51 protein-coding genes (1 of these 51 only partly in view) are annotated in these 56,557 nt (G+C 63.3%); 32 read left to right on the top strand and 19 right to left on the bottom strand.

What is annotated here, in order from left to right; translation table 11 throughout:
* Window positions 1–595, bottom strand: partial view of a GntR family transcriptional regulator gene (locus tag K0P03_RS26025; RefSeq protein WP_024270769.1) — the 5' portion only. It extends 86 nt beyond the left edge of the window; 595 of the gene's 681 nt are visible here — the first part of the coding sequence; its start codon is at window positions 593–595; its stop codon lies beyond the left edge, outside the window.
* Between the two features lie 212 nt (window positions 596–807).
* Here K0P03_RS26025 and K0P03_RS26020 point away from each other — a divergent pair, with 212 nt between their 5' ends.
* From K0P03_RS26020 to K0P03_RS26000, 5 genes are all read left to right on the top strand, one after another.
* A complete protein-coding gene (locus tag K0P03_RS26020; RefSeq protein ID WP_023511930.1) occupies window positions 808–1,638 on the top strand; it encodes an amidohydrolase family protein in 831 nt (276 codons plus the stop codon).
* Between the two features lie 165 nt (window positions 1,639–1,803).
* Window positions 1,804–3,321: a sugar ABC transporter ATP-binding protein gene (locus K0P03_RS26015; protein ID WP_023511929.1), complete on the top strand. Its 1,518-nt coding sequence runs from the start codon at window positions 1,804–1,806 to the stop codon at window positions 3,319–3,321.
* Window positions 3,318–4,316: an ABC transporter permease gene (locus K0P03_RS26010; protein ID WP_023511928.1), complete on the top strand. Its 999-nt coding sequence runs from the start codon at window positions 3,318–3,320 to the stop codon at window positions 4,314–4,316. Before K0P03_RS26015 ends, K0P03_RS26010 begins: the two co-directional genes overlap by 4 nt.
* Window positions 4,316–5,269, top strand: a complete 954-nt coding sequence (locus K0P03_RS26005; RefSeq protein ID WP_023511927.1) for an ABC transporter permease — start codon at window positions 4,316–4,318, stop codon at window positions 5,267–5,269. Before K0P03_RS26010 ends, K0P03_RS26005 begins: the two co-directional genes overlap by 1 nt.
* 28 nt (window positions 5,270–5,297) lie before the next feature.
* On the top strand, window positions 5,298–6,236 hold the full coding sequence (locus K0P03_RS26000) for a sugar ABC transporter substrate-binding protein (protein WP_023511926.1): 939 nt from the start codon (window positions 5,298–5,300) through the stop codon (window positions 6,234–6,236).
* 197 nt (window positions 6,237–6,433) lie between these two features.
* On the opposite strand, the gene K0P03_RS25995 is transcribed toward K0P03_RS26000, so the two are convergent.
* The 3 genes from K0P03_RS25995 to K0P03_RS25985 form a co-directional block, all read right to left on the bottom strand.
* Complete coding sequence (locus K0P03_RS25995) at window positions 6,434–7,219, bottom strand: sulfite exporter TauE/SafE family protein (RefSeq protein WP_023511925.1); 786 nt, start codon at window positions 7,217–7,219, stop codon at window positions 6,434–6,436.
* Between the two features lie 67 nt (window positions 7,220–7,286).
* Window positions 7,287–8,165 carry an MBL fold metallo-hydrolase gene (locus tag K0P03_RS25990; RefSeq protein ID WP_023511924.1) on the bottom strand — a complete coding sequence of 293 codons (879 nt, stop codon included), beginning with the start codon at window positions 8,163–8,165 and terminating at the stop codon, window positions 7,287–7,289.
* 2 nt (window positions 8,166–8,167) lie between these two features.
* Complete coding sequence (locus tag K0P03_RS25985; RefSeq protein ID WP_272791027.1) at window positions 8,168–9,652, bottom strand: aminotransferase class V-fold PLP-dependent enzyme; 1,485 nt, start codon at window positions 9,650–9,652, stop codon at window positions 8,168–8,170.
* Window positions 9,653–9,747: 95 nt separating this feature from the next.
* Here K0P03_RS25985 and K0P03_RS25980 point away from each other — a divergent pair, with 95 nt between their 5' ends.
* Window positions 9,748–10,233, top strand: a complete 486-nt coding sequence (locus tag K0P03_RS25980; RefSeq protein ID WP_023517595.1) for an Lrp/AsnC family transcriptional regulator — start codon at window positions 9,748–9,750, stop codon at window positions 10,231–10,233.
* A gap of 490 nt (window positions 10,234–10,723) precedes the next feature.
* Here K0P03_RS25980 and lhgO read toward each other — a convergent pair whose 3' ends face one another.
* From lhgO to K0P03_RS25955, 5 genes are read right to left on the bottom strand one after another with little or no spacing between them, the layout of a single operon-like run.
* Window positions 10,724–11,947, bottom strand: coding sequence for an L-2-hydroxyglutarate oxidase (gene lhgO, locus K0P03_RS25975; RefSeq protein ID WP_023513938.1), 1,224 nt, complete (start codon window positions 11,945–11,947; stop codon window positions 10,724–10,726).
* A 47-nt stretch (window positions 11,948–11,994) separates the two neighbouring features.
* Window positions 11,995–12,912, bottom strand: a complete 918-nt coding sequence (locus K0P03_RS25970; protein ID WP_023513937.1) for a polysaccharide deacetylase family protein — start codon at window positions 12,910–12,912, stop codon at window positions 11,995–11,997.
* A 56-nt stretch (window positions 12,913–12,968) separates the two neighbouring features.
* Window positions 12,969–14,069 (bottom strand): ABC transporter substrate-binding protein, encoded by a 1,101-nt coding sequence (locus K0P03_RS25965; RefSeq protein WP_272791025.1) that lies wholly within the window; start codon window positions 14,067–14,069, stop codon window positions 12,969–12,971.
* Between the two features lie 26 nt (window positions 14,070–14,095).
* Window positions 14,096–15,142 carry an ABC transporter permease gene (locus tag K0P03_RS25960; protein ID WP_272791024.1) on the bottom strand — a complete coding sequence of 349 codons (1,047 nt, stop codon included), beginning with the start codon at window positions 15,140–15,142 and terminating at the stop codon, window positions 14,096–14,098.
* The gene (locus K0P03_RS25955) at window positions 15,142–16,674 is read right to left on the bottom strand and encodes a sugar ABC transporter ATP-binding protein (RefSeq protein WP_023515969.1); all 1,533 of its coding nucleotides are present in this window, start codon (window positions 16,672–16,674) and stop codon (window positions 15,142–15,144) included. Before K0P03_RS25955 ends, K0P03_RS25960 begins: the two co-directional genes overlap by 1 nt.
* Before the next feature lie 148 nt (window positions 16,675–16,822).
* On the opposite strand from K0P03_RS25955, the gene K0P03_RS25950 reads away from it, so the two are divergent.
* Window positions 16,823–17,656, top strand: coding sequence for an AraC family transcriptional regulator (locus tag K0P03_RS25950; RefSeq protein ID WP_023515968.1), 834 nt, complete (start codon window positions 16,823–16,825; stop codon window positions 17,654–17,656).
* A 307-nt stretch (window positions 17,657–17,963) separates the two neighbouring features.
* A complete protein-coding gene (locus K0P03_RS25945) occupies window positions 17,964–18,131 on the top strand; it encodes a hypothetical protein (RefSeq protein WP_156032019.1) in 168 nt (55 codons plus the stop codon).
* Window positions 18,132–18,228: 97 nt separating this feature from the next.
* Here K0P03_RS25945 and K0P03_RS25940 read toward each other — a convergent pair whose 3' ends face one another.
* Window positions 18,229–18,531: a hypothetical protein gene (locus tag K0P03_RS25940; RefSeq protein ID WP_024270773.1), complete on the bottom strand. Its 303-nt coding sequence runs from the start codon at window positions 18,529–18,531 to the stop codon at window positions 18,229–18,231.
* 138 nt (window positions 18,532–18,669) lie between these two features.
* Here K0P03_RS25940 and K0P03_RS25935 point away from each other — a divergent pair, with 138 nt between their 5' ends.
* The 9 genes from K0P03_RS25935 to K0P03_RS25895 all read left to right on the top strand — a co-directional run bounded on the left by K0P03_RS25935 (window position 18,670) and on the right by K0P03_RS25895 (window position 28,367).
* A complete protein-coding gene (locus K0P03_RS25935) occupies window positions 18,670–19,830 on the top strand; it encodes a mandelate racemase/muconate lactonizing enzyme family protein (RefSeq protein ID WP_023512519.1) in 1,161 nt (386 codons plus the stop codon).
* A 36-nt stretch (window positions 19,831–19,866) separates the two neighbouring features.
* Entirely contained in the window at window positions 19,867–21,039 is a 1,173-nt protein-coding gene (locus K0P03_RS25930) for a M24 family metallopeptidase (RefSeq protein WP_023512518.1), read from the top strand.
* Between the two features lie 112 nt (window positions 21,040–21,151).
* On the top strand, window positions 21,152–22,591 hold the full coding sequence (locus tag K0P03_RS25925) for an amidohydrolase family protein (protein ID WP_023512517.1): 1,440 nt from the start codon (window positions 21,152–21,154) through the stop codon (window positions 22,589–22,591).
* Window positions 22,592–23,180: 589 nt separating this feature from the next.
* Window positions 23,181–24,269 (top strand): NAD/NADP octopine/nopaline dehydrogenase family protein, encoded by a 1,089-nt coding sequence (locus K0P03_RS25920; protein ID WP_023512516.1) that lies wholly within the window; start codon window positions 23,181–23,183, stop codon window positions 24,267–24,269.
* Entirely contained in the window at window positions 24,266–25,156 is an 891-nt protein-coding gene (locus tag K0P03_RS25915) for a dipicolinate synthase subunit DpsA (RefSeq protein WP_023512515.1), read from the top strand. The genes K0P03_RS25920 and K0P03_RS25915 overlap by 4 nt, the downstream gene beginning before the upstream one ends.
* Complete coding sequence (locus K0P03_RS25910; RefSeq protein WP_023512514.1) at window positions 25,153–26,499, top strand: dihydroorotase; 1,347 nt, start codon at window positions 25,153–25,155, stop codon at window positions 26,497–26,499. Before K0P03_RS25915 ends, K0P03_RS25910 begins: the two co-directional genes overlap by 4 nt.
* Entirely contained in the window at window positions 26,478–27,179 is a 702-nt protein-coding gene (locus K0P03_RS25905) for a resolvase (protein ID WP_245290395.1), read from the top strand. Before K0P03_RS25910 ends, K0P03_RS25905 begins: the two co-directional genes overlap by 22 nt.
* Before the next feature lies 1 nt (window position 27,180).
* The gene (locus tag K0P03_RS25900; protein WP_018431063.1) at window positions 27,181–27,378 is read left to right on the top strand and encodes a 2-hydroxymuconate tautomerase; all 198 of its coding nucleotides are present in this window, start codon (window positions 27,181–27,183) and stop codon (window positions 27,376–27,378) included.
* Entirely contained in the window at window positions 27,378–28,367 is a 990-nt protein-coding gene (locus K0P03_RS25895; protein ID WP_272791022.1) for an isochorismatase family protein, read from the top strand. The genes K0P03_RS25900 and K0P03_RS25895 overlap by 1 nt, the downstream gene beginning before the upstream one ends.
* A 78-nt stretch (window positions 28,368–28,445) precedes the next feature.
* Here K0P03_RS25895 and K0P03_RS25890 read toward each other — a convergent pair whose 3' ends face one another.
* On the bottom strand, window positions 28,446–29,819 hold the full coding sequence (locus tag K0P03_RS25890) for a cytosine deaminase (RefSeq protein ID WP_023512511.1): 1,374 nt from the start codon (window positions 29,817–29,819) through the stop codon (window positions 28,446–28,448).
* A 196-nt stretch (window positions 29,820–30,015) separates the two neighbouring features.
* Between K0P03_RS25890 and K0P03_RS25885 the strand changes: the two genes are divergently transcribed.
* The 8 genes from K0P03_RS25885 (at window position 30,016) to K0P03_RS25850 (ending at window position 38,564) form a co-directional block, all read left to right on the top strand.
* Entirely contained in the window at window positions 30,016–30,777 is a 762-nt protein-coding gene (locus K0P03_RS25885; protein ID WP_245290396.1) for a GntR family transcriptional regulator, read from the top strand.
* A 23-nt stretch (window positions 30,778–30,800) separates the two neighbouring features.
* Complete coding sequence (locus K0P03_RS25880) at window positions 30,801–31,268, top strand: RidA family protein (RefSeq protein WP_037407806.1); 468 nt, start codon at window positions 30,801–30,803, stop codon at window positions 31,266–31,268.
* Between the two features lie 2 nt (window positions 31,269–31,270).
* Window positions 31,271–32,269 (top strand): CobW family GTP-binding protein, encoded by a 999-nt coding sequence (locus K0P03_RS25875; protein WP_023512508.1) that lies wholly within the window; start codon window positions 31,271–31,273, stop codon window positions 32,267–32,269.
* Between the two features lie 332 nt (window positions 32,270–32,601).
* Window positions 32,602–33,597: an ABC transporter substrate-binding protein gene (locus K0P03_RS25870; protein WP_272791021.1), complete on the top strand. Its 996-nt coding sequence runs from the start codon at window positions 32,602–32,604 to the stop codon at window positions 33,595–33,597.
* A 64-nt stretch (window positions 33,598–33,661) separates the two neighbouring features.
* On the top strand, window positions 33,662–34,432 hold the full coding sequence (locus K0P03_RS25865) for an ABC transporter permease (RefSeq protein ID WP_024270775.1): 771 nt from the start codon (window positions 33,662–33,664) through the stop codon (window positions 34,430–34,432).
* A 50-nt stretch (window positions 34,433–34,482) separates the two neighbouring features.
* On the top strand, window positions 34,483–35,283 hold the full coding sequence (locus K0P03_RS25860; protein WP_024270776.1) for an ABC transporter ATP-binding protein: 801 nt from the start codon (window positions 34,483–34,485) through the stop codon (window positions 35,281–35,283).
* Between the two features lie 247 nt (window positions 35,284–35,530).
* Window positions 35,531–37,111 carry a Re/Si-specific NAD(P)(+) transhydrogenase subunit alpha gene (locus K0P03_RS25855; protein WP_023515219.1) on the top strand — a complete coding sequence of 527 codons (1,581 nt, stop codon included), beginning with the start codon at window positions 35,531–35,533 and terminating at the stop codon, window positions 37,109–37,111.
* 19 nt (window positions 37,112–37,130) lie between these two features.
* The gene (locus tag K0P03_RS25850) at window positions 37,131–38,564 is read left to right on the top strand and encodes an NAD(P)(+) transhydrogenase (Re/Si-specific) subunit beta (RefSeq protein WP_024270777.1); all 1,434 of its coding nucleotides are present in this window, start codon (window positions 37,131–37,133) and stop codon (window positions 38,562–38,564) included.
* Window positions 38,565–38,687: 123 nt separating this feature from the next.
* Here the strand turns inward: K0P03_RS25850 and K0P03_RS25845 are convergent, their stop codons facing one another.
* The gene (locus K0P03_RS25845; protein WP_050745857.1) at window positions 38,688–39,722 is read right to left on the bottom strand and encodes a helix-turn-helix transcriptional regulator; all 1,035 of its coding nucleotides are present in this window, start codon (window positions 39,720–39,722) and stop codon (window positions 38,688–38,690) included.
* A gap of 353 nt (window positions 39,723–40,075) precedes the next feature.
* Between K0P03_RS25845 and K0P03_RS25840 the strand changes: the two genes are divergently transcribed.
* From K0P03_RS25840 to K0P03_RS25810, 7 genes are all read left to right on the top strand, one after another.
* Entirely contained in the window at window positions 40,076–41,629 is a 1,554-nt protein-coding gene (locus tag K0P03_RS25840; protein ID WP_272791020.1) for an ABC transporter substrate-binding protein, read from the top strand.
* Between the two features lie 98 nt (window positions 41,630–41,727).
* Complete coding sequence (locus K0P03_RS25835; protein WP_130520143.1) at window positions 41,728–42,717, top strand: ABC transporter permease; 990 nt, start codon at window positions 41,728–41,730, stop codon at window positions 42,715–42,717.
* Window positions 42,717–43,631 (top strand): ABC transporter permease, encoded by a 915-nt coding sequence (locus tag K0P03_RS25830; RefSeq protein WP_272791019.1) that lies wholly within the window; start codon window positions 42,717–42,719, stop codon window positions 43,629–43,631. Before K0P03_RS25835 ends, K0P03_RS25830 begins: the two co-directional genes overlap by 1 nt.
* Complete coding sequence (locus K0P03_RS25825; protein ID WP_272791018.1) at window positions 43,628–45,460, top strand: dipeptide ABC transporter ATP-binding protein; 1,833 nt, start codon at window positions 43,628–43,630, stop codon at window positions 45,458–45,460. Before K0P03_RS25830 ends, K0P03_RS25825 begins: the two co-directional genes overlap by 4 nt.
* 50 nt (window positions 45,461–45,510) lie before the next feature.
* The gene (locus K0P03_RS25820; protein ID WP_272791017.1) at window positions 45,511–47,097 is read left to right on the top strand and encodes a GMC family oxidoreductase; all 1,587 of its coding nucleotides are present in this window, start codon (window positions 45,511–45,513) and stop codon (window positions 47,095–47,097) included.
* A gap of 116 nt (window positions 47,098–47,213) precedes the next feature.
* Complete coding sequence (locus tag K0P03_RS25815; RefSeq protein WP_272791016.1) at window positions 47,214–48,647, top strand: aldehyde dehydrogenase; 1,434 nt, start codon at window positions 47,214–47,216, stop codon at window positions 48,645–48,647.
* A 30-nt stretch (window positions 48,648–48,677) separates the two neighbouring features.
* Window positions 48,678–49,850 carry a M20 aminoacylase family protein gene (locus tag K0P03_RS25810; RefSeq protein WP_272791015.1) on the top strand — a complete coding sequence of 391 codons (1,173 nt, stop codon included), beginning with the start codon at window positions 48,678–48,680 and terminating at the stop codon, window positions 49,848–49,850.
* A 109-nt stretch (window positions 49,851–49,959) separates the two neighbouring features.
* Here K0P03_RS25810 and K0P03_RS25805 read toward each other — a convergent pair whose 3' ends face one another.
* The 7 genes from K0P03_RS25805 to K0P03_RS25775 form a co-directional block, all read right to left on the bottom strand.
* Entirely contained in the window at window positions 49,960–50,754 is a 795-nt protein-coding gene (locus tag K0P03_RS25805; protein ID WP_023512292.1) for an ABC transporter permease, read from the bottom strand.
* 12 nt (window positions 50,755–50,766) lie between these two features.
* Window positions 50,767–51,627 (bottom strand): ABC transporter permease, encoded by an 861-nt coding sequence (locus tag K0P03_RS25800; RefSeq protein WP_272791014.1) that lies wholly within the window; start codon window positions 51,625–51,627, stop codon window positions 50,767–50,769.
* The gene (locus tag K0P03_RS25795) at window positions 51,624–52,697 is read right to left on the bottom strand and encodes an ABC transporter ATP-binding protein (RefSeq protein ID WP_272791013.1); all 1,074 of its coding nucleotides are present in this window, start codon (window positions 52,695–52,697) and stop codon (window positions 51,624–51,626) included. Before K0P03_RS25795 ends, K0P03_RS25800 begins: the two co-directional genes overlap by 4 nt.
* Before the next feature lie 120 nt (window positions 52,698–52,817).
* Window positions 52,818–53,873, bottom strand: a complete 1,056-nt coding sequence (locus K0P03_RS25790; RefSeq protein ID WP_272791012.1) for an ABC transporter substrate-binding protein — start codon at window positions 53,871–53,873, stop codon at window positions 52,818–52,820.
* A 58-nt stretch (window positions 53,874–53,931) separates the two neighbouring features.
* Entirely contained in the window at window positions 53,932–54,594 is a 663-nt protein-coding gene (locus K0P03_RS25785) for an RraA family protein (protein ID WP_023513742.1), read from the bottom strand.
* A gap of 109 nt (window positions 54,595–54,703) precedes the next feature.
* Complete coding sequence (locus tag K0P03_RS25780) at window positions 54,704–55,507, bottom strand: carbon-nitrogen hydrolase family protein (RefSeq protein ID WP_272791011.1); 804 nt, start codon at window positions 55,505–55,507, stop codon at window positions 54,704–54,706.
* A gap of 104 nt (window positions 55,508–55,611) precedes the next feature.
* Window positions 55,612–56,508 (bottom strand): LysR family transcriptional regulator, encoded by an 897-nt coding sequence (locus K0P03_RS25775; protein ID WP_024270781.1) that lies wholly within the window; start codon window positions 56,506–56,508, stop codon window positions 55,612–55,614.
* Between the last annotated feature and the right edge of the window lie 49 nt (window positions 56,509–56,557).

Genomic DNA, 56,557 nt, shown 5'->3' with positions numbered 1-56,557 from the left:
CCTCGCTGTCATGGCGCTGCAGCGCCTTCAGGATCGCCTGATGCTGCAAAATGGTCTGGTCGCCGTAGCCGGGCTTGGGAATGGCGAGGTAGCGGCCACGATCCATCTGCGCCTTGGAAATGTCGACTGCGCGCCAGAGCATGTGAAAGCCGTTCACTTCTGCGATGGTGCGATGAAAGATGTCATCGAGTTGGATGGCATCGCTGAAGCGGCCGCGGGCGATCGCCGTCTTGTGGGCGGCGATGTTGTCCTCCAATGCCTCTGCCTGGGCCGGGGTCAGTTTCTCGGCGGCGCGGCGCGCGCTTTCCATTTCCAGCGCATTGCGAATGACGTAGGCTTCCTCGATGTCGCGGATGCTGATGCGCGCGACGAAGGTGCCGGTCTGGGCGAAGACGTTGACGAGGCCCTCGTCGCTGATGCGCTTGACGGCTTCGCGCACGGGTGTTCGGGAGACGCCAAGCGACTGGGCGATCGCCATCTCGTTGATCGATTCCCCTGGTTTCATCTGGCCGCTGACGATCAAGCTGCGGACCTTGTGGTAGATCTGGTCGCGCAGCGGAAGGGAGCGGTTGAGATTGGATGCGTCGATGTCCATGGCCACCGTGACTTGTGAGAACGATTGAGCGATATTTCAGATTAGCAGCTTGCGAGCGAGGGGCGCCAGTCTCCGTGCAGGCATATCCTGTGGTCTGAATTCTTCCTGTCCTGTGTGTTGGTCTGCACGAATCCGCATTGCGGATGTGTCCATTATAATACTAGTGTTATGCACAAAAGCCAATATGGGCGCCCGAAGCAAGGGGAAGCAGGTTGATCATCGACGCGCATCATCATCTGTGGCGGGCGGATCGTGGTGACTATCACTGGATGTCGCCGGATGTGCCCGTCCTGGCACGCGACTATCTCGCGGACGATCTCCGTCCCGTCCTGCGGCGCGCCGGTGTCGACCGGACCGTGCTCGTCCAGGCCGCGCAGACCGAGGCCGAGACGGATTTCCTGCTTTCTTTGGCGTCGGATGCGGATTTTGTTGCCGGCGTGGTCGGCTGGCTCGATTTCGAGGACGCGGCGTTTCCCGTCAAGCTTGAGGCGCTGATGCGCCGTCCGAAATTCGTCGGGTTGCGGCCCATGTTGCAGGACCACGCGGACGACGATTATATCCTGCGCCCGGCGGTTCTGGCCAATATCGGCCATTTGGCAGCCTCGGGTGCGGCGTTCGATATTCTCACGTTTCCCCGCCATCTGTCCCGGATCGCACGCATGCTCGATGCCGTGCCTGACCTGCGAGCCGTCATCGATCACCTGTCGAAACCACCTGTGGCGAGCGGCAGAATGGAGGGGTGGGCCGAGGATATCGCGCGGGTGGCTGTGTATCCCCACGTGCATTGCAAGGTCTCCGGCCTCGTTACCGAAGCGCGGCATGCGGACTGGGTTCCGACGGATCTCGCCCCCTATGTCCATCACGTCTTTCACGCCTTCGGTGCGGACAGGCTGATGTTCGGCAGCGACTGGCCGGTCTGCCTTCTTGCCGCCTCCTATGCAGAGGTGCTGAACGCCGCGCGGGGCATCCTTGATCCGCTGCTCGATGCTGAAGGCATGGCCAAGGTGTTCGGTAGCAATGCGGTGAAATTCTACCGTCTCTGACCTCGCCATGGCGGGATGCCGTCGTTAGGGCGGCATGCCGGATGGATGCACAATATTGATTGGCCGAGGTCGCTTGTCACTACTGTTATATTAGTGTAATAGAACTTCGCCGGCTGGAGGAACGAGGCATCGCGAGCGATGCGAGCCGGGCTGGGGAGGGGTGAAATGCCGTCGGCCGCAAACGCACTGCACATGAGGGGGATCAGCAAGGTCTTCCCGGGCGTGAAGGCCCTCTCCGGTGTTGATCTCGCCGTTCGCTTTGGAACCGTTCATGCCGTCGTCGGCGAGAACGGGGCCGGCAAATCGACCCTGATGAAGATCCTGAGCGGTGCCTATGCGCCGACAACCGGCACGATCGAAGTGGCGGGCGTGGAAGTGCGGATGAAGCGCCCGGCCGATGCCCAGAAGCTCGGTATCCGCATGGTGCACCAGGAATTGAACCTCGTGCCGGATCTTACGGTCGCCGAAAACATCTTTCTCGGCCGTATGCCGAAGCGGTTCGGCTTCTTCGACCGCGGCGGCATGGTGCGCCGCGCTGGCGCAGTCCTCGGTGAGCTCGGTGCGTCCATCGATCCGCAACAGCGGCTGGGCGACCTGACCATCAGCCAGCAGCAGCTGGTGGAAATCGCCAAGGCCCATGCCGCCGCGCCGCGCATTATCGTGCTCGACGAGCCGACCTCGAGCCTCAGCGAGCACGAGACGGCGGCGCTCTTCCGCATCCTGCGCAAGATGCGTGACGACGGCATTGCCATTATCTACATCAGCCACCGCCTCAAGGAAGTGCTTGAAATCGCCGATGAGGTGACGGTTCTTCGCGACGGCAGCATGATCGAGACGCGGCCCGCCAGCGGCATTACCGCCGCGCAGATGATCCGCCTCATGGTCGGCCGGGAGGTCAGCAACGTCTTCCCGAAAACACCGGCGGCTATCGGCAAAACTGTTCTGGCCGTGCGCGGCATCGGTGATGGCGACCGCTTCCATGACATCAGCTTCGATGTGCGCGCCGGCGAAATCCTTGGCCTTACGGGGCTTGTCGGCGCCGGGCGCACGGAAGTCGCGCGGGCCATTTTCGGTCTTGCGCCGTTCACCACGGGCACGGTCGAAATCGACGGCGTGCCGGTGAACATCGGCTCGCCGGCTGCAGCGGCCCGGGTCGGCATCGCCTATGTGCCTGAAGATCGCAAGGGCGACGGCATCGTGCCGGCCATGACCGTGCGGGAGAATATCAGCCTGCCGGTGCTGCGCCGTCTTGCCAATGGTTTTGGTCGTGTCCGCCGTGGCGACGAGCGCGAACTTGCCGGCACCTATGTCAAGAAGTTCTCCATCGTGCCGCCGGATGGCGAGCGTCGCATCGGCCTTCTCTCGGGCGGCAACCAGCAGAAGGCGGTCATCAGCCGTTGGCTCGCCACCGATCCGAAGGTGCTGATCCTCGACGAGCCGACGCGCGGTGTCGACGTCGGCGCCAAGGCGGAAATCCACGGCATCATCGGGCAGCTCGTCGCAAACGGTATGGCCGTCGTGATGATCTCCTCCGAGCTGCCGGAAATCATGGGCGTATGCGACCGCGTGGTCGTCATGCGTGACGGGCGGGCATCCATGCCGATCGCCCGCGAGGGCCTGAGCGAGGAGCGCATCATGGCGCTCGCGACGGGTGAGGAAAGTGCAGAAGGAGAGGCCGCATGACGGATGTCGCCGCCATGGGACAGACAACGAAGGTGGCTGATCGCTTCAGCCAGGGTAGCCGTGCGGTCGGGCTTCTTTCGCGCGGGGGCCTGTTGCTCGCCATCCTCGCCGTCATTGTTTACGGCACCATCGCCAATCCCGTCTTCTTCACGGCCGGCAACTTTGTGAACGTGCTGACTTCCATGTCCATCGTCGGCATCGTGGTCGTGGGCATGACCTTCGTGCTCGTCGTTGGTGGCATGGCGGACCTCTCGGTGCCTGCGACCATCGCCTGCGGTGCGATCCTGTCGCTCGCCCTCCAGCCCTATATCGGACCCGTTCCCGCCTTTGCCGTCGCGGTCCTGCTGGCGGGGCTCACCGGCCTCGTCAATGGCCTTCTCGTCGGCTATGTCGGTATCAATCCCATCATCGCGACACTCGGCATGGGCACGATCGTTCTCGGCTTCGTGCAGGCTGCCGTTGGCGGCGTCATCGTCTACGGCGCGGACCCGAGTTCGGCGGATTTCGTCAAGAGCCGCGTTCTCGGCGTACCCATGATTGCCATCATCTTCATCGCGATCGCCTTTCTCGGCAATTTCGTGCTGTCGCGCTCCTTTTGGGGGCGATGGACGATTGCGACGGGTGGCAACTACAGCGCGGCACAAGCGAGCGCCGTGCCGGTGCGTGCGGTTCGCGCCGGTGCTTTCGTCATCACCGCCTTTGCCGCAGGGTTCAGCGGGGGGCTGCTCGGCCTGACCTTGCAAAGTGCGCGCCCCTTCGTCGGCCAGGGTTACGAGTTTAGCGCCATTACCGCCGTCGTGGTCGGCGGTGTGTCGATCATGGGTGGTTTCGGCTCCATTCCGCGCGCGATGGCCGGTCTCGTCTTCGTGCAACTGCTCACCAATGTCATGGTCCTCCAGGGTGTGCGCACGCCGATACAGGGCTTTGTCCTCGGCCTCCTGATTGCCGGCGCCGTCGCGCTCGACATTGCATTGCGCAAGCGGGGGGTTGCCTGATGGCCATGCTCCTGCGCTATCGCGTCGCCGTCATCCTCTGTCTCACGCTCATCGTGGCAGCGCTCCTGGTGCCCGGTTTCGTCAGCCTCACGACGCTCAGCCTCGGCCTTGATCGCGGTTCGACCATCGGTCTCATCGCCATCGGTCTCACGGTTCTTCTGATCGCCGGCCAGATCGACCTTTCCGTCGGTTCGGTCTTCGCGGTTTCCGGTATCGTAGCGATCATGCTCCAGCCGGCGCTCGGGATGGGATGGGCTGCGGTTGCCGGTGCGCTGGCCGGCGCGGCTGCCGGCGCCGTCAACGGCTTCCTCGTCGTGGTGCTGCGCATCAATTCGCTGGTCGCGACGCTGGCCACCATGCTGGTCTTCCGCTCGGTCGCACACTGGATGACGGCAAGCCAGCCGATCCCGGGCACCGACATCATGTTCTCGATCACGCTGAGCGAGATCTATCTGGAGGTCTTCACCGTCCGCAGCGGCCTGTTCCTGATCGCCATCCTAGCCCTGCACGTCTGGCTGACGCGCACGGTCGCCGGCCGCAACCTCTTTGCCGTCGGCTCCAATGCCCATTCGGCGGAGGCGAGCGGAATTTCGGCGGATCGCGTCATGGTCCTGTCTTTCGTCTTCGCGAGCACGCTTGCCGGCGTGGCCGGCGTGCTGCAGAGCCTTGCCACCAATACCGGCTCTCCCGTCTACGGCTCGGAACTGACCGTGGCTGTCATCGCGGCGGTCGTCGTCGGGGGGACGCGGCTGGAAGGTGGGCGCGGTTCGGCGCTCGGCACGCTCGGCGGTGTTCTCACCATCGCGGCACTGACGACGGCAATGGAGTTCCAGTCGGTCCCCGCCTACATGCAGCAGGTCGCCTCCGGGCTGATCCTGCTCCTGCTCGTCGTTCTCGACCGAACCGTTCGCAGCGGCCGGCGCAAGCCTGCCGCGAGCGCTGCCCCCGCCTGATATTTTCCAATCGATGAAGGAGGAAAACATGATTGGTAAGACTGTAAGATTGCCGGCTGCCATTGCCGCCGCCCTGCTCGCTTCGACGGCTTTCGCCAGCGCCAAGACGGTCTGTTACGTCACGGCCGCCGATTCCCATGCCTATGCGACCCCGGCAAACGTGGCCCTCAACGAGCGTGCCAAGGAACTCGGCATCGAGATCCTGAGCCTCAGCCAGAACTTCGACGTGCAGACCGGTACCGAGCAGGTCAGCACCTGCATTGCGCGCAAGGCCGACGGCATCATTCTCTGGCCGCTCGACCCGCAGGCCTATATCCCGGCGCTCGCCCGCGCCAAGCAGGCGAACATTCCGGCGATCCTGATCAATTCGCCGATGGCGGAGCAGGCAAATGACTTCATCAAGTCCTTTACCGGTCCTGATGTCTATGAAGAAGGCAAGCTTGCTGCCGACTCGCTGAACGAGGCGATGAAGGGCGAGGGAGCTGTCGTCGTTATCGCCGGTCAGGCCGGCAATGGCACGACCATCGGCCGCGTCGGTGGTTTCGTCGATCGTCTCAAGGAGACCGGCAGCAAGATCGAGGTGCTGGAAACTGTCAATGCCGACTTCGACCAGCAGAAGGCGCTCGTCGCCAGCCGCGACCTGATCACCCGTTTCGGCGACAAGATCACCGGCGTCTACGCCAATGACGACACGATGGCCCGCGGCTTCATCGATGCCTGGAAGGAAGCGAATGCCGGCAAGCCGACGCCGCCGATCGTCGGCATCAACGGCCAGCGCGATGCCTTCGATTCCATCCGCTCGGGCGAGATGTATTCAACGATCGTCCAGTCGCCAGTCGAGGATGGCAAGCTCGCGATCAACACCATGGCCGAGATCCTCGACGGCAAGGAGGTCGGTGCACGCCTGCCGATTCCGCTTACCGTTGTCACCAAGGCCAATGTCGATTCTGTCGAGCCGGCTTTCTGATACACCGTTGTGAAGGCCTTCTGCCGCGCAGCGCCGGTGGTGCTGCGCGGCCTTTCCTGTTGTGCTACCGCGTCGACAATTGAAACCGCCCCGGCGTGCCGCGTCTCTATGCACAGACGGTAGGCCGGCATCTGTCATGCCACCACCGCAGAGCATTGCTCCAGCTAACCCGGGGGGGGCGTGGAGCCCGGGGCTATTCAGAGATTTGGCTGTACCGCGTAGAGAGCCAGCCCTACGGCGACGCTGAAGGTGAGTGCTGCGAACAGCGTGTTCAAGATACTCGTATAGCGTTTGAGGCCGTGAGCCGCGCGATATCCCGTCAGCGCGCCCAGCACGCCGCCGCCGATGAACGCACCGGCGAGCGGCCAATCGACCAGGCCCGATAGGGAATAGCTGACGCCCGTCGTCGCACCGAAAGAAGCGATGGCCACCAGGGACGACGCGATGGCGTTGATCGCCGGCATGCCGGTCGAGATCATCAGGCCAGGCACGATCAGGAAGCCGCCACCGATGCCGAAAAAGCCGGAGATGATGCCTGTCCCCGCCCCGAAGGCCAGCACTTTCGGCGCATTCGTGCGCGTACAGGTCGATGCGGGGTCGCCAGCCCGGTGGCGCCGTTTCAGCATGGTCAGGCTGACGACCATCATGAGGGTGGCAAACAACAGCAGCAGGCGCTTGCCGTCCAGCGCCTTGCCGAGTGCAGCGCCAATCCACGCACCTGCGATGCCGGTGGCACAATATACCGCCGCGCAGCGCCATTTCACGATGCCGTGGCGAGCGTGCATGGCCAAACCTGACAAGGCGTTCACCGCGACTGCGATGGCGCTGGTTCCGATCGCCATATGCACATTGCTCAGGCCGACAACGTGCACGAGCAGAGGGACGGCCAGAATGGATCCGCCTCCCCCGAACAAAGAAAGGCTGAATCCCACCAGGCTGCCGGATGCGGCCGCCAGAACATACTGTGCAAAGTCGAGGGGCATGGGTGGCTCTACTGCACTGCGGTGGATGGCGCCCCATTGCAAAGCGGGCTGCCGTTTAAGAGGATGATCAGCTCCAGGCGGCCCCTTGCAGGGCGTTCAGGGGAATTTTCAGATAGCGCCGGCCGTTCTCCTCCGGTTCCGGCAAGCGGCCGCCGTTGATGTTGACCTGCAAGGCGTGGAGGATGAGCTTGGGCATCGGCAAGGTCTGGTCGCGCGCCTGCCGGAACGCCACGAACGCGTTTTCGTCAGAATGGGCGGTCAGGTGAATGTTGTCCGCTCTCTGCCCGGCAACCGTGCTCTCCCAGCGCGGTGCGCGGCCGCCCGGCTGGTAGTCGTGACCGACGAAGACGCGAGTGTCGTCCGGCAATGCCAGGATATCCTGGATGCTCGCCCAGAGCGCCTGTGCGCTCCCGCCGGGAAAGTCCGTCCGCGCCGTACCGCTGTCGGGCATGAAGAGTGTGTCATGGACAAAGGCGGCGTCGCCGGCGACATAGGTGATCGAGGCCAGAGTGTGGCCCGGCGAGAACAGCACCCCGGTTTTGATCCCGCCAATATGGAACGTGTCGCCATGGTCGAACAGCTGGTCCCATTGTGAGCCGTCTGTACGAAGGGTGGGCCAGTTGTAAATATCGGCCCAGAGCTTCTGGACGTCGACGATGTGCGCGCCGATGGCGGTGGGCGCCCCGGTTTTGTCCTTCAGATAGGCGGCGGCGGAAAGATGGTCGGCATGGGGATGGGTATCCAGGATCCACTGCACGTCCAGGCCTTCGGCGCGTACGAAGTCGAGCAGCCGGTCGGCATTGTCCGTGGCAGTTGTGCCGGATTTCTCATCGAAGTCCAGCACCGGGTCAACAATGGCGCAGGCTTTCGTCGCGGGATCGGCGATCACGTATTGCACGGACCAGGTACGCGGATCGAAGAAGGCAGCGATGTCGGGTCTCGTCATGATCACGCTCCCAGGGCAAGAGCCGTGCGCGGGAAGAAGATGGCGCGCGCCGGATCGAAATCGTAGTGCGGCTCGTAGCGGGATGCATCGGTCGCAAGCTCGGCAACCGCATCGAGAATGAACGCCACATCCTCATCGGGCAGAAGGACGCTGAAGTTCAACCGGATGAACCCGGGCTTGAGCATCTCCTGCCCGGCCAGAAGAGCGGCGCGGAGGTGCAGCGACTGGTCGGCGTCGATGCCGAGAAGGCGATGAACATACGGGCCGGCGCAGGCGCAGCCGCCTCGTGCCTGGATGCCGTAGCGGTCGCTCAGCATGCGCGTAACGAGTTGCTGGTGAACATATCCGCCCCTGCCGTCGCGGACACGAAAGGCGAAGATCGGCAGCCGCGTTGGATCGGGCGGGCCGAGCAGCTCCAGGTGCTTGACATTGCACCAGGCGGCAAGGGCGCGACGGGTCAGGATGCCATTGCGTGCTTGCATCACTGTATGGCCGATCGCGTCTTTGACCAGGAAGGCGAGCGCGGCGCGCACGTCGCCCACGACATTTGGCGTGCCGGCTTCCTCGCGCGCTTCCAGGCTGTCGCTGTAGTCATGGCCTGCCGGAGAGACGAATTTGACAGTGCCGCCACCGGGCCACGTCGGCTTGTCCGCGATCGCCGCATCGCGCCGGAGGATCAGAACGCCGGACGCTCCCGGGCCGCCGATGAATTTGTGCGGTGACACCACCGTCGCATCGATATCGGCATCCGCACCGGGGGACATGGCGATGGGCAGATAGGGACCTGCACCGGCATAATCCCAGACGATCCTGGCACCGGCCGCTTTGGCGAGCCGCGTGACGGCCGCGACATCCGTGACGATGCCGGTGACGTTGGAAGCGGCGGAGAAGGCGCAGACGACAAGATCGGCAGGTTGCCGCAAAGCGGCTTCGAGCTCCGCGAGATCTGGGCCGCTGCCGTCCGCGCCTTCGGCAATCTCGATCACCTCGGCGCCACTCTCTCGCCAAGGCAGGATGTTGGAATGATGTTCATAGGGGCCGATCAGGATGCGTACGCGCTTTCCCGCGGCGACCCCCTCGCTTACACCCAGCAGGTGAACCAGCCGGTTGAGGCCGGCCGTTGCCCCGGAACCCGTGAAGATCACGGCGTGCTCCGGCCCAGCCCCACAACAGGCGGCGATTGCTGCACGCGCCTCACGGCGCAGCCGCGTCATGAAGCCGCCGCAATAGGACGCCTCGGTATGGCTGTTGGCGTAATAGGGCAGGACCCGTTCGAGAACGAAGCGCTCTACCTGCATCAGGGCCCGCCCGGAAGCGACATAGTCGGCATAGAGGAGGCGTTTGACCCCGAATGGCCCCTCGACTGTCGCGTCTTTGCCCACCAATCCGGCGCGCAACGCCGCAATGGTGTTTTCCTCGGCAAGGCTCCGGCGAAAATCCGCGAGTGGGCCGGCAGCATGCAGGTTGTCGAGGGAATGTCGGCTCATCAGGACCTCCGGAATGGTACGGATGATGAGTCTAACCAAGCCGAAGCATTGAAACTTCATCGTTCTTATGCGATTTTTCAAGAAAAATGGGTCGAATGAACGATAGTATGGACAAAATTGACGAAATTGATCTGCGAATACTGACTTCCCTGCAAAAGGATGGTGCTGTCTCGCAACGCGATTTGGCTGACCGGGTGGGCCTTTCGCAGAATGCCCTCTGGCGCCGCCTGCAGCGGCTGAACGCCAGTGGTCTCATTCGCGGTACTCATACCGCGATCGATGTCGCGGCACTCGGCCTCGACCTGACCGTGTTCGTGATGATCCGTACCCGTCATCACTCCAAGGAATGGGCCGACGGCTTCCGCAAACACGTGGAGCGCTTGCCGGAAGTGACGGACTTCTATCGGATCGGCGGTGACTGGGATTATCTGATCAAGGTGGTGACACGCGGCATGTCCGGCTATGACGCCTTCTATCAAAAGCTTATCACCGATTTTGATCTCATGACTGTTACCGGCTTCTTTTCGATGGAAACGATCGTGGCCGATCGAATGCCGGATCTGCGCGGTCTTGCGCGCTAAGAGTTTGGTTTATTATTGAGATCCCTCTCCGCGCTGAAACACCGCCGAGTTCGGTGGGCCGAAACGGACCGTGGTTCAGTGCGTTGTAGCGTATTACATATTTCGCATAAAATACGTATATTCCGTATTTTCAGAATCGAGGGCGACGATGAAGCAATTCACCTTCTCCGACATGAATCGCGCCTCTGGAGAAGTCCTGGAAACCGCCCTTGTCGAGCGTGTCGGGCTAACCAAACACGGCAAATAGAAGCTCGTGATCCTCCGGGCCGATGCCTACGAGCACCGGAAGCGTGAGACCCATACCAGAGCATATCTGCTGGAGGATGCGCCTGAAGAAATCCACGATGAACTGATGGCAGGCATCGACGCGATCCCCGACGATGTAGGCCGCACTGTTTGAAGATGACCAGTTTCTTGGAATTTTCTGGTGATCTAAGTTACTGTATCTGCGCCATTCATTGGCCTCGTTTCCCCATGTTAGGGCGGGCGCCTAAGTAGCGGCTCTTCGTGCGTCGAAAGCAAAGACCTTTTCCGCGAGATCGCTGATGTGTTCTGCAATCGGGATTGCCGAGGTTGCCGCCGGCGAAGGTGCATTGCAGATGTGGATCGTACGGGCGGAACGGCGGATCAGAAAATCATGCACGAGCGTTCCGTCGCGCATCACGGCCTGCGCCCTTATCCCGGGTGGGTGAGGCAGGAGATCGGCGAGCTCCAGTGACGGGCAGTAGCGTTGGCAGGCTTTCAGGTAGCGGCGGCGGAAGGCGGAGTTCGCCGCTTCCTTGAGGCCGGAGGAAAGATTGGCCTGCAGCGTGCGCCAGAAGCCGGGGAACCGCGCCATGTCGCCAAGGTCGCCGAAATCGATGGCGAGCTTGCCGTAGCCCTCGCGCGCCAGCGAGAGTACGGCGTTCGGACCGACGGTGACAAAGCCGCCGATCATGCGCGTGAGATGGATGCCGAGGAAGGGCAGGGCCGGATCGGGTACGGGATAGATGAGATGGCGCACAACCTCATCGTGGCGCGGCGCGAGGCGGAAATATTCGCCCTTGAAGGGCACGATGGAAAAATCGCCGCCGAGCCCGCAGAGGGCGGCGAGCCGGTCCGCCATCAGGCCGGCGCAGACGACGAGATGGCGCGTGGTGCGGACGCTTCCGTCGGCGAGGGTGAGGCGCACGCCGTTCGCCCGCTCCTCGATGTGGTTCACCTCCACCCCGCAGGTCACCTGCCCGCCGAGATCGCCGGCCAGCGCGGCCATGCGGCGCACGATGGCGCCATAGTCGGCAATGCCGGTCGCGGGGCTCAGCAGCGCGCCGAGCCCGACGATGTTGGGCTCGATCTCCCTCAGCTCCGCGGCGCTGACGCGCCGGACGGCGAGGCCGTTCGCCGCCGCCCGCGTTTCGAGCGCGGCAAGGCGCTCCATCTCGACCGGCGACGTGGCGACCAGCAGTTTTCCCGGCTGTTCATGCGCGATGCCGTGCTCGGCGGAAAAACGCAGCGTGGCGGCGAGGCCGCGGCGGCAGAATTCCGCCTTCAGGCTGCCGGGGGCATAGTAGATACCGGCATGGATGACGCCGCTGTTGCGCCCGGTCTGGTGCAGGGCAAGGTCTTGTTCCTTCTCCAGCACTTCCAGCGAAATGCCGGGAAAGCGCCGCAGCAGTTCATAGGCCGTCGCGATGCCGACGATGCCGCCGCCGATGATGGTGATGTCGGTCAACATATTCTCCCTGTACCGGGCGGCGGCGCCGCCGCCCGCCCCTCCATGTATCAGGCGATCGGCCGGATCTTCTGGTCGCCGTGGCGGCGTTCCCAGTCGGCCCATTCGTCATGCGGATTGGGATCGCGCAGTGTGGTCGGTTCGGAAAAGGCGAAGTCGGCGATGGCGTCCTTGCGCAGGCACACGACGCCCTTGTGCTTCAGCGCGTAGTCGAGGAACCGGTCGAGCGAGCGCACGCGGAAGGGGCGGCCCTGCACGCGGTCGTGGGTGGAAATCGACATCATGCGCCGGCGGGTCGCGGCCTCCTCGTAGAGCACGTCGAACTCGTCCTTGAGCTGGCGCTCATATTCCGTGTTGGTGAATTTGTAGCCCTCGAACTGCACGATGTCGTTGAGGGTCAGCGAATAGGGCACGACGGCGAAATCCTTGCCGCGCACGGGGATGAGGAAGGGTTCGTCCCGGCTGACATCGTCGATGTGATAGCGGAACCCCTCGTCCTGCAGGATTTTCAGCGTGTTGACCGTGCCGCGCATCGCCGCGCCGTTATAGCCGACGGGGGCGACGCCAGTGGCGCGCCGGATCGAATCGACATTGTCGCGAATGAATTTCCGCTCCTCCGGCTCCTGGAGGTCGACCTGGAGGATCCAGTCGCGCCCGTGGGCGGCGGCCTCGTGGCCGCGCTCGACGATCTCGCGGGCGACGGCAGGGCTGCGGTCGACGGCCGAGCCGACCATGTGCGACGTCACCTTGACGGCGTGTTTGTCCCAGAGGTCGAGCATGCGCTGGATGCCCTCGACATAGCCGTAGCGATACCAGCTCTTCGTCGGGAAATCGGGATAGGAGGGGTCCATGTCGATGAAGCCGGAGAAGGGGCCGCCCGGACCATAGGGCGCTTCGCCACCGGCCTCGAACTGCATGGAAATGGAAATCACGAGCCGGATGTCGTCCGGCCAAAAGGTTTTGGTCATCTTGCTCTCCATGGGGAAGGGGGCGGGCGCGGCGAACCGAACGCCCGCCGGAAGGATCAGTTGACGCCCCAGATCTTCTTGTAGGCGTCGCGGTAGCCGTTGTTCGGATCGAAGGTGAAGCGTTCGCCGCCGTCCTCCTTGACGTTCCCGGGCAGGAAGAGATGCACCGGCACGACGTAGCCGGAATCCTTTTCGCCGGCGAAGGCGCGGTTCAGTTCGTCGACCGCCTGCCAGCCGTGCAGCGACAGCGGCTCGGCCACCGTGCCCGTCTGGTAATAGTTCTGCTGGATGCGCTGGAAGGCCGCTTCCGAGCCGTCGCCGGCCGAGACGTTGCGCGGGAAACCGTCGGCCGCCTTGCCGGCCGATTGCAGGGCCGAGGCCATGAAGTCGATCGGCAGGTCGTTGATCGTCAGCGAATAGGTCCATTCGTCACCGAACCGCTGCAAAAGCGCATTGGTCAGCGGCGGCATGCGGTTGGAGGCTTCGGCAAGCGGCGTGTCCTCGATCGTCAGCAGCTTGCAGGTGGTGCAGGCGCGGATCACCTCGGCCATGGCATCGGACTTGGCGATGGCGATGTCGTAGACGCTGTCGGTGAAGATCACGACATTGGCCTTGCCGTCGCTGTCGGCGACGACGAAAGAGGCGGCCGCCTTGGAAATCTCCAGCGGATCGGTGGTGATGTTGGTGAAGACGGCGTGTTTGTCGGAGGGGCCGGTGGTGGCGGTGGCATGCCAGCCGACGATCTTTATGCCCGCCTCGGCCGCCTGCTTGATCGCCTCGGCCTGCTCGTTGGCATCGACGGAACCGAGCACGATGCCATCGGGCGAGAGCGCGATCGCCTGTTGCAGGGCGGCGGAGCGGCCGGAGACCGTGCCTTGCCCGTCGATCACCCTGACGGTCCAGCCGATGGCGGCGGCGGCCTCCTCGATGCCCTTGGAAACGCCGAGCACGCCGCCGTTGCGCAGGTCCGCCGCGACATAGACGATCGACTTGCCCTTTTCGGCGAGCGGTCCCGTCGTCGGTCCCGTCCAGGCGGGGTTGGGCTTGGTGATTTCGGCGATGTAGGCCTTGGCGTCGGCCACGGCATCGGCCCGGGCTGTCGTGGCGGCAAGGGCCGCCAAAAGCGCAAGCGCAGTCGTCTGAAGCAGTCTCTTCATGTCTTCTCTCCTCCTTGAAGACGGTTCTACGATTTGGGTGTGGGGCGGCGGGCATGGCGCACCGAGCCGCGTCGGCGCTGGGCGTAGCCGGCGATGCCGATCGCCACGAGCAGGGTCGCGCCGTTGAACAGCGGCTCGACATAGAAGGCGCCGCCCATCTGCTGGATGCCGGAAATGCCGACGGCAAGGATGATGACGCCGATCATCGTGCCCCAGACGTTGACGCGGCCGGGCTTGATGGTCGTCGAGCCGAGGAACGCGCCGACAAGGGCCGGCAGCAGGAATTCGAGGCCGACGCTCGCCTGGCCGATGCGCAGCTTTGCCGCAAGCACCACACCGGCGAAGGCGCCGATGAGGCCGGAGGCGACGAAGGCGCCGATGACGAAGCGGCGGGTACGGATGCCGTTTAGTTCTGCCGCGCGGGAGTTCGCGCCGATGGCATAGAGATAGCGGCCGATCGGCAGGTAATCGGAAACGAGCCACAAAGCCACCGCGATGGCGAGCACATAGAAGGCGGCGATCGGCAGGCCGAAAAGCTGGGTCGTATAGAGGGCGGTGAAGGCGGGGGGCAGGAGGCCGATGACCTGGCGCCCCTCGGTGTGCCAGAGCGCGGCGGCGTAGATCAGCGTGCCGGTGCCGAGCGTGGCGATGAAGCTGTCGATCTGTGCCACCTCGACGAGCAGCCCGTTGACGAGACCGAGCAGGCAGCCGCCGGCAAGCACGATCAGCACGGCGACCGACCAGTGCAGGCCGTAGACCGTCTGCAGGCTGATGGCGAGCACATGCCAGATGACGATGCCGTAGCCGACGGTAAGATCGATGCGGCCAGTCATCATCGGGATCATCGCGGCGAGCGACAGGAGCGCGATGACCGCCTTCTCGCCGAGCACGGCCCGAAGGTTCAGCACTGTCGGAAAAGTCTCCGGCAGCAGCAGCGAAAAGAACAGGATGAGGGCGAGCGTCAGGAGCGGCAGGCCATAGACCGGCAGCAGGCGCACGAGGCGGGCACCGCCCGCAAGGTTTGCGAGCTCGGAGTGCGTCGGCTCCAGCGCGTTTGAACGTAGGGACTCCATCAGGCCTCCTCCTGCCTTGAAATCGGTTCCAGGGATGCGGTGTTGAGCAGGGTCTCGACCGTGAGGTCGTCGCCCGAGAGTTCGGCGGTGACGCGCCCGTCGCGGAAGACCAGCGCGCGGTGGCTGATGCCGGCGACCTCCTCGAAATCCGTCGAGATCAGCAGCACGGCGAGGCCCCTTGCGAGCGCTTCGGCGAGCAGCGCATAGATGTCGGCCTTCGAACCGACATCGACGCCGGCGGTTGGATCCTCGAGGATCAGCACTTTCGCGCCGATCTGCATCCAGCGGGCCATGACGACCTTCTGCTGGTTGCCGCCGGAAAGCGTTTCGATCGCTGCCGTGGGATCGTTGGGGCGGATGTCGAAGGTCCGGCCGATGGCGGCGGTCGCCTTCGCCTCCGTGTCCGGATGGGCGAAATCGGCAAGCCGCCGCCCGGTAAGCGCCGGATTGAGAAAGAGGTTCTCCTGCACCGAGAGGCCGCGCGCCACCGAATCCGCATTGCGGTCTCCCGCCACCAGGGCGATGCCCGCGCGGATCGCGTCCTGCGGATGGCGGCTTGTGAGCACGTCGCCGCCGCCAAGCACGGCTCCTCCCGAACGGATGGCGCAACGGCCGAACAGCGCCTGGCCGACCGCGTCCTGGCCCGCGCCGCGCAGGCCGACGAGGCCGAGCACCTCGCCGCACCGCAGCGTGAGCGATACCGGCCCGACATCGCCGGCGACGAGATTGTCCAGCGTCAGCGCGACAGGCGCATCGGCTGCGACCGGCGGGCGCACGAAGACATCCTTCATCCGGCCGCCGATGATCAACTCGATCAGGCGGGTGCCGTCGAGCCGGCCAATCGGCTCGTCGGCGACGAGATAGCCGTCGCGCAGCACGACGACGCGATCGGCGATGGCGAAGACCTCGTCCAGCCGGTGCGAGACATAGATGATGGCAACGCCACGGGCGCGAAGCCGCATCAGCACGCCATGCAGCATATCGACATCCGACTGCGGCAGGCTCGCCGTCGGCTCGTCGAGCACGAGAAGTTGTGCGTCGCGCGCCAGCGCCCGGGCGATGGCGACAAGGGATTTTTCCGTACGCGTCAGGTCCTGGACCCGGGCGCCCGGATCGATCTCCTCAGAGACGAGCGCGAGCGCCGCGGCCGCCCGGCGTCGCGCACTCCGCCAGTCGATGAAGCCGAACCGGCGCGCATAGCGGCCGTGCATCAGGCACATGTTTTCCGCGACCGTCATCCATTCGATGAGGCCGAGGTCCTGATGGATGAAGGCGATGCCGGGATGGCCTTCGCGCGGATCGAAACGCGCGCCGCGGACGCGGAATGTGCCGGCATCCGCGGCATAGACCCCGGCGAGTATCTTGATGAGCGTCGATTTGCCGGCGCCGTTCTCTCCGAGCAGCGCCAGGATCTCCCCGGTCCTGACGGAAAAGCCGACACCGTTGACGGCCTGCGTGCCGCCGAAACGCTTGCTCAGCCCGTCGATCGACAAGGCGGCGTCGTCCGCCGCCCATGCGTCGGTAAGTGCCATGCGATGATCCTCCTCCCTCGCAACGCCGCATACGCTTTGTCCGTTTTTCGACGTTATGATGGTAAAGTGCCGAAATCGGACTTGTCCTGCATTCGATAATCGGCCATTTTTATCAGAAAATCGGCCAATCGGACGGAGAGGGCTCGGCATGGCGGGCAAGGGAAGCGGCGAACGGTATTTTGAGGTCTCGGCCGGCATGGCGAGCCATGCGCGCGCCTTTGGTCCGGGGCGGTTCGATTTTGCCAGCGAAGGTGAAGCGGGCGGCCAGCTCGTGCGCTGCACGGCAGGGGAGCTTGAGCTTTTCGGCCATGCCGGCGAATGGGTCATTCCGGCGGATCATATGGTCTATATCCCGCCGTCCCGCATGTTTCGCCTGCGCGCCAGAATCCCGTCATCCGGCGTTGTCGCGAAATTCTGCGCCAAGGAAGTGGCGTGGCTACACAATGGCTGCTGGGTCGGCGCCGTCAGCGATTTTGCCGGCGGCATGACGGACTATGCCCTGCGCTGGAGCGCTGAAGCGGCGTCGAGCGACAAGAAAGCACGCTGCTTCTTCGTCACGCTCGGCGAGATGCTGCCGGACTGGTTTCGCCACGAGCGCATCCTGTGGACGCCCTATGCAGAAAACTCCTCGATCCAGAAGGTGATCGATTTCGCGAGCCGCCGCGGGCCGGGTGTCACCTTGCCTGAGGTCGCCGATCATGCCGGCATGTCGGAGCGCACGTTGCGCCGGCATCTCCAGGCGGAGCTCGGCCAGAGCTGGCGCGAGTTCATCCGCGAGATGCGCATGAATAGGGCAATGGAGCTTTTGCGCAAGGAGGGCCGCTCGATCACCGAGACCGCCTTCGAAGTGGGCTTTTCCTCCAGCTCCGCGTTTTCCAGCGCCTTCTTCGGCTATGTCGGCAAGACCCCGTCGGTCTATGCGAAGAGTTTCAGCCAGGGTGTACGGTCCCGCTCTGGCGCCCTGCACACGGGAGACCTATAGCCGCGTGAAACTCTCCATCTGATCCGAAAGTCAAGCTGATCACTCCACTGGAAATCCGGTTCTTTTGCTAGACAAGGCAGTCCGGATCCGGAGGAAATTCCGCGTGGGCATGCTTTGCATTCCAGACAGCACCTCCAGTTCCCTGAAATCACGGGGCAGCCACTTCGACCGGGTATAGCGGCCTGAGCGTCGGTGATGGGACTGAAACCTTGGCATCGGCACAGGGCGGCGGCTCGTCGATCTGATTGTTTGGGGTGCTGCTGGTTGACGATCCTGGATATCACATCTTTCAGATAGCAGCCGCGCCATGTCGACGAGCAAGGCGATGGCGGCCCAGCTCTCGGCCTCGGCATTTGGACCCGCGAAACGTACATTCACCCGATTGAAGGTGACCGGGCTGATGGAGCACTTGGCGACCCTGACGTCGATCGCGATGCGACGCGTCGTCGATGAAGTGGATCATCGCCCGTTTTGATGACCGCGACGTGCAGTGACACGGCGAAGCCTGAGGCGATTTGTGGCGGCGATTGACGTGAGCGTCCCGGAGTTGGTCGTTGCTCCTGCCCGCGGCTTTAGCCCCCATCGGTCTCTACGCTGACATGCCGTTCGAACTTCGCCAATAGGCGGTGCATGGCTTTGCGCGCTTCCTCGAAGTCCGGGGAAGCGGCTCTCGCGGCCCGGTCCGCGTCGTAAGCGTCTCTGGATGCAAACCTGCACTCCCATCGAACATCCGGGCCGTCGCCCTCCAGCTTGACGTGGATCAGCCCCGGCTTGAGCCCCAGGCTGCGCCGGATCTCGCTTGCCTTGCGGCGCTGATCGAGCACCGTGTCGGCCAAGCCTTCCCTGGCAAAGTAGTTGGTCGCTTCGACGATCATGGTTTCCCTCCCATCTGCCGGCGAAAAAATCGATCCGGCCGTCCTTGACATTCAAAATCATGATCATAAAGTGTGATCACAATGAATGATCGCATTCTACAACGAGATGACTGCGACGACAAGGAGAAGGTGGAACCAGTGCCAACGATCAAGTCCATCGAAACATTGATTGTCCAATTGCCCACGCGGCGAGAGCATAAATGGGCGGGCCTCACCGAGGTCATCGGCCGCTACGTCATGGTCAAGATGACCGACAGCGATGGCCGGGTCGGGTGGGGCGAGGCGCCGGCGCTCAAGGATTGGGGCGGGGAATTCGGCCGCTACTTCGGCGAATCCGCCATGATCACCCGCGCGGTCATCGATACCTATCTCGCGCCGGCCGTCATCGGGCTGGAACTCGGCAACTTCGCAGAGCTGCATGCCCGGATGGATGCGATCATCCGCGGTTATCCCTATTCGAAGGCGGCGGTCGAGTTTGCGGCCTATGACCTTGCCGGCCGCTGGCTGAACGTTCCCGTGCACACCCTGCTTGGCGGCAAGGCGCGCGGGCGGGTGCCGGTTACCCACTCCATTGGCCTGATCTCCATCGAGGAGGCGCGGATCGAGGTCGCCAAGCTGGTCGAGGAGGGTGTCAAGACAATCAAGGTGAAGATCGGCGTCGATCCGGCGCGGGACGTCGCCATGGTCGATGCCGTGCGCGAGGTCGCCGGTGATGCGGTCGAAATCTGCGTCGATGCCAACGAGGGCTACAAGACGCCCGGCGAGGCGGTGCAGACCGTGCGCAAGATGGAGAAGAACGGGCTCAAATATGTCGAGCAGCCGGTCATGGGCATCGAGCGGATCGCCGAGGTCGGACGCCGGATCGACGCGCCTGTCATGGCCGATGAATCGGCCTGGAATGCGCATGATTCCATCCAGATTGTCCAGAACGGCGGCATCCAGATCGTCTCGATCTACACGACCAAGGCCGGCGGTCTGTACAAGGCGATGGAGGTGGGGGCGGTCTGCCGCGCGGCCGGCATCCTTTGCAACGTCAACGGATCGATCGAGACCGGCATCGGCAATCTCGCCAATGTCCAGCTCGCAGCGGCATCGCCCGCCGTGACACTGTCCTGCGTCATTCCCGTATCGACGCCAGCCGAGGCGCAGCACGGCCAGGTCGGCGGCATCTACTACAAGGACGACCTTCTGGTCGAGCCGATGCAGTTCGTCGACGGTGCGATCGTCGTGCCGACGGGACCCGGCATGGGCATCGATGTCGACCTGGCCAAGGTCGAAAAATATCGCGTTCGCGACTGAGCGTCCGCCAGCAAACGCAAGGAGAGAGGAAAGAACATGCGGGCAGAAATCGTTGCAAAACAGGTCAAGGCTATGGCGGAGCATGGGCTCGACGCCATCATTTGCTCCTCGCCTGAGAACTTTGCCTATACGGCGGGCTTCGTCGTTCCGTCGCAGCCGCTGATCCGCCATCGCCACGCGATGACGATCGTCACCGCCGACGGGCGCAGCGCCATCTTCGGCGTCGACATGGAAGCATCGACGATCAAGCGGCGGCTGCCCGACGTGCCGTCGCGCATCTGGGCGGAGTTTTCCGACGACCCGATGCTGGTGCTGGCGGACCAGCTCGCGGGTCTCGGCCTTGTGAAGGCGCGCATCGGCATCGAAATGGACTATCTGCCGGCAGGCGATTTCGCCCGCCTGATCGCGGCGATGCCCGGTGCCCGGTTCGAGCACGCGGAACCGATCCTTGCGCGACTGCGCCAGATCAAGACAGCCGAGGAGATTGCGCTGCTCAGCAGACTGTCGCGCATCGCCGACCAGGCCATTGCCGACGCGCTGGCGGAGGTCGATGCGGGCGACAGCGAAATGGACATTGCCGGCCACCTGACCCGCAACGTTTATTCGCTCGGCGCGGAGCATTTCAAGCTCCTCATCGTCGCCACCGGCGAGCGTAGCGTACTGCCCAATGTCGGTCCGTCCGACCGCATCCTCAAGCGCGGGGATGTCTGCCGCGTCGAGATTTTCTCGGTCATCGACGGCTACCAGGCCGGTGTCTGCCGGACCGCCATCGTCGGTGAAGCGCCGCCCATGGCCGACAAGATCTGGGCCCATCTGGTCGAGTGCAAATACGAGATCATGGAGAAGGTGAAGCCCGGCGCCAGCTGCCGTGCGATCTATGATGCGTTTATCGCCAAGCTCGCCAAGCTGGACCTGCCGCCGATCTCCTTTGTCGGCCACGGCATCGGCCTTCATCTTCACGAGGATCCCTATCTCGGACTGACGCCGGTGCTCGGCAAGCCCGGCAGCGATGCGCCGCTGGAGGAAAACATGGTGCTCGGCTTCGAACCGCTCTGCTACAACACCGGCTACGGCTTCGGCATGCAGAACAAGGACATGTTGCTTGTAACGTCGAGCGGATCAGAACTCCTGTCCGACTACACCAACACGGACAAGCTGATCGTCTGTGGCACGGCCAGGCAGGGTCTGAAGGCGCAGGCTGTCGCCTGAGAGTGCAGTTCGCGGCCGGGCCGGTCTCCTGTCCGCGGCCATGAGTGTCGCCCGCCGTTTTGCATGGCGGGCGATCGGGAGGGAAATTTGTTGAAGCATTGGGTGGAGCCGCATGCGTACGCTGATTGAAAATCTGAACTTCGCTTTCACGGTCGACAAGGACGATACGGTGCTGCGCAATGCCAGCGTGGTGGTCGAGAACGACCGCATTGCCGACATCGGAGCGGCGGAGGAGGTCAAGGCGCGCCACCAGGGCGAGCGGTTCGACAAGGTGATCGACGGCAGGATGCTGGGCATGTGCCCGGGCTTTGTCGACAGCCACGTTCATCTCTCGGAAACGCTTTCGCGCGCGGTCTTCCCCGACAATCTCAACACGCGCGCCTGGGTCTTCCACTGGGCAAAGCCCTTTTATGCCTTCATCACGGAGGAGGACGAATATTGGGGTGCGCTGCTCGGCATCACCGAAATGCTCCGCTGCGGCACGACCTGCTTCCTCGACATGGGGTCGCAATACGATCCCGGGATCGTCATCCGTGCGATGGAAAAGACCGGTATGCGCGGCATTACCGGCCGCCACGCCGCGGACAACCGGCCGGCCGAGCTGCCGCACGGCTGGACCGAGGAAATGGCCGAGCATCATTTCTTCCCGGACGCGCAGACGGCGCTGAAGGTGCTGGAGGAATGTGTCACACGCTACAACAATACGCTCGATGGCCGCGCCCGCTGCTGGGTGAACATCGAGGGCAAGGAGCCGTGCAGTCTTGAACTGCATGTCGGCGCCGTTGCGCTTGCCGAAAAGCTGGGCGTCGGCACGACCTATCATCTGGCGACCTCAATCGAGGAAGCCAAGGTCTGCGAGAGCAAATATGGCTGCTGGCCGATCACCCGGGTCGACCAGGCCGGTGGCATCCGCAAGAACCTCGTCATCGCTCACGGCGCGGCAGTATCGGACGAAGAGGTGAAGCTGCTGGCGGAGCGGGGCGCGAGCGTTGCCTTCTGCCCGTGCTCGTCCTTCAAACTCGGCAAGGGCGCGACCTCCATCGGCAAATATCCTGAGATGGTCAAGGCCGGCGTCAAGGTCGGGCTCGGAACCGATGGTGTGTCGGCGGCCGGCAACATGAACCTCATGCGGCAGATGCTGATCGTGGCGGGCATGTTCAAGGATGCACGATTGAAGCCGGACGTCTTCACCGCGCGTGAGGCGCTCCGCGCTGCCACCATCGAGGGCGCGCGTGCGCTGATGTGGGACGATGAGATCGGCTCGCTCGAAGTGGGCAAGAAGGCGGATTTCATTCTCTTCGATCTCGACCACATCGAATGGACGCCGTTCTACGATCCCCTGCAGGCGCTGGTCTTCTCCGCATCGACCGCGTCGATCACGCAGACCTGGGTGGATGGCAAGGCGCTTTATGCTGACGGCAAGGTGCAGGGCGTCGATGAGGTGGCGATCCGCAGCAAGGCCCGGGAACTGGCCGCCGCCGCAGTGGTCCGCGCCGGGCTCCACCACAGCGATGTCGAAACGACGACGACGCTCTACGACGAAGGAAACTGAATCGGACCTGCCCGGCCGGCTTCCTTCGCCGGCTGGGCATATCGCGGTCGAAAGGTGGCTGCAAGGCGGTTGCATGAAAACGGCGCGCTGTCATCACAGGCGCGGCGTGCGTTTTTCCGTCGCTCACCTTGTGCTGCCGGAGCACTGTGAAATCTGTGCACGTTGCCATTCGCGATGCCGAATTTGGGCCTCTCTCGGCCTTGTGTGACAGTGTCGCTCCGAATGCGCCTTCCGTTGGATAATACGGTAGAAACAATATTCTAGAAGGATATCGTCAACGCGGATTCTCGCGGCCGTTGGGCGTATGGGTGCTCGTGGGCCCAAGGCGGATCCCGTGCGAATGCCGGCCTTGCCGATAGTCGAGGATTTGTCTGGAAAGGGTGAGTGCCTGGCGCACGCCACATGTTGGAAACGGCTTCTGACGGTCGACGATTTGAGAATGCGAAAGCACATTCTTCTGCTTGACAATTCTATGTGTGATCATAAAGTGTGATCAAAGTTGTTGAGGAGCAACCAGTGGAGGCGGGAAAACGAGCCCGCTTCAGGCATGGGACGGGGGTGTTTTCCCCGCTTCCCCCGGGAGGAGAGAATGAAGGTAGCAGTACTAGGTGCAGGCGCCGGAGGGGCGGCCTCGGTTGCGGAGCTGGTTCAGGCGGGGCACGACGTGCATTTCTGGGCGCGGTCGGCGGAAACGCTGGAGCCGCATGTCAAACTCGGCGGCGTCGCTCATGACGGCAAGCTCGGCGAGGGTGTCGCCAGGCCGGCGCTGATCACCACCGACCTCAAGGCGGCGATCACAGGCGTTGATGTCGCGGTGGTGGCTTTGCCCACGTTTTCGCATTCGCCGATTGCGGCAGCGCTCGCCGCTGCAGGCTGGCCTTCGTCCAGCCCCGTCATCCTCAATCCGGGCCACACTGGCGGCGCGCTGGAATTTGCGCAGACTTTCACGCGCAGCGGGCGTGCCGCGCCGGCTGTCGTCGAGTTCTCGACACTAACCTATGTGGCGCGCAAATATCGGCCGGACGGCGTGAGCGTCTCCGGGCGGGCCAAGCGGCTCAAGGCGGCTGCCCTGAAGGGAGGGGCGGAAGTTCTTGAAATTGCCGGCACGCTCTTTCCGGGCCTTGATCCCGTTGCCGACGTCATCGCCTCGGACCTTTCCAATGTCAACATGGTCCTGCACCCGCCGGGTGCCGTGCTGGCGGCCGCCTGGGTCGAGGCGACGGGCGGCAGTTTCACCTTCTATGTCGATGCCATGACCCCCGGTGTCGCGCGCGTCATGAAGCAGCTTGACGAGGAGCGGCTGGCGGTGGCCAGTGCCTTCGGGCACGAACTGCCGAACCTGATTGAGGAGATGAAGCTTCTCGGCACGGTGGAGGCGGATGTGGTTGACACCAGCGACTACCGGGCGGCGATTGCCGGCGGCGAGGCCAACAAGCGCATCAAGGGCCCAGACTCGCTGGAATACCGTTACTACAAGGAGGATTTCGGCCACGGCCTCCTGCCGTTCCTGGAATTCGCGCGGATCGCCGGCGTTGAGACGCCGGTGGCCCATTCCCTCTACAGTCTGGCGCAGATCGCGGTCGGTGCCAACTATCGCGAGGGCGGCCGTACCGCCGAGGCCATGGGCATTGCAGGGATGAACAAGGATCAGGTGATCGAGAAGGTGAGGGCGAAATGAGCTGGAAGAACACCGTCATCGCGGTCGTCGCCGGGGATGCCCGCGAACAGGAGATCGCTCGCTGCGCTTTGCGGGCCGGCGCGACCGTCCGCGCCTATGGTTTCCCCTGGCCGGACGAAGGCATCGAGGGCGTCTACCACGCCAGGGACGCGGCCGATGCGCTGAGGGGGGCCGACATCGCGCTCTTCCCGATCCCCGGCATCACGGCGGAGGGCGCGTTGTTTGCCCCGAAGTGCCCAGAGACGATCATTCCGACGCACGACATGCTCGCGGGCATGAACAAGCCGGGCCACATCATCCTCGGCTGGGCCGATGCCAATCTGAAGGGGCATTGTGAAGCGCTCGGCATCACCCTGCACGAATATGAGTGGGACGTCGATCTGATGCTGCTGCGTGGGCCGGCGATCGTCGAGGGTGTGCTGAAGGTGATCATCGAGAACACGCAGATCACCATTCACAAGTCGAACGTCATGCTCGTGGGGCAGGGTACCATCGGCTCGTTGCTGACCAACACGCTGGTGGCGCTCGGCGCGCACGTCCATGTCGCGGCGCGAAACCCCGTGCAGCGGGCCGCCGCCTATGCGGCCGGCGCACAGTCGCTGACACTGGAGGAGCTGCCCGACTACCTGCCCCGAATGGATATCGTCATCGGCAGTGTCCCGAAACGCCTGATGGGACGTCAACAGCTCGAACTCCTGCCCAAGCATGCGCTTCTGGTGGACGTGGCGGCTCCGCCCGGAACGATCGATCGCGAGACGGCTGGTGAACTGGGGCTGAAGGCCGTCTGGGCCCGGGGCATGGGGGCGCGCGCGCCGATCACCGTCGGACGCAGCCAGTGGACCGGCATCAGCAGGCGCATCGAAGGCATATTGGAGCAAAAGCAATGAAGGCGGATCTGGTTATCAAGAACGCGCGCGTGGTTCGCCACGATGGTGAGTACTTCGGCGGGGTTGCGGTCAAGGCCGGCAAGATCGTGCTGACCGGCGCCGACGAAGTCCTGCCGGACGCCGCCCGCACCATCGATGCCGGGGGCCGGGTGCTGATGCCGGGCCTGATCGATCCGCATTGCCATCTCGGCGTGAAGTTTCCGTTCCCGGAGGACATGCGGACCGAGACGGCCGCCGCTGCCTCCGGCGGCGTAACGACGGCGCTGCTCTATATCCGCAACTTGAAGGAATCCTACCTGCCGTTCTACGAGGAGCGCAAGGCGCTCGGCGAGGAGAATGCGGTCATCGACTTCGGCTTCCACTTCGGCATCCAGCGCGAGGAGCACATCGCCGAGATCCCCGAGATCGTTGCCAAGACCGGCGTAAAATCCTTCAAGTGCTATTTCGGCTATGAGCCCGACAACCCGATCGGCATCGTCCCGGCGACGGATGGCTGGGTCTATGCCGCCATGCGCATCCTGTCGAAGATCCCCGGCGCGGTGATCAACGTGCACTGCGAGAACACCCAGATCGCCTCGTGGATCAAGAAGGAGATCGCTGCGACCGGACGCCAGGACCTCGGTGCCTATACGGAATCGCGACCGGCCTTCTGCGAGGTCGAAACGATCCGGCGCATGATCTTCCTCGCCGAGAAGACCGGTTGCTCCCTGCATCTCGTGCACACGTCGGTCGGCATGGGGCCGGTCCTCGCCGCCGAGGCGCAGGCCCGCGGCATCCATGTCACGGTGGAAACCTGCCCGCACTACCTGACGCGTACCTGCTACGACGACGATCTCGACATGCGCGCGAAGATCTCGCCGCCGCTGCGCGACCGCAACGAACTGGAAGGCCTGTGGGCCGGCATGCTCAACGGCTCGGTCTACAGCCTTGGCACCGACCATGTGCCGTTCCTGCCCAAGAAGCTCGAGGATCTCTGGACGGAGTTTCCCGGTGTCGTCAGCTTCCCGTGGGAGCTGTCGCTGATGCTGCATTTCGGTGTGCACCAGCGCGGGCTGCCGCTGAGCCGTCTGGTCGAGCTCAATTCGTTCAATCCGGCGCGCCGTTTCGGCCTCTGGCCGCGCAAGGGCCATATCGACGTCGGCTTCGACGCGGACCTCGTGCTTGTCGATCTCGATGAGGAGCGCACGGTCGAGCATACGGGCAAGGGCACCTGCATCTATGAGGGCTGGACCCTGAAGGGCTGGCCGGTGATGACGGTCGCGCGCGGCGAGGTCGTCTATGAAAACGGCGCGGTCGACGAGCGGCACTACGGCCGCGGCCGTTGCGTGACCGTGCCGGCATGACCATGGCGATCCCCGACCATCTCGACCTCGCCGGTCGCGTCTCATTGACACCAGCACGGTTGCCGGTGCGCGAGGCCGTTGCCAGGATCGTCGGCCGCAAGGCGTCGATCCGCCAGGAGAGGCTGTCGGGGATCCACAATCCCTGGGGTCACGGCATCGCCCTGACCGACCCCTGGGCCTTCCTCGAACTGTGCGAAAGCGATCGTGTCGTCGAAGCGGCAAGAAGCGTGCTCGGCGCCGACATCATTCTTTGGGACAGTGAACTCTTCGTCGAGGCGGGCCGATACCGCGCATTTCTGGATCAGCACCGGGAAGGCCGGTACTGGCCGATCGCGCCGCTCGCCGGCGCCGTGGTGCTCGTGCCCATCGCCGGAGAAAATCCTGTTCCGCGGGCCGTGTTGCTCGAGGCGATGGGGCCCGCCGCGCTTCGCGGCCTTGCGGATGCAGAACCGCTTTACGTGATCCGGCTGATGCCGGCGACGAGCCGCTTCGTGCGCGATCCCGCGCACCCCGCCAACCGGGCCTGCATGGAAGAGCAGGTCCTGGTGAACTATTCGAACCGCCCGCTCTGGCTGCTTTCCGGCGCCGACCGGGCCAACAATGATCTGGTTTCGGGCTTTGCGTCCGCCGTGCCCGTCTGGGCCTCCGGCGCCATGCCTGCTGAAAGAGAGGAGACATAAAATGCCATTCGTCGTCGTCGAAATGTGGGAGGGGCGCACCGTCGAGCAGAAGCGCAACCTCGTGAAGGCCATCACCAAGGCCATGGTCGAAGAGGCCGCCTGCAAGCCGGACCACCTGCATGTGGTGATCCACGAGACGCCCAAGGATAGCTGGGGGCGCGGCGGCGTGCTCGGCATCGACATGGTGGAGCACAAGTGATGACCCTGGAAACCCTCGACTATCGCAAGTCGGCGCTTCTGGTCATCGACCTGCAGAATGCCTTTATTCACGAGCAGGGGACGCTGGGGGTTTCCGGCGTCGATACCAAGCGGCTCTCGTCCATCGTGCCGCCGCTGGCCAAGCTCATCAAGCGTTGCCAGGACACGGGTATCCCGGTCATCTGGACGATGCAGGAGCATTTTGCGATCGACCACAACCGTGCCAAGAAGAAGCTTCTCGGCCATACCGCGCGCCGCAAGCGTGTTTCGGCGCTCGCGGGAACCTGGGACGAGCAGATCATCGACGAGCTGAAGGACCTTGCGGATTTCGATCCGGCCTTCGTCATCCGCAAACATCGCTTCGGCGCGTTCTACGAGACGCGTCTCGAGATGATGCTGAAGATGTTGGGCACCCAGCATCTCTTCGTTGCCGGAGCGACCACCAATGCCTGCGTGGAGACCTCGATCCGCGAAGCCTACCTGCGCGATCTCGATGTCATCGCGGTCGATGACTGCATTTCGGGGGTGAACGCCGATTGGGAGGCGACGGCCAAGCAGGTGTGGAAGCAGTACTTCTGCGAGATCGCTCCCTCTTCCGAAGTGCTCGACTGGATCGGCGAACAGGTCAAGCCGCGCGTGACGAACTACGGCCACCAGTTGATCATGGTCGACGATATCGTCACGTCGGTCGATTTCTACACGAACCTGCTCGGCTTCACGATCCGCCCGGCCAAGCCGCTCGCCGACGGCCGCCCCTTCACCGCCTTCCATCAGGGCATTGCGCTCATCCACGGCAAGACGTCTGAACATCGCCAGCTCGACCATATCGCCTTCGAGGTCAACGATGTGCGGGCCATGGATGCGAAGCTGAGGAAAGCCGGCGTCCGCTACTTTACCGACCTTCACGACGGCCCCTATGGGCTGACGATCTATATCGCCGACCCTGATGGTACGAAGGTGGAGCTCTATCAGGTCGGCGCGACGGCCTGATCTGCTTGAAGACGGTCGGAATGTTTTGGGGAACCTCGCCTGACCGGGCGGGGTTTTCTTCTTGGCAGGTCCGGCGCTTCAGCCGGGCGCCAACCCCTCCAGCGCATCAAGCTCCGCATAGGCGGGAAGGGGCGTGGAGATCGGCGAGCCGTTTCGGATGACGATGCGGTTGCTCTCCGCCCGGGAGAGGACTTCCGACCAGGAGCGCCCCTCGAAAAGGATCAGGTCGGCCGGTTGCCCCGCTGCGATGATGCCGTGGCCGTCGAGGCGCATGATCCGGGCCGGTGTCGTGCAGACAGCCTCGATCCAGTCGCCATGGGGATGATCGAGATGGAGGACGCGCGTGCCGAGGCGGAACGTCTCCAGCATGTCGAGATCCCCGTAGGAATTGAAGGGGTCGCGCGTGTTGTCCGAGGCGAGCGCGACGGCTATTCCGCGCTGTTTCATTTCATGCAGGAGGGTGACGCCACGCCAGCGCGGTGTCGTGCCGTCGGTTCTGCGGTCCTGAAGGTAGAGGTTGCAGGTCGGCAGCGCCACGACGTTGATGCCGGCCGCCGCGACCTTGTCGAGCGTCGCGTCGACGACTGAAGGTTCTTGCATGGCCAGAGAGCAGCAGTGCCCGACCGTTATCTTCTTTTCGAAGGACGAACGCAGGGCCGTTTCGGCGATGCGGCGCAGCGCGTCGGCGGCCGGATCGGCGGTCTCGTCGGCATGGAAGTCGAGGTCGAGGCCGTATTGTGAGGCGGCGTGGAACATCCGGTCGAGCAGATGATCGATATCGGGTACCGGGTAGGCGACGGCACCGAGGATCCCTCCGGCATTGGCGACACGCTCGGCGATATCGCGCAGGAACGTATCGTCCCGTGCCATGTCGATCGGGAACAGGCAGGACCCCTGCAACGCGATCCGCCCGTGCCAATGCTGGCGGAGTTCCGTGAACAGGGGCCAGGAGATTCTGCCCTGCGGTGGCTGTGAATCGAGATGCGTGCGGATGGCCGATGTGCCGTAGTGAAAGGCGGAGCGGAGGGCGAAGTCGATGCGCTTGCCGAGGTCGTCGGCTGACCATCGCGCCGTGCGGTCGCTGCGCGTCGCCGCCAGCGCGCCGTCGAACGTACCGTCTGCCGCGGGCGTGCGCGGCAGGATATGGCCCTTGTCGAGATGCGTATGGCAATCGACGAAAGTCGGCAGCGCGACACGCCCGCCAGCGTCGATCGATGGCAGATCTGCGTTGCCGGCGGCAAGGATGTGAGGTTGCGCGGGCGTGATTGCTAATATTCTACCGTTCTCTACATTCACATCGGCGAGGAAGAATGCATTGCCCGCCGCAGTGGCAGCGTCCGTCCTCGTGGTCGCCGTATGAAGCCTCACGTTGCGCAGCACATAGCGGCCGAGGTTGGCGGTACGGTCTAGATGGGCGCGCAGGGCAGATTGGTCGGAAACGGTCGCAGCCATGTCTCATTCTCCCACTGGAGTGTCAGGCGACTTTTCCTCCGCAGCGTCTGTCGAACGGTCGGACAGTTAACGGTTGCCGTCTGATGAAAAGTCGTTTATTGATCACAATGTGAGATCACAAATTCCACCTGTCAATCCCTGAGACGGGTTGGTGTGGCGGGGTTGGCCTTCGGGCGGATCGCAGATTTTAGACGAGATGACGGAGTCTGAAGACAAGATGCCGATCAAGAAGCCGGAAAACGAGGCCAACAGCGACGCTGCCGAAAAGCCGGCGCGCGGCCATGTCCATGAACATGTTCTTCGCTACATGCGCCGCGGCCTCATGGTTGGCGCTTTCCTGCCGGGGCAGGTGATGAGCCTGCGCAAGCTGGCTGTCGGGCTCGGCACCAGCCCGATGCCGGTGCGCGAAGTGCTCAGCCGTCTCGTCGCCGCCAACGCTCTGGAGGAGACCAAGGGCGGTTCGGTCCGCGTGCCGAGGTTGCGGCCCGAAAAGCTGACCGAGCTGTTCACGATCCGGGAGATGCTGGAGGGCATGGCGACAGAGCTTGCCGTAAAGAAGGCCCCAGCGGGATTGGCGGACGAGCTGTCAGCGATCAACAAGCAGCTTCTGGTGGCCATCGAAAAACGCGACATCCTGAACTGCCTTTCATCCAACCAGAAATTCCACTTCACGCTCTACCACGCGGCGGACAGCGAGGTCCTGATGCCGCTGATTGAGTCGTTGTGGCTGCAGTTCGGGCCGACCATGTACATGTCGCTGCTCATCCCTTCGATGCCGTGGAATGCATCGGACCACCAGAGCATTCTGGCGGCCCTGAAGGACAAGAACGCCGCGGCGGCCAAGAAGGGCATTGTCCACGACATCCGCACCACCTGCAAGGCCCTGGTCAGCGTCGCCGGCCCACAGGGGCTGGAGCTACCCTTCGCGCATGGGCCGGAGCTGCAATTCGACTACTGACACACTGCCGGGAGGAGCGCATCGTGGTGGGGAAGATCGACGAAAAACTGGCAAGCCTGGGCATCGTACTGCCGGCGACGACGGCGCCGCTCGCCAATTATGTGCCGGCGCGCCGCCATGGCAGCCAGGTCTATATTTCCGGCCAGGTGCCGGGCGAGGGCGGCAAGGACAAGTTCACCGGCAAGCTTGGTTCCGACTTCTCGGTCGAGGATGGCCAAGCGGCGGCGCGCCTGTGCGCCGTGAACATTCTTGCTCAGCTCAAGGCGGCGCTGGACGGTGATCTTGATCGCGTTGTCGGCGTGATCCGGCTGGGCGGATTCGTCAATGCCGAGCCGGATTTCAAGGACCATCCGAAAGTCATCAATGGCGCATCCGATCTGATGGTCGCGGTTTTCGGTGAGGCGGGGCGCCATGCCCGCGCCGCCGTCGGCTGTTATTCGCTGCCGCGCAATGTGCCGGTGGAGATCGACGCGATCTTCGAGGTGGTCTGACCATGCAACCCGCTGCCTCCGCCCAGGATGATCGCATTCCCGTGCATGTCCTGACGGGCTTTCTCGGCAGCGGCAAGACCACCTTTCTTCGCCATCTGCTGGGCGAACCGGATTTCGCCGATACCGCCGTCGTGATCAATGAGTTCGGCGAGGTCGGCCTTGATCACCTCCTGGTGCGCGAAGTGTCGGAAGATGCCGTGCTCTTGTCCTCGGGCTGTCTGTGCTGCGCCGTACGGGACGATCTGGTCTCGACGCTTGCCGATATGTTCGAGATGGTGCGCCGTGGGGAGGTGGAGCCATTTCGCCGCGTCGTCGTCGAGACGACGGGGCTTGCCGATCCTGCGCCGATCATGCAGGCGGTGATGAGTGACCTGCGGTTGCGGCGTGGCTACCGTGCAGGCACGATCGTTTCTACGGTCGATGGGGTCGGTGGCGCAGGCACGATCGCCCGCTTCGCCGAAGCCGTTCAGCAGGTGGCGCTGGCCGATCGCGTCGTGGTGACGAAGTCCGATCTCGCCGAGCCCTGGCGGCTCGACGCGCTCCGCAATGATATCGCTGCGATCAATCCGACGGTCGGCCAACTCGTTTCCAGCAAGGCGAAGATGCCGGGCGCCGGCGCGCTTTTCGAGAGGGCGGGGGACGAACGCCCACGTTATCTCGACGTTTCCGAGCAGCCGCTTTACGGCCGACACAGCGCCGGCGTCGAGACCTTCGTCGTCGACGTCGCGGCCGCCGTGGATTGGCCGGCCTTCGTCGATTGGCTGGAATTGTTGCTCGCCAGTCGCGGCCAGTCCATTTTGCGGGTCAAGGGCCTCTTGTCCGTCGCGGGCGATCCTCGCCCCGTGGTCATTCACGGGGTCCAGCACGTCGTTTACCCGCCCGAATATCTGCCACGCTGGCCGGATGGCGTTTCGGGCGGATGGCTGGTGTTCATAGCCAGGGATCTCAGCCGTTCGGCCATTGAGAACGCATTGTCGAGCATTTTCGCCTCGACATCCTGACGTGAGAGGTGGCCTCGTGGAGGTCCCGCCGGCGGAGGCCGGCAACATGCATCACGCTCCCGCAACGGAGGGTGGTGATGGCGGCGTTCGGTTAAAATTTCCAAGCGATTTCCGTATATTGAAGGATATGCGAGGCTGCCGCCCGTGCGCGTGCCTCATCGGGAGCATCATGCGATTTCTCGCAGATTCTTTACTTGACAATCCCAATGTGTGATCACACTATGAGATCAAGAATTGAGCAAATGGGTAGGAGGCCCCGGCTCAGTTCTTGGGGAATGAATGAGGCAGGAAGCCAACAGGGCGCCAGCGGGCGTCCGCTAGGGAGGAGTGAAATGATGCATGTCAGACGTGTCATTCGCGGAGCCGCACTCGTCGCGACGACCGCTATCGCCACGCTTGTGGCCAGCCAGGGTGCAATGGCCGAGGAAGTGAAGGTCCGCTTCAGCTGGAAGCTGAAGGGCGAGTACGGTTTCTTCTATCTCGGTGAACAGAAAGGCATCTACAAGGATGCTGGTGTCACCCTCAAGCTTGGCGAAGGCGCCGGCTCGCAGGCAGCACTTGGTTCGCTGATCCAGGGCCAGGAGGATGTTGTCATCCTGCCGGGCATCTTTGCCATTTCCGCCATCCAGAAGGGGATGCCGGTCAAGATCATCGCACTCTACCAGCCGGAGTCGCCGATTGCGCTCATCTCGCACGCAGAAAAGGCGGTGAAGACGCCGAAGGACTTGGAAGGCAAGACCATCGCGCATGCGGTCGGTGAGACCGGCACGTCCTATCTCAACGCCTTCTGTGAAATCAACCAGGTGGATTGCAGCAAGGTCTCGAAGGTCCAGATGGATTCCCAGTCCCGCGTCCCACAGTTCCTGCAGGGCCAGGTTGACGTGGTCAGCGTCTACAAGACCAACGACCTGCCCGTGCTCGAAGACAAGACCGGCCAGACTTTCCCCACGCTTGACATGGCCGAATACGGCCTTGCCATTCCCGGCATGGCGGTGGTGGCGAGTGATGCCGGCATTGCCGAAAAGGCGACAGCGCTGAAGAGCTTCCTTGCAGCCAATGCCAAGGCGATCGAGATGACGCGGAGCGATCCGGCCGCGGCCACCGCAGCCCTCAAGGCTGTCTGGCAGGCCGGCCCCTCGGACAAGGTCGTCCAGCGGCAGATCGAGGCGACATCGGCATCGATCCACGCACCGTCGAGCGGCACGCCCGTCGGCTGGGTCGACGAGAAGGCAATCGGCGATGCGCTGAAACTCGTCGGCAGCACCGAGGAGATCGGCGATCCCAAGCCGGCATCGACCTTCTTTACCAACGAACTTCTGACGCAGTGAGGCTAAGGTGGCGAGCACGAATGTATTCGGCGCCGATCGCGCCCAGTCAAAACAGGATAAGATCATGCGCAGGAAAAAATCGCGGGGGTCGTGGCTTGAACGCTATTCGGCGATCATTCTCGCAACCGTATTGCTTGCGGCCTGGCAGATCCTGGTTCCGCTTTCCGGACTTTCGGAATTCGTCCTGCCGACGCCGGTGGCAATTGCGACGCGTATCGTCAACGAGCTTCCTCTGCTCGCCAGCCATGCCTACGTGACCCTGTTCGAAGTCGTTTCCGGATTTGCGATGGGCGTGCTCGTCGGCATTCCTCTGGCGCTCGCGATCTTCTACTCGCGCGCATTCGAGCGTGCCATCTATCCGATCCTGGTCGCGCTTCAGACCGTGCCGAAGGTGGCGCTGGCGCCACTGCTGGTGCTGTATCTGGGTTATGGCTGGGCCCCGAAGATCACGCTCGCCTTTCTGATCTCCTTCTTTCCCATTGTCATCTCGACGGTGGTGGGGCTCCAGGCGCTGGACAAAAACCTCGTCAACCTCGTCCGCTCCATGGGCGCCAGCGAATGGCAGACTTTCTTCAAGGTGCGTCTGCCGGCGGCTCTGCCGAACATCTTCGGCGGCTTCAAGGTGGCGGTGTCGCTTGCCGTGATCGGGGCGGTCATCGGCGAATACGTCGCCGCCGAACGCGGCCTCGGCTACCTGCAGCTCCAGGCCAATTCGCTGTTCGATACCACGCTGAATTTTGCGACTGTCGTTGCCATCTCCGGCCTGGGCGTGATGCTCTATTTCGTCATCGATTTCGTCGAAAGCCGCGTCACCTACAAGCGCGACACCAAGTAGGGCGACCCTCTGGGCGGTCCGAAGCAAAGAAGATTCAGTGAGGTAGTCCCATGAATGCTATTGTCCAGGCGGGTGCGGCGGTCGACATCTCCCGGCTCTCGAAAATCTACAAGACGCGTGAAGACGAAGATGTCGTAGCGCTCGAAAAGATCGACCTCAAATTCGAGCCCGGCACCTTTGTTGCCGTGGTCGGCCCGAGCGGTTGCGGCAAGAGCACGCTTCTGTCGCTGCTGGCTGGCCTGACGGGCGCATCGACTGGTACGATCGCCATCGATGGGGAGACCATCGTCAAGCCGCATCCCAAGATCGGTGTCGTCTTCCAGTCCGACCTTCTTCTCTATTGGCGCACCGTACTTGAAAACATCCTGCTGCCCATCGAGATCAAACGGCTGGATGTCGCGCGATACCGCAGCCGCGCTGAGGAACTGCTGGCCCAGGTGGGGCTTGAAGGGTTCGGCAACAAATACCCCTCGGAACTGTCCGGCGGCATGCGCCAGCGCGTGGCGATCTGCCGTGCGCTGATCCAGGAGCCCGGCCTCCTGCTCATGGACGAGCCGTTCGGCGCGCTCGATGCGCTGACGCGCGAACAGATGATCATGGATCTCCAGTCGATGTGGATGCGGCTCGGCAACACGGTGCTCTTCATCACGCACGGCATCGACGAGGCGGTGTTCCTGGCGGACCGCGTTTTGGTCATGTCGCCTCGCCCGGGCCGCGTCGACCTTGATCTCAACATCGATATGCCCCGTCCCCGCCAGTGGAGCCGGATACACGAGAACAAGGACTATCACGGCTATGTCCGCAAGATTCGCGATATCTTCGAGGCCAAGGGCATTCTGGTCGCCCACTAGGGCGCGCCGGTAGGAGCAAGTCTCGGTGACCTTGTGTGCCGCGTTTTCGCGCGCACAGGGTCGCAGCATCGCCGGTGATCGCCGTTTCATAGGCAAGATGCTAGCGGGCATTGCAGCTGAACATCTGGATTGGCTCCACCGATCCGAACGCCGTATCGCGGGAGAACGTCTCCACTGTGCGTTCACCTCTCGGCGATTTTTCGAAATACACGCGTACATCAGAGGGCCGGCTCTGCCGGAAAGTGAAATGGGACAGAAGGTTGGAGCTCTCAAGGAGCTGGCCATTGGAGAGCTGCGCGTTGCGCTGACGCCCGATAGCGCGGTTCAACTGGCAAAGCTGGGGCATACGTGTTTTGTCGAAGCGGGTGCGGGGCTTGGGGCAGGTCTATCAGACGATGCCTACCGCGCCGCGGGCGTGACGGTGGTCGACAGTGCGGCGGCGCTGGTCGCGGCGTGCGATGTCATCGTCAAGGTCCGTCCGCCTTTGAACGGAGAGATCGAGCTTCTGTCCGCGGGCCAGACGCTGATCTCGTTCTTCTATCCTGGCCAGAACGGCGAACTGCTGGAGCAGGCCCGGGCGAAGGGTGCAAACGTCATCGCCATGGACATGGTACCACGCATCTCGCGCGCCCAGAAGATGGATGCGCTGTCGTCGATGGCCAACATCGCCGGCTACCGCGCGGTGATAGAGGCCGGCAACAATTTCGGCCGTTTCTTCACCGGCCAGATCACGGCCGCCGGCAAGGTGCCACCGGCCAAGGTTCTTGTCATCGGCGCGGGCGTCGCGGGCCTTGCGGCGATCGGTGTTGCGACCTCGCTTGGCGCGCAGACCTATGCCTTCGACGTGCGTCCGGAAGTGGCCGAACAGATCGAGAGTATGGGCGCGGAATTCGTCTATCTCGACTTCGATGGTGGTGCGCAGGACGGCGCGGCGACCGGCGGTTATGCCGCCCCGTCCTCGCCGGAGTTCCGCGAGAAGCAGCTTGCCAAGTTCCGTGAGCTAGCCCCGAAGGTGGACATCGTCATCACGACGGCGCTGATCCCCGGCCGCGATGCGCCGAAACTGTGGTTGGCCGACATGGTTGCTGCGATGAAGCCGGGCTCCGTGGTCGTCGATCTTGCGGCTGAGCGTGGCGGCAATTGCGACCTGACGGTCGCTGACCAGAAGATCGTCTCGGACAACGGTGTCACCGTCATCGGCTACACGGACTTTCCGAGCCGCATGGCCGCGCAGTCCTCGGCGCTCTATGCCACCAACATCCGCCACATGCTGGCCGACCTGACGCCGGGCAAGGACGGCAGGATCGTCCACAACATGGAAGACGATGTCATCCGCGGGGCGACCGTTGCCTTCGAGGGTACGATCACCTTCCCGCCGCCGCCGCCGAAGATCGCGGCGATCGCTGCGCAGAAGCCGAAGGAAAAAGTCAAGGAACTGACGGCAGAGGAAAAGCGCGCGGCCGAAACCGCCGCCTTCAAGGCCGAGACGAAGAGCCAGCTTGCGCTGCTCGTCGCCGGCACGACGCTGCTGCTCATCGTCGGGGCCTTCGCACCATCGGCCTTCATGAGCCACTTCATCGTCTTCGTGCTCGCCTGCTTCGTGGGCTTCCAGGTCATCTGGAACGTCTCACATTCGCTGCACACGCCGCTGATGGCCGTTACCAACGCGGTCTCGGGCATCATCATCCTTGGCGCGCTGATGCAGATCGGCTCCGGCAGCCTGCTGGTGGTGGTGCTTTCGGCGTTGTCCGTACTGATCGCCACGATCAACATTGTCGGCGGCTTCCTCGTCACCCGGCGCATGCTCGCCATGTTCCAGAAATCCTGATCGCGCAAGGGTCCTCATCATGACGATCGGTATCGTTTCGGCCGCGTATATTGCGGCAGCCATTCTCTTCATCCTCTCCCTTGGCGGGCTCTCCGGCCAGGAAAGCGCCAAGCGCGCCGTCTGGTACGGCATTGTGGGCATGGGCCTTGCCGTCATCGCCACGGTCTTCGGACCCGATGTCGGCAACTGGTTCGTCATCGTGCTGATGATATCAGGCGGCGCGGTGCTTGGTGCCTTCGTCGCCTCCCGCGTGCAGATGACGGAAATGCCGCAGCTCGTTGCGGCGCTGCACTCTTTCGTCGGTCTCGCTGCCGTCTTCATCGGTTTCAACGCGCATCTGGAGGCGGCGCATGTCGCGAGCCTTGACGAGGCCGGACGCTCCGCACTGACGGGTTTTGCAGCCATCCTCGCCCACAAGGAACCTGTTGAGCTGTCGATCATGAAGGCCGAGGTGTTCCTGGGTGTCTTCATCGGTGCGGTCACCTTCACCGGCTCGGTCGTCGCCTTCGGCAAGCTGGCCGGAAAGGTGGATGGCAAGGCCAGGAAACTGCCGGGCGGCCATATGCTCAACGCTGGCGCCGCGCTGCTCTCGCTCGTCCTGCTCGTGCTCTATGTCCAAGGTGCCGATGCGTGGACACTCATCCTGATGACGCTCGCCGCCTTCTTCATCGGTTACCATCTGATCATGGGCATCGGCGGCGCCGACATGCCAGTGGTCGTTTCCATGCTGAACAGCTATTCCGGCTGGGCCGCCGCCGCCATCGGCTTCACGCTCGGCAACGATCTCTTGATCGTCACCGGCGCGTTGGTCGGCTCGTCGGGTGCGATCCTCTCCTACATCATGTGCAAGGCGATGAACCGCTCCTTCGTCTCCGTCATCCTCGGCGGCTTCGGTGCGGCGACGGGTCCGGCGATGGAGATCACCGGCGAGCAGATCGCCATCGATGCCGAGGGCGTGGTCGCTGCGCTCAACGAGGCTGACAGCATCGTTATCGTGCCGGGCTACGGCATGGCGGTGGCGCAGGCCCAGCAGTCGGTCTCGGAACTGACGCGCAAGCTGCGCGCCGCCGGCAAGACCGTACGCTTTGCCATCCATCCCGTTGCTGGCCGTCTGCCAGGCCACATGAACGTGCTGCTTGCCGAAGCCAAGGTGCCCTACGACATTGTTCTGGAAATGGACGAGATCAACGAGGACTTCCCGAATACGGATGTCGTGATCGTCATTGGCTCCAACGACATCGTCAACCCGGCCGCGCAGGAGGATCCCAACTCGCCGATATCGGGCATGCCGGTCCTCGAGGTCTGGAAGGCCAAGCAGGTGTTCGTGTCCAAGCGCGGCCAGGGCACGGGCTATTCCGGCATCGAGAACCCGCTGTTCTTCAAGGACAACACCCGTATGTTCTACGGTGACGCCAAGAAGAGCATCGATCAGCTCCTGCCGGCGCTGGCATAGCACAAGGACGGGGACGCCCAGCGGAAGGAGGAGGTCTGCATTCGCTGGGAACCTATATGGTTCGGCGACCGCTTGTATCATCGTCGGTCGCCGGCCTTGCCGAAGGCATCGCGCCCGGAAAGCTCACTTCATCTGGTATTTCTTCGGCGCGATGCCGAACTGTTTGCTGAAGGCGCGGGTGAAGGCGGAGATTTCGGAATAGCCGACCTGCTGGGCGACCTCGCTCACCGACATCTGCCGGTTGACGAGCAGGTCGCGCGCCTTCTGCAGGCGCCAGTCGCGCCAATAGGCCTCGACGGAGGTGCCGTAGACCTCCTTGAAGGTGGTGACGAGCTTGGTGCGGTTCATGCCGACGCGCCGCGCGATATCGGCAAGCGAATCCTTCGAGGCGGGGTTCGACGTGAGGTAGCTCGCCACCGCCTCGACCTTGCGATGGTCGCCATCGCCGCAGAACGATCGTTTCTGATTGGCCTGGTCGACCAGCGACTGATAGATCGTTGACAGCAGTTCCAGATATTTGGAGCGCACGAACGCCCGGCGCACGCCGCCGGAAAAGTTGCACGTCAGGACGTCGTTAACGGCGTGATACATCTGCGTCGTCAGCGGTATCGATGCATGATGGACGCGGTCCACCCGGCCTGCCTTCAGCCAGAACAGCTCATCAGGAATGCGCGATTCCGTCGTTTCGAGCATTCTCAAGAGGGCGTTCGGTTTGAACCAGAGACAGGCGATCTTGTATTGCCCGTCGAGCCGCGACATGCGGTCGATCACCGATTTGGCCGGATAGCGTGTGATCGTGCATTCGTAGCGCTCCTGCTCGACCACTTCCTGACCGAGCACGTTCTCGCAGATCGCGGAATCCAGACAGAGGGTGAAGTGAATCCAGTCCTCGTCGCCGACGGTCTGCACATGATGGCGCACATTGGGCAGCGGAAACGGGCTGCCGAAGCCGGCAAAGGCGAGCACGTCCGGCTCGAACTGGATCAGGTCCTGGCGGAACGGGCCGCCGTCGACATGGGTACGCACCACCATCCCGCGGTCGTCGTCATAATAGCGTCCGGCCGGCTCCGGCTCGACGCCATAGTAGGTTTGCGCCGTTTTCCGATCGAAAAGCATCTCATAGTCGATACGCGATGACAGATCGATAACGCGTTCCATTCGTAACCCTTCGACGCATTGGTAGATCGGGAGATTTGACGTCGGGCGCCTCGCGCGGCCTGTTCGTCATGTTTTCATCATGATTGCCGGTGCCCGGCCGAATCGCAAGGCCTTTTGCCGAGTGCGGTGACAAAAGGCGGCGAGACAATTGTAGTGCGCTCGCTTGATGCACGGATAGATTGTTCATGCGCGCCGGCCCGTTGCTACAATCCTGCCGTTGCGACAAAAAAGACGTACGCGGTGTCAAGCCGAGAGGGCCGTGCTGCTGCTAACGTTGCTGCAATTGGAAGGGGACGGTGGTCGGGAAAGCCGCTGTTCTCCTCCGGCAGATCAACGATAAAGGGAACCTATCCATGATTACACGTCGCGAATTGCTTGCGAGTACAGGTGCTGTCGTTGCGGCTGCGAGCTTGGCCTCGATTGCGGGGCCTGCCGCAGCGCAGGCGAAGAAGACCGTGGTCCTCGCCTCGATGGGGCCGGTGACCGGGAACTGGGACCCGACATCGCACACCACGCTTGGCCAGTCGAACTTCGAAAAGTTCGTGTTCAGCCATCTGACCCGCTGCCAGATGGAAGAGGGCAAGGTCCCCGAGCTGGAGCCGGACCTTGCAGTGAGCTGGCAGCTCATCGACGCAAACACGCTGGAGTTCAAGCTGCGCGACGGCGTGAAGTTCCATGACGGCAAGGACTTCGGCGCCGAGGACGTCAAGGCGACGATGGAATATGCCTCCAACCCGGAACGGCCAGCCGCGTCCTTCTATCCGGGCCGCGTCGACGTTGAGGTCGTGGACCGCCTGACCGTGCGCCTCAGCACCGCCAAACATGGCTATCCCGCGTCCGCCTTCTGGTTCATCTCCAGCTTCCTGCCGATCCTGTCGGCCAAGGACGTTGCCGATCCCGCGACCCTGCAGAAGCGTCCGAACGGCACCAATGCCTTCAAATATGTCGAGACGGTCGGCGATCGCAGCACGCTGGCGGCCAATGACGCCTATTACGGCGGCCGGCCGAAAATCGACCAGATCGTCTATGCCTATGTGCCGGATGCCAATACCCGCCTGCTCGGCCTGATGAACGGCGAATACCAGATCGCCGAGCGCCTGGAGCCGGAGCAATATGCCTCGCTCGCCGGCAACGCCACTGTCGTCGGGCATCGCGGCCTCTCCACCGAGAACAAGTACCTGCATTTCCGCTGCAACAAGGCGCCGTTCGACGATCCGCGCATCCGGCTTGCCGCCTGCCATGCGATCGACCGCGAGCAGATCCTCATGCTGATGGGCGACGCCGCATCGGCGACGAGCTGCTTCGTCTCGCCGATGAAGTTCGGCTTCAAGGATATCGAGACCTATCCGAAATACGACCCGGAGGAATGCCAGCGCCTTTTGGCGGAAGCCGGCTTCCCGAACGGCGAGGGCCTGCCGCCGCTCGAATACATTACCTCGATCGGCTTCTACCCGAAGACCAAGGAATATGGCGAGATCATCACCGCCATGATGGCCGAGCAGGGCTTCAACGTGCAGCTGACCGTGCTGGAGCCGGCCGCCTGGGAACAGGCGATCTACCGCGCCGCCGATGGCCAGGGCCAGGGCCATATGTGCGACGTGGGCTGGATGACCGGTTCGCCGGAGCCCGACCTGGTGCTGCGCCCGAACTGGCATTCGAAGGCGGCGCTCATCACCGGCGTCAACGATCCGGAGATCGACGCCGTGCTCGACGAGGAGCGGGGTGCCGCGACGCCGGAAGAGCGCCTCAAGATCCTTCAGGAAAAGGTCTTCCCGCTGATGGCGCAGAAATCGCCGAGCTTCTCGCTGTTTTCCGCCGTCAACTTCCACGGCGCGGCGAAGGGCCTTCAGGGTGCCTATTACTTCCCGAACGGTCCGATCGATCTCAGCAAGGCGGACCTGATCTAAAGTATTTCCAGCCGAAGCGGCATCGCTTCGGCGTCGGATAATGCGGCAGAAACAAAAGGTCCGCCGGCAGACTGTAACGGCATCGCGGGGTACCCTACATGCTCTTTGCTCTCGATTTCTTCATGCGAAGAATAGCGCAGGGTCTCATCATCGTTCTCCTCGTGGCACTGCTCATCTTCACCTTGTTGAGGGTGGTGCCGGGAGACCCCGTGCGCATCATGCTGGGGCCGATGGTGTCGCCATCGGTCGCAGAACAGACGGCCAAGGAAATGGGGCTGCGCGACCCGGTCCTCGTGCAGTTCGGCCGCTATGTCGGGCAGATCGCCCAGGGCGATTTCGGGCGTTCTTTCGTGCGCAGCGCCCAGGGCGCCAGCACCGGCGGCACCCGCGCCGCCGATACGTTCAACGCCGCCAACCGGGCGTCGGTCATCGGGCTCATCGCGACGGCAGTGCCCTACAGCCTGCTGCTCGCCGGCCTTGCCTTCGTCTTCGCGCTGGCGCTGGCGGTGCCGATCGGCATCTATGCGGGGCTGCGGTCGGGCAAGTGGCCGGATCGCTTCGCGCTCTACCTGAGCTCGATCTTCGTCTCGCTGCCCAATATCTGGCTGGCGCTGGTGCTGATCTTCCTCGTCTCGGCGAAGGCAGGCTGGCTGCCGGCCATCGGCTACAAGGGCTTCAGCTACGCCATATTGCCGGCGATCGTGCTGGCCGTGGAACTCGCGCCGGTCTTCATCCGCTCGATCGCGGTGTCGGTCAGCGGCAACCTGATGGAGGCCTATGTCTCGGTCGGCCAGATCCGTGGCCTGTCACGGTCGCGCATGATCGTCTTCCACGTCTTCCGCAATTCGCTGATCCCGCTTCTCAACACGCTCGGCATCCAGGCCGTCGGCGTGCTGCTCGGCAGCCTGTTCCTCATCGAATACGTGTTCAACTTCCCCGGCGTGGGCCTCTTGATGATCAACGCGGTGTTCCAGCGCGATTTCCCGATCATCCAGGCGATTTCCATCCTCGCCTGCGTGGTTCTCGTCGTCGTCAACATCCTCGTCGACTTCGCCGCCACCACCATTGACAGAAGGCTGCAGTACTGATGGCTATCGGAACGGATATCGATCCCGCCGGAAGGGCCGTCGCAAGAAAGCGCGGCCCCGGCACCAGCCTCTTCGCAAAGGCATGGCGCACCGCCGATTTCAAGATCGGCTTCGCCATCGTGCTCGGGCTGCTGCTCCTGTCGGTGATCGGCCCCTATCTCCTCAACCTGTCGCCGACGCAGTTCAACGTCAGCAAGAAGTTCCTCGAACCCGGGCTTCTCGACGGCGCGAACATGCCCTACCTCTTCGGCACGGACCAGCTCGGGCGCGACCTGTTCTCGCGCTCGCTGATCGGCCTGCGCAACGCGCTGTTCATCGGCGTCGTCAGCGTTATCGGCATGTTCATCGTCGGCTCGGCGATCGGCATGATCGCCGGTTATGTCGGCGGATGGGTCGGCCTGGTGCTGATGCGGCTCACCGATGCGCAGATGTCGATCCCCGTGGTCATCCTGGCGATCACCATTCTCGGCGTCACGCGGCCGACGCCGCTGACCATCATCCTCGTCTTCATCCTCGCCGGCTGGCCCGCCTATGCCCGTGTCGCCCGCAGCGTCACGCTGTCAGAGCGGCGGCGGGAATATGTGCGGGCGGCCAAGATCCTCGGCGCGTCCGACCTCCGGATTCTGCTCGTGCACATCGCGCCGAACATCCTGCCGCCGATCGCCTTCGTCGCTGTGCTGGATGTGGCGAAGATGATGATCTTCGAGGCGGCGCTCGGCTTCATCGGCATCGGCGTGCAGCCGCCGACGCCCACCTTCGGCACGATCATCGCCGACGGCACGAAATACCTCATGAACGCCTGGTGGATCACCACCGTGCCCGGCCTGCTGCTGGCCCTCTCGCTGTGCGGCATCAACTTCATGGGTGGTGCACTGGAACGTTCGCGCAACAAGATTCTGCAGGGGGTCGAATGAACACGTCCTCGAAAATCCTGGATGTCCAGGGCCTTTCCGTCGATCTGCTTCTGGGCTCCGGCGCAAGGCGGCCGGTGCTCCGGGACGTTTCCCTCAGCATCGAGGAAAACCGCGTGCTCGGCATCATCGGCGAAAGCGGCTCCGGCAAGACCGTGCTGTCGCGCGCGCTGATCAACTGGGTCGCCAGGCCGCTGGAGATCACCGGCGGCAAGATCCTCTATCGCGGCGAAGATCTCGTCACGCTGCCGCAGCGGCAGATGCAGGCGCTGCGCGGCCGCAAGATCGCCTATATCGGCTCCGATCCCGGCAGCGCGCTCGACCCGACCATCCCGATCGGCCACCAGATCGTGGAGAAGCTGAAAGCCGTCGAGCCCGGCATCAGCACGGCCGACGCCGCGCGCCGGGTCGTGCGCACGCTCGATGCGGTGCGGATCCCCTCGGCGGCGCAGCGCTTCCAGGAATTCCCGTTCCAGTTCTCGGGCGGCATGATGCAGCGCGTGATGATCGTCGATGCGCTCGTCACCCAGCCGGACCTGCTGGTGGCCGACAACATCACCCAGCCGCTCGACGTGACGGTGGCGGCGCAGATCCTGCGCCTGCTGAAGGATCTCCAGCGCGATTTCAACACGGCGATCCTCTTCGTCTCGTCCTCGCTCGGCACCCTGCACGACATCGCCGACGAGGTGCTGGTCCTGTCCGCCGGCCAGGTGGTCGAGCACCAGCCTTTCGAGGACCTGCTGAGCGCGCCAAAACATCCCTATACGGCGAACCTCATCTCGGACCTGCCGAAAATCTGGGAGGCAGACACGCGCAACACCGGCGCCTCGATCGCCGACAAGATTTTCGACAGCGAGGTGGTGCTGTCCGTGCGCGACATCAGCCGCGTCTACAGCACCAAGGACCCGACGAAACTGTTCGGCAAGCAGCATGTGCATGCCGTGCGCGGCGTGTCCTTCGATGTGCACAAGGGCGACAGCCTCGGCATCGTCGGGGAATCCGGTTGCGGCAAGTCTTCGCTCTCGCGGCTGCTCAGCCTGCTGGAACTGCCCAATACCGGGCAGATCCTGTTCAAGGGCAAGGATATCGCGCGGCTCAATGCCAAGGGCCAGCTCGACCTGCGCAAGCGCTTCCAGCTTCTGCTGCAGGACCCGTTCAACGCCATCCCGCCGCATTTCACCATCGGCCGCACGATCGCCGAACCTTTGAGGATCCACGGCATGGCGGGCAGCGCGATCCGGCCGAAGGTCGAGCAGGTCATGCAGGAAATCGGCCTGTCGCTCGACCTGCACGACAAGCTGCCGGTGGGGCTCAGCGCCGGCCAGCGCCAGCGGGTGAACATAGCGCGCGCCATGGTGCTCGATCCGGAACTGCTGATCCTCGACGAGACGCTGTCTGCGCTCGACCAGGTGGAGCAGACCAAGTTGCTTGCACTCTTCGAGAAATTGCAGCGCGAGCGCGGCATCACGCTCCTCTATATTTCGCACGATCTCGGCATGGTGCGGCGGGTCTGCAACCGCGTCGCGGTGATGTATCTCGGCCGCGTCGTCGAGCTTTCCGACAACCAGACGACCTTCTTCAATCCCGGCCATCCCTATACGCGCGCGCTCCTCAGCGCCGTGCCGTCGATCGAGGCGCGGCCCTACGACCCGGAAAAATACCTTCTCGAAGGCGAGCCGCCGAACCCGATCAACATCCCGCCGGGATGCAGCTTCCGGACGCGCTGTCCCTTCGCGATCGAGAAATGCGCAACCATCGATCCGGCGCTGACACCGCGGGCCGGGGAAGCCTTCGCCGCCTGTCACCTGGCGAAAATCGTCGAAGCGGCGTGACGGAAAATCCAGAAGTCTAGAGCGCCAGAGGTCTACAGCGAATGAGTGGCTTGAAAGAATTTGATTATATCGTGGTGGGATCGGGCAGCGCCGGTTGCCCGCTGACCGCCCGGCTTCTCGAAAAGAAGAATTCCGTGCTGCTGGTCGAGGCCGGCAAGAAGGAACGCCTGAATCTCACCCATATTCCGGCAGCGCTCGTGCACACGATCGGCAACAAGCGCTACGACTGGGATTTCCAGACCGAGCCGGACCCGACCCGCGACAATCTGGTGGAGAAGTGGCCGCGCGGCCGCGTGCCCGGCGGCTCGTCGGCCATCAACGGCATGATCTTCATCCGCGGCGCGGCGAAGGACTACGACGCCTGGGAAGCCATGGGCAACAAGGGCTGGGGCTGGAATTCGGTGCTGCCCTATTTCCGCAAGATGGAGACCGCCGACAACGACAAGGACAATGCGCTGCGCGGCGGCCTCGGCCCCCAGCGCGTCTCGGCCCTGCGCTGGAAACATCCGGTCTCCGAGGCCTTCCTCGACAGTTTCGTCAATGCCGGCGTGCCGCTCAACCTAGACCTCAACGGCGCTTCCCATGAAGGCGTCGCCTGGAACCAGGGCTCGACGCGCGAGGGCAAGCGGCACTCGGCCTGGGAGGCCTTCATCAAGCCGAAGCTCGGCAATCCGGATCTCACCTTCATCGACGGCACGATCGTCGAGACCATCCTCTTCGAAGGCCGCCGCGCCGTCGGCATCAGGGCGATCAAGGACGGAACGCGCGTCATCTTCAAGACGCGCAAGGGCGTCGTGCTGTCGGCCGGCTCGATAAACTCGCCGCAGATCCTGATGCTGTCGGGCATCGGCGATCCGGCGCAATTGAAGCGCCACGGCATCGAGCCGATCGTCGAAAGCCCGGATGTCGGGCGCAATCTCATGGAACATCCCGGCCTCTACGTGCTGGCCGAGATGAACGTGACGACGGCCAACAGCCTGGCGACGCCGATCAACGGCGTGAAGACGCTTGCCGAATGGGTTTTCCGGCGCAAGGGCTTCATGAGCGTGCCGACGGCGCAGGTGCTCGCCTTCCTGAAATCCGACCCGTCCTTCGAGGAGCCGGACCTGCAATTCCACCTCTTCCCCTTCGGCTGGGTAAAGAAGAAGGGCCGCTATACGGTTCCGAACCGCAAGCTGACAACCATCCTCGTCAACATCAACCACCCGAAGAGCATGGGCCACCTGGAGCTCCGCTCGAAGGACCCGCTGGCGCCGGTGGCCATCTATCCGCGCCTGCTCGACCACCCGGACGATTTCGACGGCGTGAAACGCGGCCTTGCCTGGGTACGCAAGATCGCCTCGACGGCGCCCTTCGGTTCGCAGGTCATCAACCTCATCGACGTGCCGGACCCGAGCGCGGGCGCGGCGGCCGATGAGGCCTATATCCGCAAATCGACCGTGCCCTTCCTGCATCCGGTGGGCACCTGCCGCATGGGCATCGACGCGCGCGCGGTGCTGACGCCGGACCTCAAGGTCCGCGGCGCCGAGAACCTCTGGGTCGCCGATGCCTCGATCTTCCCGCGCCACATTGCGGGCAACACCAATGCCACATCGATCATGATCGGTGAGAGGGCCTCGGACCTTATAGAACCCTGACAATCTGACCCCACCACAGTCCGGCCACCGGTCCGGACACCGAAATCCTCCACCTTGCCCGCGCCTGCGCGTGGGCGAGACACCCTTCCTATAACTTCGAACAGGCTGAGCGCGACATGGTACATTTCACTGGAAACTTCATTGGCGGCCGTCGACAGGAACCACTGGGCGCGGAGCGCATCGAGGTTCGCTCGCCCTATGACGGCGCGCTGGTCGGCTCGGCGCCGCTGGCCTCGCGGGCGGATGTCGACCTTGCTGTGGCCACGGCCCGCGACGCCTTCGACAAGGGCGCCTGGCCCCGCCTGACGCCGGCCGAGCGCATCGCGGTGCTGCACCGCTTCTTCGATCTCTACGAGGCGAAAGCGGAGGAATTCGCGCAGTTCGTCTCGCGCGAAATGGGCGCGCCGCTCTGGTATACGCGGGCCATCCAGACGCTGATCCGCGACCAGAGCCTCGCCTATTTCAAGGCGGCGGAAGAATACCCCTGGGAGGCGACGCGCGACGGTTTTCCCGAAGCGAAGACCCTCTGGATGCGTGCGCCGGTCGGCGTCGTCGCCGCCGTCATTCCGTGGAATGCGCCGCATCAGGTCGCGCTCGTCAAGCTCTATCCGGCGCTGCTTGCCGGCTGCACGGTCATCCTGAAGCTTGCGCCGGAAACCGCGCTCAGCGGCCAGTTCCTCGGCGAACTCTTTGCCGAAGCCGGCGTGCCGGAGGGCGTGGTTAGCATCCTCGTGGCGGACCGCGAGGTCAGCGAACATCTCGTCAGCCATCCGGGCGTCGACAAGATCGGCTTCACCGGGTCGAGCGCCGTCGGCAAGCGCATCGCGCACATCGCCAGCGACCGGCTCGCCCGCTTCAGCCTGGAGCTCGGCGGCAAGTCGGCGGCGATCGTGCTGCCGGATGCCGATATCGAGAGCACCGTCAGCGCGCTGCGCTACCGCTCCTTCCCCAACAACGGCCAGGTCTGCGTCGCCCAGACGCGCATCCTGGTGTCGGAAGGCCAGCATGATCAGTTCGTCGATGCGCTGGTGGACGAGGTGTCCAAGATGGTCGTCGGCAATCCGTCGGACGAGCAGACCTTCATCGGCCCGGTCGTTTCCGAGCGCCAGCGCAAGCGGGTGGACGACTATATCGCGCTCGGCATCGAGGAGGGCGCTTCGGTGGCGATCGGCGGCCATGGCATGCCCGACGGCATCAACCACGGCTCCTTCATCCGGCCGAGCGTCTTCACCGGCGTGACGAACACCATGCGGATCGCGCGCGAGGAAATCTTCGGCCCGGTCGTCAGTGTCATCCGCTACCGGGACATCGACGAGGCGGTGGAGATCGCCGGCGATTCCGAATACGGCCTCGCCGGTTCCGTCTGGACCCGCGACGTGCCGGCCGCGCTCGACATCGCGCGAAAAGTGCGCACCGGCGGCCTGTCGATCAATGGCGCGGCCGCCGACCTGATGGCGCCCTTCGGCGGCTTCAAGCAGAGCGGCATCGGCCGCGAGTTCGGCGCCGAGGGCATCAACCATTACATTGAGCACAAGACGATCAGCTTCTGACCGCAGCCAGCAAATCCGGAGGTTACGCCCATGCCGCACAGCAAGGACATCGCCCCGATGCTCGAGGAAATCGTGGCGTGGCGGCATGATTTCCATAGGCATCCGGAATTGCAGTACGAGGTGCACCGCACGGCCGGCATCGTCGCCGAGAAGCTGGCCGAATTCGGCTGCGACCAGGTGGTGAGCGGCATCGGGCGGACGGGTGTCGTCGGTCTCATCCATGGCTCGGCCGGCGCCGGCGGACCCGTGATCGGCCTTCGGGCCGACATGGACGCGCTACCGATCATGGAGGAGACCGGCTGCAGCTATGCCTCGCAGACCGCCGGCCTGATGCATGCCTGCGGCCATGACGGGCATACGGCGATGCTGCTCGGTGCCGCGAAATACCTCGCCGCCACGCGGCGTTTTGCGGGAAGCGTCGCGGTGATCTTCCAGCCTGCGGAAGAGGGTGGCGGCGGCGCGAACGAGATGGTGAAGGACGGCCTGCTGGAACGCTTCGGCATCACCCAGGTCTACGGCATGCACAATATGCCGGGCCTTGCCGCCGGCACGTTCGGCATGCGCACCGGCCCCATCATGGCCGCGGCCGACCGTTTCCGCATCGAGATCGACGGCCGCGGCGGCCATGCCGCCCGCCCGCACGATTGCATCGATCCCATTCTCGTCGGCGCGCAGATCGTCAGCGCCGCCCACTCGATCGTCGCGCGCAATGTCGATCCGCTGAACAGCGCCGTCCTCTCCTTCGGCGCCTTCAATGCCGGCTTCACGGACAATGTGATCCCGAACGTCGCCCTGCTGAAGGGCACGGTGCGCACGCTGAACGGGGCGGTGCAGGACCTGATGGAACGGCGGCTCGGCGAGGTGGTCGACCTGACGGCGAGGACCTTCGGGGCCACGGCACGGCTGCACTATCTGCGCGACTACCCGGTGACCGTGAACGCGGACGCCAATGTCGACATCGCCTTTGCCGCCGCCGCCGCGGTGGCGGGCACCGAAAATGTCGATCGCGACGTCGCGCCGATGATGGGCAGCGAGGACTTCGCCTTCATGCTGCAAAAGCGGCCCGGCGCCTACATCTTCCTCGGCCAGGGCAAGACCGCCGGCCTCCACCACCCGAAATACGATTTCAACGACGACGTCATCCCCGCCGGCGTCAGCTACTGGATCGAACTGGTGTCGTTGGCGAATGCGGGCGGGATTTGAGGCCCTATCGGTTTTCGTCTCAAGCCGATCTTCAGCGAAGACGGCCGAGGGACGAAGGCCGAGGCTGGTTTACCGTGGAAGGCGACTTCATGGTGGGGTTCGCCGTCTCCTATTTGACGAAAGCCTTGCCAAGACCCATCGCCCGCTCGACAATCATGATCACGGTCAGCGTCAGCAGGATCAGTAGCGCGGAGGCGGCCGCCACGAGCGGGTCGGCTTGGTTGTACACATAGTTGTAGAGCTCGACCGGAAGCGTACTGATGCGTGGACCGGTGAGAAAGAGCGTGATTACCACTTCATCAAACGAGACAAGAAAGCAAAGAGCGGCGGCCGCAACGATGCCGGGCCTCAGCATCGGCACGGTGACGCGAAAGAACACGGTCAGCGGTTTGGCACCAAGCGTGCGCGCGGCCTCCTCGCAGGCACGGTCCTGGGTGCTGAGCGAAACGGCGAGCACACGCAGGGCATAGGGCAGTGTCACGACAAGATGGGCGAAGACGAGGCCCTGCATTGTCGCCAGCAGCCCGAAGGAGGCGAAGACGATGAGGATGGCGAGGCCGAGCACAATGGTGGGCAGCAGCAATGGCGCGGTGAAGATATTGAAAAGAAGATCCCTCCCTGTGAACTTTAGCCGGGTCATCACCCAGGCGGCCGGTACGGCGATGACAATTGAGAGCGCCGTGACGATCGCCGCCAGCGACAGGCTGGTCCAAAAGGCTTTCAGCATCTGGCTGTTCGCAAAGAGCGCCGAATACCATCGCGTCGACCAGAAGGACGGCGGGAAGCGCAGCACCTGATCGCCGGAGAAGGATAGCGGAAAGACGAGAATGACTGGCGCCAGAAGATAGACGAACAGCACGAAGACGAGGATGCGCATCGGCCAGGAGGTCTTGTGGATTTCCATGATTTTTACCTCCTAGTCGAGACGTCGCAATACGGCGGAGTAAGCCCAAAGTGCGGCGCCGAACACGACGAGCACGAGGATCGAAAGTGTGGAGGCGAGCGGCCAGTTCAGGGTGACGATCGCCTGGTCGTAGATTTCGGTCGCTAGCAGGAAAACCCGCCCACCACCCATCAGCTTTGGTGTGATGAAGGATGAGACGGCGAGCACAAAGCAGAGCAGGCAGCCAAGTGCGATGCCTGGCAGTGTCAGTGGCAGGATGACCTTGCGGAAGGTGCGGGCGGGTGTCGCGCCCAGTGTCCGCGCGGCTTCCTCGACCCGCGGATCAAGCCGGCCGAAGCCGGCCATCAATGCCAGGATCATGTAGGGCATGAGGATCTCGGTAAGGCCGATGAAGACGCCCTTGATGTTGAACATCAGGCTTGGTGCCGGCAGGCCGATTGCTTTTATGGCGCTGACCACCGGGCCGTCGTCGGTCAGGATCGCGATCCATCCATAGGTGCGAACCACGGCGGAGGTCAGCAGCGGCGAGATGACGAGAACGGTAAGGAAGGTTCGCCAAGAGCCGGACGCACGGTGCAGGTAGAGTGCGATCGGGTAGGAGGCGACGAGGGTCGTCAGCGTGATGGCGAGGCTGATCCAGACGGAATTGACGACCAGTTCGAGATAGAAGGGATCGGTGAGCAGGCCCGCCCAGTTCTCCCAGGTGAAGACCTGCTCGATACCGCCGCCGATGCGCGACTTGTTGAAGGAGTACCGTGCGAGGTTCAGCACCGGCAGGATGAAGCCGACGGTATTGATGAGTGCGATCGGGAGGAGCAGGACGACGGCGAGCTGGTCGTCGCGCCAGGTGCGGGGCAGGGCGGCGGCGCTCATTTCTCGCCCGCCGGATAGATGAGTGTATCTTCGGCCGACCAACCGAGCGTGACGCTATCTCCTGTTGTAAGTGGGCTGCGGCCTCGCCGTGTTGCCTCCTCGACGACGATCTCCTCGCCACTGACGCTGACGCCGTACTGCACGAGGTCGCCGACGAAGGTGATGGTTGAAACCGTGCCCTGGACCTTGTTGTCGGCCTCACCCGTCTCCTCAAGGCGGATGCGGTGCGGTCGGACGAGGATGTCGACAGGACCTGCCGGCAGGCGTGTGGCCGAGCGGAGTTGCTGGCCTGCACCCGAGAGCGTGCTCTCCGTTGTGATCATGCCTTTGAGGCGGTTTGTGCGGCCGACGAAATTGGCGACGAAGGCCGTTGCGGGGCGTTCATAGACTTCGGTCGGCGTGCCGAACTGCTCGACATGACCGCCGCGCATGACCACCACGCGGTCGCACATCGATAGCGCCTCGACTTGATCATGTGTGACGAACACGGCGGTGATGCCGCTCTGCTGCTGGAGTGCGCGGATTTGCACGCGCATCTCGTCACGCAGCTTGGCATCGAGGTTGGAAAGCGGCTCGTCGAGCAGCAGGATCGACGGTTCGATGACGAGGGCGCGGGCGAGCGCCACACGCTGCTGCTGGCCGCCCGATAGCTCCTTGGGCTTGCGATGAGCAAGGTGCCCGAGCTGGACCATCTCCAGCGCCTGCGCCGCCCGCTTTTGCGCCTCGCGGGAGGGGACGTTGCGCATCTGCAGCCCGAATTGGACGTTGTGCGATACATTCAGGTGGGGGAAGAGAGCGTAGCTCTGGAAGACCATGCCCATGTCGCGATCATGGATGGGAAGGTGCGTGATGTCGCGCCCTCCCACCATGATATTGCCCCGGGAGGGTTTGTTGAGGCCGGCGATGATCCGGAGTGTCGTCGTCTTTCCACATCCCGAGGGGCCGAGGAAAGCGACCATCTCGCCCTTGCGAACGGAAAGATCGAGCGAAGGGATCACGTTGACGGCGCCGAAGCTGACGCCGATCCCTTCCAGTCTGAGATGCTCGTCGGGAGCGGAAGTCGTGGGCATGAGGAACTCCTGGGGCAATTCCGGCAGGGAGCGAAGCTGTTTCCAGGGGCGGAACTGCGGAAAGACAGAGAGATGAAGCGCTTCCGTGCCCCGAGAGGACGGAAACGCTTCAGGTCGGCATCAGCGGCTGAGCGGAATGACGCGGCGACGCCACTGCTCGGTAATGGCGTCTCGGACCTTTGCGACCTCGAGCCAATTGATGTCGATCATCTTGTCCATGGCGCCTGCAGCCGTGCGCTTCAGTGCCTTTTCCGAGATGAGAGCCGCGGCCTTGGAATTGGTGGGTGCGTAGAACATCTGCTCGGTAAAGGCGGCTTGCGCTTCCGGACTCAGCGCATAATCAATGAATTTCTTCGCGCTCTCGCTCGCGGGCCCGCCCTTGACCAGTCCGATCACGTTGATCTGGAAGCCACTGCCTTCCTCAGGCAGAACCACACCGAGTTTGCCGTCCGAGAGGTCGGCATAGACCTGCGCGCGGGCATTCCAGCCGATCCCGATCGCCGCCGTACCACTGGAAATCGGCTGATAGACATCGGGCCGCGGTTCCCAGGTCTGGACGAGGGGAGCAAGTTCTTCCAGCCGCTTGATGCCGGCCTCGACGCTCTCGATATAGTTCGTGCCGCCGGCCATCTTGTCGGTGATGATGGTCAGTGTCGTGCCCTGGATGTCAGGCACGGCTGGAATGGAGACCTGTTTGGCATATTGCGCGTCCCACAGCGCGGTCCAGGAGGTTGGGGCCTGTTTCACCTTGTCGGTATTGTAGAGCAGGACGAGATTGTCGAAGGTGACACCGACGGCGTTGACGCCTTCATAACGCGCCTGTGGGTAGAGGTCGGCAAGATGCTTCGTGATTGTTTCGTCCATGGGCGCGAAGATGTCTTCGTCGGTCGCGGCCTTGGCGACTGAGACGTCCATGATGGCAATGTCGATCTGCGGCGCGCTTGCCTGTGCGCGCAGTGTGCCAAGCATCTGGGCGGAGTTCGGCATGCCGTAGAATTCCACGGTGATGTCAGGGTTGGCTTTCATGAACGGCTCGACGACAGCCTTCACGTAGTTTTCTTGGAAGATGCCGGAATAGGCGGTCAGAACCACCGTATCGGCCATCGCCACGGATGTGGCGAGAGCCATGGCAAGCGCTGTGAGGCCGGCGCGGGTTGCGTTTTTTACTGCGGTCATGAGTTTTCCTCCGCTCTTGAACCGATTGTTCCCATTTTCTTTATCGCATTGAGCCGCTTCAAGCGGCCGAGGCTTCCACGATTTTCGTGGCGCCGGAAATGTCGGGCAATTTTTCGCCGCTGCGCAGTCGCTCGAGCAGGATGAGCTCGCTTTCCTGCATGCCGATTGCCTTGTCCACCGCCCATTCCGCCCTGGAGGGCTCAAGCACAAGAACGCCGCTCTCGTCCGCAATGATGGCGTCGCCCGGGTTTACTGTCTGGCCACCCACCGACACAGGCACGTTGATTGCTCCTTCAAGGCCAAGAATCTTCGTGGTGATCGGCGAGGGGCCACGGCACCACATCGGTAAGTCGACCCGACGGATCTCGGAAAAGTCCGTTGCCGGGCCGTCGATGACCGCGCCGACAATGCCGCCAAGCTTCATGGAATGGGTCACGACGCCGCCCCAGCAGGCATGCTTGTCGTCGCCGCAACGATCGACGACGATGAAGTCGCCCGGCCGTACCAGTTTGGTGAGGTAGTGCAGGATGGTCGAATCGGCGTGGGGCAGACGCACGGTAACCGCGGTGCCGGCGATGCGTTTTTCGGGCAATACGGCGCGAAGCTCGCGGGTCATGAAGCCGGAATGCAGGAAGTGGCCGACCGTTGCGGTCTCGACCTGCTCCATCTTTCTGATGAGGGCCGGGGCGATTTGCTGCGGCATGGGATTGACGACGAACATGACAGGAATTGCTCCACAAGGCGGCTCCGGGAAAAATGCGCGGCACTTTTGCGTTTGGAACCGCATAAAACAAAGAGAAGGGTTTTCGGCCCCAGAGGGCTGGGATGTCCTAGAGGACGTGGTGCCGGGCGACCGGAACGTCGCGGCGCACGGCGCCGATACGGTTGAGGTCAAGCTTGGCCGTGGCGGCACCAACGCCGTCCGAGCACTGCGCAACCATGTGCCCCCAGGGATCGATGACCATGGAATGGCCCCAGCACCATTTCTTGCCGTCTGCATGGGCGCCGGCCTGACCGACGGCGACAAAGTAGGTCTGCGTTTCGATAGCCCGGGCCCGGGCAAGCACTTCCCAATGGTCCTTGCCGGTCATCAGCGTGAAGGCGGCGGGAAGCACGATGACGTCGGCGCCCCTGTCGCGCAATGCCCGGAAGAGCTCGGGGAAGCGGATGTCATAGCAGATGGCGCAGCCGACGGTCGTGTCGCCGACCTTGTAGGTCACCACGTCCTCACCGCGGCCGATCGTGTCGGATTCTCGGTAGGAGACACCGCCGGGCGTGTCTACGTCGAAGAGGTGGATCTTGCGGTATTTTGCGATCTCGTTGCCTTCGGGACCGAAGACGACCGAGGCATTGTAGTGGTTGTTGCCAGCCTTTTCGACCATCGAGCCGCAATGCAGCGTCACGCTGAGTTCCTTGGCAAGCGCGGCGAAGCGCTGATAGGTGCTGCCTTCCGGGAAGCTTTCGCCGCTGCCGTGCACGGCATCGCGTCCCTCGCCGAGAAAGGCGAAATATTCCGGCAGCACGACGAGGTCTGGCTTCTCTTGGGCCACCACGTCGCGCACCATGCGCTCGGCGTCATCAAGGTTCTTGGCTTTGTCGGAGCCGGAATTCATTTGCACAACACTGATCTTCATCGAAGTCCTCCAAGTCTCAGCGAAGGCATCGTCGAGCCTCATGACGGGAATGACAAACGATAAAGAATTGTCGCTCACGATAGAAAAAACTTGTGGTGATTGCGCTAGGCGGTAATACCTGTTGTGTCGAGCGATGCTTCTCTGGCGATCACCGAAAGCATTGAAGGAATTATATTTTCTGGATCATCCGCATAGACGGCATGGAGCTTGAGGGCGGGGAAGTTCGGCGTGATCGCAAGTTCCTCCAGCGTGCCGTTGGCGATCATAGGTGCCACCATGGGTACAGGCAGCAATGCAATGCCGATGCCGTCCTGGGCGAGCCGCAACATGGCAGAAAGGGAGTTGGAATTGGAAATGACCGGTGGCTGCACACCCAGTTCCTCGAACTGCCGCAGCAGCCAGATATGCGGCACGCTGTTGCGCGAGAAGGTGAGCACCGGATAGGCGGAAAGGTCCTGCAGCCGCAACTCCTGCCCACCGAGCCGGAAGGTGGGGGCCGCGACCCAGGCGCATTCCATCGTGCCGAGGTCAATGTTCTTGAGGCCCGGGGTAAGCACTGGCCCCATCAGCAGTGCGAGATCGAGCCGCCTGTCGCTGATCTCACGGCCGATCGCCAGTGATGTATCCACGTTGAGGTCGAGGCCGAGCGCGGGAAAGCGTTCTTTCACCCGCTCGATGAAGTTCGGCAGCCAGGCATGCACAATGGAATCGATGGTGCCGATTGACACGGTCGCGCGTAGGTTTTGCGGGCTGCCGACCGCAACCTTGAAACTGGTGGCGGCCTTCAACAGCTCTTCGGCGGGCTGCATCGCGCGCTGCCCGATGGTCGATAGCCGCACCCCGCCCGGCACTCGCTCGAAGAGCTCGCAGCCCATCTCCGCTTCGAGGCTCGCGATACGGTTGGAGACGGCGGCCTGAGTTGCGTTCAGCCGGTCGGCTGCGGCCCGGAAGCTTCCGAGCCGTGCAACCCAGACAAATGTTTCGACGAAGCGCAGATTCATTGCCTGTCCATCCCAGGAGTTTCGTGTCCCCTCGATATACACGCTGGTG

Source organism: Shinella sp. HY16 (genome assembly GCF_028534175.1).
In the GTDB taxonomy this organism is placed as follows: domain Bacteria; phylum Pseudomonadota; class Alphaproteobacteria; order Rhizobiales; family Rhizobiaceae; genus Shinella.
Note: the sequence above shows the minus strand (reverse complement) of the source record. Positions and strands in the feature narration are given on the sequence as shown.

Bases quoted from the DNA above. Each gene is read 5' to 3' on its own strand.
- K0P03_RS25800 (WP_272791014.1), bottom strand. From the start codon at position 51,627: ATGAGCGCCGCCGCCCTGCCCCGCACCTGGCGCGACGACCAGCTCGCC.
- K0P03_RS25775 (WP_024270781.1), bottom strand. From the start codon at position 56,508: ATGAATCTGCGCTTCGTCGAAACATTTGTCTGGGTTGCACGGCTCGGA.
- K0P03_RS25890 (WP_023512511.1), bottom strand. From the start codon at position 29,819: ATGGCTGCGACCGTTTCCGACCAATCTGCCCTGCGCGCCCATCTAGAC.
- K0P03_RS25790 (WP_272791012.1), bottom strand. From the start codon at position 53,873: ATGACCGCAGTAAAAAACGCAACCCGCGCCGGCCTCACAGCGCTTGCC.
- K0P03_RS25960 (WP_272791024.1), bottom strand. From the start codon at position 15,142: ATGGAGTCCCTACGTTCAAACGCGCTGGAGCCGACGCACTCCGAGCTC.
- K0P03_RS25785 (WP_023513742.1), bottom strand. From the start codon at position 54,594: ATGTTCGTCGTCAATCCCATGCCGCAGCAAATCGCCCCGGCCCTCATC.
- K0P03_RS25995 (WP_023511925.1), bottom strand. From the start codon at position 7,219: ATGCCCCTCGACTTTGCACAGTATGTTCTGGCGGCCGCATCCGGCAGC.
- lhgO (WP_023513938.1), bottom strand. From the start codon at position 11,947: ATGTTGACCGACATCACCATCATCGGCGGCGGCATCGTCGGCATCGCG.
- K0P03_RS25955 (WP_023515969.1), bottom strand. From the start codon at position 16,674: ATGGCACTTACCGACGCATGGGCGGCGGACGACGCCGCCTTGTCGATC.
- K0P03_RS25810 (WP_272791015.1), top strand. From the start codon at position 48,678: ATGCCGCACAGCAAGGACATCGCCCCGATGCTCGAGGAAATCGTGGCG.
- K0P03_RS26010 (WP_023511928.1), top strand. From the start codon at position 3,318: ATGACGGATGTCGCCGCCATGGGACAGACAACGAAGGTGGCTGATCGC.
- K0P03_RS25945 (WP_156032019.1), top strand. From the start codon at position 17,964: ATGTCGACGAGCAAGGCGATGGCGGCCCAGCTCTCGGCCTCGGCATTT.
- K0P03_RS25985 (WP_272791027.1), bottom strand. From the start codon at position 9,652: ATGAGCCGACATTCCCTCGACAACCTGCATGCTGCCGGCCCACTCGCG.
- K0P03_RS25970 (WP_023513937.1), bottom strand. From the start codon at position 12,912: ATGACCAAAACCTTTTGGCCGGACGACATCCGGCTCGTGATTTCCATT.
- K0P03_RS25965 (WP_272791025.1), bottom strand. From the start codon at position 14,069: ATGAAGAGACTGCTTCAGACGACTGCGCTTGCGCTTTTGGCGGCCCTT.
- K0P03_RS25860 (WP_024270776.1), top strand. From the start codon at position 34,483: ATGAATGCTATTGTCCAGGCGGGTGCGGCGGTCGACATCTCCCGGCTC.
- K0P03_RS25950 (WP_023515968.1), top strand. From the start codon at position 16,823: ATGGCGGGCAAGGGAAGCGGCGAACGGTATTTTGAGGTCTCGGCCGGC.
- K0P03_RS26015 (WP_023511929.1), top strand. From the start codon at position 1,804: ATGCCGTCGGCCGCAAACGCACTGCACATGAGGGGGATCAGCAAGGTC.
- K0P03_RS25925 (WP_023512517.1), top strand. From the start codon at position 21,152: ATGCGTACGCTGATTGAAAATCTGAACTTCGCTTTCACGGTCGACAAG.
- K0P03_RS25900 (WP_018431063.1), top strand. From the start codon at position 27,181: ATGCCATTCGTCGTCGTCGAAATGTGGGAGGGGCGCACCGTCGAGCAG.
- K0P03_RS25990 (WP_023511924.1), bottom strand. From the start codon at position 8,165: ATGACGAGACCCGACATCGCTGCCTTCTTCGATCCGCGTACCTGGTCC.
- K0P03_RS25840 (WP_272791020.1), top strand. From the start codon at position 40,076: ATGATTACACGTCGCGAATTGCTTGCGAGTACAGGTGCTGTCGTTGCG.
- K0P03_RS25780 (WP_272791011.1), bottom strand. From the start codon at position 55,507: ATGAAGATCAGTGTTGTGCAAATGAATTCCGGCTCCGACAAAGCCAAG.
- K0P03_RS25870 (WP_272791021.1), top strand. From the start codon at position 32,602: ATGATGCATGTCAGACGTGTCATTCGCGGAGCCGCACTCGTCGCGACG.
- K0P03_RS25875 (WP_023512508.1), top strand. From the start codon at position 31,271: ATGCAACCCGCTGCCTCCGCCCAGGATGATCGCATTCCCGTGCATGTC.
- K0P03_RS25830 (WP_272791019.1), top strand. From the start codon at position 42,717: ATGGCTATCGGAACGGATATCGATCCCGCCGGAAGGGCCGTCGCAAGA.
- K0P03_RS25865 (WP_024270775.1), top strand. From the start codon at position 33,662: ATGCGCAGGAAAAAATCGCGGGGGTCGTGGCTTGAACGCTATTCGGCG.
- K0P03_RS25980 (WP_023517595.1), top strand. From the start codon at position 9,748: ATGAACGATAGTATGGACAAAATTGACGAAATTGATCTGCGAATACTG.
- K0P03_RS25910 (WP_023512514.1), top strand. From the start codon at position 25,153: ATGAAGGCGGATCTGGTTATCAAGAACGCGCGCGTGGTTCGCCACGAT.
- K0P03_RS25845 (WP_050745857.1), bottom strand. From the start codon at position 39,722: ATGGAACGCGTTATCGATCTGTCATCGCGTATCGACTATGAGATGCTT.
- K0P03_RS25855 (WP_023515219.1), top strand. From the start codon at position 35,531: ATGGGACAGAAGGTTGGAGCTCTCAAGGAGCTGGCCATTGGAGAGCTG.
- K0P03_RS25850 (WP_024270777.1), top strand. From the start codon at position 37,131: ATGACGATCGGTATCGTTTCGGCCGCGTATATTGCGGCAGCCATTCTC.
- K0P03_RS25825 (WP_272791018.1), top strand. From the start codon at position 43,628: ATGAACACGTCCTCGAAAATCCTGGATGTCCAGGGCCTTTCCGTCGAT.
- K0P03_RS25940 (WP_024270773.1), bottom strand. From the start codon at position 18,531: ATGATCGTCGAAGCGACCAACTACTTTGCCAGGGAAGGCTTGGCCGAC.
- K0P03_RS25885 (WP_245290396.1), top strand. From the start codon at position 30,016: ATGACGGAGTCTGAAGACAAGATGCCGATCAAGAAGCCGGAAAACGAG.
- K0P03_RS25895 (WP_272791022.1), top strand. From the start codon at position 27,378: ATGACCCTGGAAACCCTCGACTATCGCAAGTCGGCGCTTCTGGTCATC.
- K0P03_RS25930 (WP_023512518.1), top strand. From the start codon at position 19,867: ATGCGGGCAGAAATCGTTGCAAAACAGGTCAAGGCTATGGCGGAGCAT.
- K0P03_RS25915 (WP_023512515.1), top strand. From the start codon at position 24,266: ATGAGCTGGAAGAACACCGTCATCGCGGTCGTCGCCGGGGATGCCCGC.
- K0P03_RS25920 (WP_023512516.1), top strand. From the start codon at position 23,181: ATGAAGGTAGCAGTACTAGGTGCAGGCGCCGGAGGGGCGGCCTCGGTT.
- K0P03_RS26000 (WP_023511926.1), top strand. From the start codon at position 5,298: ATGATTGGTAAGACTGTAAGATTGCCGGCTGCCATTGCCGCCGCCCTG.
- K0P03_RS26005 (WP_023511927.1), top strand. From the start codon at position 4,316: ATGGCCATGCTCCTGCGCTATCGCGTCGCCGTCATCCTCTGTCTCACG.
- K0P03_RS25795 (WP_272791013.1), bottom strand. From the start codon at position 52,697: ATGCCCACGACTTCCGCTCCCGACGAGCATCTCAGACTGGAAGGGATC.
- K0P03_RS25835 (WP_130520143.1), top strand. From the start codon at position 41,728: ATGCTCTTTGCTCTCGATTTCTTCATGCGAAGAATAGCGCAGGGTCTC.
- K0P03_RS25805 (WP_023512292.1), bottom strand. From the start codon at position 50,754: ATGGAAATCCACAAGACCTCCTGGCCGATGCGCATCCTCGTCTTCGTG.
- K0P03_RS25815 (WP_272791016.1), top strand. From the start codon at position 47,214: ATGGTACATTTCACTGGAAACTTCATTGGCGGCCGTCGACAGGAACCA.